This is a genomic window from Pseudomonas fluorescens, assembly GCF_001708445.1.
Classification (GTDB): domain Bacteria; phylum Pseudomonadota; class Gammaproteobacteria; order Pseudomonadales; family Pseudomonadaceae; genus Aquipseudomonas; species Aquipseudomonas gorinensis.
Genome location: NZ_CP015637.1, coordinates 517,102 through 574,086 on the forward strand (window position 1 = coordinate 517,102; position 56,985 = coordinate 574,086).

Sequence of the window (56,985 nt, forward strand, 5' to 3'; positions counted from 1 at the left end):
GCTCGCCGAATACACGCGCACCATGCATGATCATCGCTTCACCCATAACGACTTGAAGTGGCGCAACCTGCTGATCGACGACCAGCAGACGCTGTATTTGATCGACTGTCCCAACGGTGATTTCTGGCGCGGTTTCTGGCTCAAGTACCGCATCACCAAGGACCTGGCCTGCCTGGATAAGGTGGCCAAATATCACCTGTCGGCCACCCAGCGCCTGCGCTTCTACATGCAATACCGCCAACGCTCGCATCTGACGGCGTCGGATAAACAGCGAATTCGCCATGTGGTGAAGTTTTTCGAGGGACGCGAATGAGTGATTTCCTGGCGGCCGACGACCGCGCTTTACTTGAGCGCAACGGCCTCGCGACTTTCGACGCCCTGTGGGCCAAGCAATTGGACGCGGTGGATGAGCCGAACACCAGCCGGGGCGGCTGGAGCAGCGTGTTTCGCCTGGAGCTCGATGGCCAGGGGTATTACCTCAAGCGCCAGAGCGACTACCTGACGCGCACCCTGCATCGCCCGTTTGGCGAGCCAAGTTTTGCCCGCGAATTTCGCAATATCAGCCGCTATCGCCAGTTGGGGATCCCGGCCCTGCAGGCGGCGTTTTTCGGCCAGCGCAAGGTCAATGGCGAGCATCGCGCGATGTTGCTGACGCGCGCCCTGGACGGCTGGAATGACCTGGAGTCATTGCTGGAGCAGTGGCCTTCACTGAGCGATGCCCAGCACCGCGCCATCCTGCAAGCCAGCGGCCAGTTGGCTCGGCGGCTGCACAGCGTTGGCCAGGTGCACGGCTGTTTTTATCCCAAGCATATTTTCCTGCAGGCGACGGGCGACGGTTACGCCGCGCAGCTGATCGACCTGGAGAAAACCCGTCCGCTGTTGTTCGGCTGGCGGGATCGGGTCAAGGACCTGGAGCCGCTGTTGCGCCGTGCACCGCAGTGGTCGGATGAGCAGGTGCGCCAACTCCTGGCGGCGTACCTCGAACAGCCTGAGGACAGCGCGCTGCTCGCCACCTGGCACCAGCGCTTGACCGCGCGGCGTAGCCACAAGGAGAACCGCTGATGCGTTTGTCCGAGTTGAAAAAAGCCGGGCGTACCCCCGGCCTGCCAATGACCCTTGACCTGGCGGACGCTGCTGGCCCTGGGCAGTTGCAACTGCTGAGCCTGTTGCGTGTATTGCCGGGCGAGCGCTACGTCGGCGCAGCGGTCTGGCGCGGGCGTCCGGTACTGGCCAAGTTGCTAGTAGGCAGTAAGGCCGCGCGACATTTTCAGCGTGAACTCGGCGGCGTGCGCCTGCTCGCCGAACACGGCTTGACCACACCGCTGCTGCTGGCCGATGGGTTGCAGGAAGGCGAGGGCGGCTGGCTGTTGTTCGAGTTTATCGAAGGCGCTGAGAGCCTGGCGGATGCCTGGCACGCGGTCGAAGGCTTGCCGCCGCTGGCGGATGAGCAAACCGCCGTGCTGGCCGAAGCGTTGGGTGCGATTGCCCGGATGCACGCCAAAGGGCTGTGGCAGGAAGACCTGCACCTGGACAACCTGCTGCGCCAGGGCGATAAGTTGTATCTGATTGACGGTGCCGGGATTCGTGCCGAAGAGGCGGGCAAGCCGCTGTCGCGCAACCGGGTGCTCGAGAACCTCGGAGTGTTTTTCGCCCAGTTGCCGAAAAACCTCGAGCCGTTTACCGAGGAACTGCTGGTGTATTACCTGCTGGGCAATGGTGAGCACGCGTTGCCGCTCGAAGCCCTGGAGAAGCAGGTGAGCAAGGTCCGCGCCTGGCGCCTGAAGGACTATTTGAACAAGGTCGGCCGTGAATGCACGCTGTTCAGCGTGGTGCGCGGTGCCTTCGGCCTGCGTGCGATTCGGCGCGAGGAAGAGCCGGCCATGCTGCCGGTGCTGGCACAGGCTGACGCATTGCTGGATCAAGGCCACCTGTACAAGACCGGGGGGGCGGCCAGTGTGGCCAAGGTCGAAGTGGCCGGCCGACCGTTGGTGATCAAACGCTACAACATCAAAGGCTTCACCCATTGGCTCAAGCGCTTCTGGCGCCCGAGCCGCGCCTGGCATTCCTGGCGCGAAGGCAATCGCCTGGCGTTCCTCGGCATTGCCACGCCCACGCCGCTGGCTGTATTGGAAAAGCGTTTTTTCTGGCTGCGCAGCCGGGCTTATCTGGTCACCGAGTACCTGCCGGGGCCGGACATCATCGAGCGTTTCGCACCCTATGTTGAGCACGGCGACGCGCCTGAAAACGAACTGCTGGCGCTGGACCATCTGTTCGCCGAGCTGATTCGCGAGCGCATCAGCCATGGCGATTTCAAAGGCCACAACCTGTTCTGGGATAACGATCGCTGGTCGCTGATCGACCTGGACGCGATGTGTCAGCACAGCTCTGCCGCCAGCTTCGCCCCGGCGTATGCCAAGGACCGTGCGCGGTTTATGCGCAATTGGCCCGAGAGCAGTGCGTTGTATCAGTTGATCGATCAGCGTTTGCCCAAAGGGATCGAGATTGGTGGCTCCCTGTAGCAGGGCGCGAGGGCAATATGAACGTAGATGGGCAACCCGGAAGAGCCTGAAACCTAGGATTGAATATCCCATGGCAGATGAAAAACTAATCCCTCCGCAGTTTCTGCTCTTTGAAAGCGAGAGTGAGGTGGAGCGTGTTGCAGAAGGTGTGGCAGCGAAACCGCCAAACCTACCATCTGGCTTTGGGCTTCTGTGTTGAAACCCTTCATGAGTGTCTCCATGAGAAACATCAGCAGCGCGCCCCATCGGCATGAGCGTTTTACGACCGGGCCAGGAAAATCGTGCCTTTGACGTGCTCAAACGCAAGTTTTATTGCAGTGGAGGGCGGAGCAAGGTAGGTGAGGGTTTTGAAAATTGGGGGCTGAAAATTTTTTCTACTGCAGAAAGCGAAAAGCCCCGGTGAAACTCACCGAGGCTATAACGCCGACCGGGATCCCCCAGTCCATTTGCGGCAGATTCTATGCCCGCGATTTTAGAGTGTCAGCGCGCACCACCTGAGTAGCCGATAGGCCGTGGTCGTGCCGAGTCTACTGATGCGCTCAATAGTAAGCGCTGTTGCCTGAGCAACAGTTGTCGGACAGTTGTTGGCCCAGAACGACAGCCCGCTTTGCCCCTGAAACATTATCCAATTGATTTAATTCAATAAAAATCCTGGCACGGGCTCTGCAATGGCTCCTGGTGAACCCTTTCACTGGTCGCAGCGGAGCCCTGTATGCCTTTCAGCCTTTCCACGTATTTCCGTTTGATCTGCCTTGGCGCCGCGCTGTTGCTGGGCCACGCTGCCAGTGCCCAGGCCGCCGAAGGCGATGATGCCGTGCCGTCCCTGGCCGGCAAGCGCATTGCAGTGAGCATGACCGGCACCAGTCACTATTTCGATATCAAGGCGTTCCAGGCTCAGGTCGATGAGATCAAGCGCCTCGGCGGCACGCCGATCACCCTCGATGCCGGGCGCAACGACAAGAACCTGGTGACCCAGTTGCAAACCGTGGTCACCCAGAAACCTGACGCCGTGATTCAGACCCTCGGCACCCTCAGTGTGATCGACCCCTGGCTCAAGCGCATCAGCAAGGCCGGCATCCCGCTGTTCACCATTGATGCGCCGTCGCAATACAGCCTCAACAACACCACCTCCGACAACGTCGCCACCGGCAAGGCCCTGGCTGATCAATTGATCAAGGACGCCGGCGGCAAAGGCAAGATCCTGGTGTTCAACGGCTTCTATGGCGTGCCGGTGTGTGCGATCCGTTATGACCAGTTGAAGCTGGCACTCAAGGACTATCCACAGCTGGAAATCATCCAGCCAGAGCTGCGCGATGTGATTCCCAACACTGTGCAGGACGCCTATTCCCAAGTGTCGGCGTTGCTTAACAAATACCCTGCGGGCAGCGTCTCGGCGATCTGGTCGGCGTGGGACATTCCGCAACTGGGCGCGAGCAAGGCGCTGATCGATGCCAAGCGTACCGAGATCAAGACTTACGGCGTCGACGGCACGCCGGAAGTACTGGCGCTGCTCGGCCAGGCGAATTCGCCGGTAGGGGCGGTCGTGGCGCAGCAACCGGCGTTGATCGGCAAGACCGCCGTGCAGAACGTGGCGCGTTACCTGGCCGGGCAACGTGACCTGCCCAAGGAAACCCATGTGGCGACGCTACTGACCACCGCCGGCAACCTGGTGCAGGTTCAGCAACTGCGGGGTGACTGATGGCGGCATTGCACCTGCAACACCTGCATAAACGCTTTGGTGCCACCCTGGCGCTGGAGGATGCGAGCCTTAAAGTCGAACGCGGCACCATCCACGGTCTGGTGGGGGAGAACGGTGCGGGCAAGTCGACCTTGATCAAGATCCTGGCCGGCATCCACAAGGCGGATGCGGGGCAGGTGAATATCGACGGCCAGTCGTACGCCGCGTTGTCGCCGCGCCAGGTCGATGCGCTGGGCGTGCAGTTTATCCATCAGGAGCGCTTGTCGCCGGCGAGTTTTACCGTGGGGGAAGCGCTGTTTTTCGGGCATGAATTGCGGCGCGGGCCCTTTGTTGATCGACGCCGCCAGCAGCACGAAGCCGAGCGCTTGCTGGCGGAGTATTTTGAGCTGCAATTGCCCGCCGGGGCGCTGGTGAGCGAGCTGAACAGTGCCGAGCGCCAGGTGCTGCAAATCACTCGGGCGTTGATTCGCCAGCCCAAGATCCTGGTGTTCGACGAACCCAGCGTGGCGCTGGTCAAGCGCGAAGTCGACCAGTTGCTGCGTATCGTCAAACGCCTGCGTGATCAGGGCATATCCATCCTGTACATCTCCCATTACCTGCAGGAAATCGACAGCCTGTGCGATGAAGTCACGGTGCTGCGCAATGGTCGGGATGTGGCGGTGGTGCAGCCACGGCATACGTCCAGTGCCGAGATCGCGCGGTTGATGGTTAACCGTGAGGTGCAGGAGATGTACCCCAAGGCCAAGGTTGTGCTGGGGGCGCCGTTGTTGCAGGTACGCGGGTTGAGCCTGGCGCGGCGCTATCGGCAGATCGACCTGGAAGTGCGGCGCGGCGAAATCCTTGGCCTGACTGGGCTGGTCGGCTCGGGAGCCAAGGAATTGTTCAAGACACTCTTCGGCGTCGAGTGCGCCGACAGCGGCAGCGTGCATCTGGATGGGCGTTTGCTGCGCCTGCGTTCGCCGGGCCAGGCGATTGCCGAGGGCATTGCGCTGGTGCCGGAAGAGCGGCGCAGCCAGGGGATTTCGCCGCTGCTTTCGGTGCTGGAAAACCTGACGCTGGCGGGGCTTGGGCGGTTCAGCCGCTGGGGCTGGTTGGACCGCCGCAAGGAACAGGCGGAAAGCCTGCGGCTGATCGACGAATTGGCAATCAAGGCACCTGGAGCCCAAGCGGCCGTCAGCCAGCTCAGTGGCGGCAATCAGCAAAAAGTCGCCCTGGGCAAATGGCTGAGCCGCCGCTCGGCGGTGTACCTGCTGGATGAGCCCTGCGTGGGGGTGGATGTGGGGGCGAAGGTGGAGATCTATCGCTTGATCGGGCGCTTGGTGCAAGAGGGCGCAGCGGTGTTGGTGGTGTCTTCGGATTTGCCAGAGTTGTTGGGGATCAGTGATCGAATCCTGGTGCTGCATCGTGGTGAGATCGCCGGTGAATTCCTGGCCGGGGAAGCGGACAGCGATCAATTGCTGGCTTGTGCGACGGGGGTCGTTGTTGCTGCGGCTTTAAAAACTCGCGAGGTGGAACATGCTTGAAGCCGCGACGCCTGGGTTATCGCAGCGCTTGTGGGTACTGATGCTGCGCCGTGGTTCGGTGGGGGTGTTTGTGGTGATCCTGCTGGGGTTTGCCGTGGCCGCGCCGAACTTTCTGTCGGTGGGCAATCTGGCCAATGTGTTCAGCCAGTCGGCGATTCTCGGCGTGTTGGCCTTCGGGCTCACCTGCGTGATTATCGGCGGCGGTTCGAACGTGGTGGCCGGTGGGCTGGACCTGTCGTTGGCGGCCAACCTGGGGTTGTGTGGGGCGGTGTTCAGCCGCCTCAACAATGCCGGCCTGGACCTGTGGCTGACCTTAATGCTGACCATCGGTTGCGGCCTGGCGGTTGGCCTGCTCAATGGCCTGGCTGTGGTGTTGCTGCGCTTGCCGCCATTGCTGGCGACGCTGGCGAGCATGAACGTACTGGCCGGGCTGGAGCTGGTGTTGACGGAAAATACGGTGGTCTCCACCGACTCGCCGCTGCTGGACATCCTCAGCGGCGGGGCTTGGTGGGGTGTGCCGGCCCTGGCTTGGGTGCTGCTGGTGGCGGCAGCGTTGTTGACCTTACTGATCCAGCACTCGCCCTACGGGCTGCGCCTGCATGCGGTTGGCGAGTATCCCCAGGCGGCTGAGGCGGCGGGCATTCGTGTGCCCGCCTACGTGGTGTCGAGCTATGTGCTGTCCGGCCTGTGCGCCGCTGTGGCTGCGCTGTGTTCGGCGGCGTTTTTCAGCGGCAGCACCACCGGTTCCGGCGACATGCTGCTGTCGGTGGTAGCGATCGCCTTTCTCAGTGTGGTGTTTTCCCGCAGGTTGGTGGCGAGTATCCCGGGTACTTTGCTTGCAGCGCTGTTGATCGGTTTTCTGATCAATGGCTTTCAACTGCTTAACCTCTCCAGTTTTTGGGTCAATGGTGTGCAGGGCGTGTTGATTTTGCTGGTAGTCGCGGCGTCCAGTGCATTGAACCGAGGGGCGACGGCATGATCCCACGCGCATTATTGCCGCTGGCATTGCCACTGGTATTCACGCTGATTGTCGTGGTGTTTGCGCTGCAAGCGCCGGGCTTCCTCAGTGCAGGCAACCTGAAAAGCCTGGTGCTGAACAACTTCGTGCTGCTGGCGATTGTCGCCATCGGCATGACCTACGCAGTGGCGGCCGGTGGCATTGATTTGTCGGTGGGCACGGCACTGGACTTTGCCAGTTTCAGTTTTGTGGTGCTGCTCAATGGCGGGCATGGCTGGGCGCTGGCGGCCGCGGGCGCGCTGGTGGCGGCGCTGCTGGTAGGGCTGGTCAATGCCGGCCTGATTGCCGGGCTGCGGATCAGTCCGTTCCTGGCAACCCTGGGTACGCTGTTTATCGGCACCAGCGCCCAGCAATTGCTTTCGGACGGCGGCCAACCGATCTATATCAGCCAAGGCTTGAAGCCCGAGTTCACGGGGCTGACACCGCTGCTGATCGTTGTGGGGTTGGCGCTGTTCTACGGCCTGGCCCTGGCGCGTGGACGCCTGGGCCGCGAGTTGCTGGCCCAGGGCACCCAGCCGCTGCTGGCGTATTACTCGGGGTTGTCGGTGCGGCGCATCGTCAGCGTCGTGGCCCTGGCTACCGCCCTGGCTTGTGGGGTGGCGGGCGTATTGCTCAGCTCGACAGTCAGCGCCTATGTGCCGCTGTCCGGTAACGCGTTTTTGCTCAACGCGATTGGCGCGGTGTTTATCGGCACCACCTTGAGCCGACAGGGCCGTGCGAACATTCCCGGGACCCTGCTGGGCGTGTTGTTTATCAACGTTATCGCCAACGGCTTGCTGCTGATCGGCTGGAATTTCTATTGGCAGCAGGTGGCGACTGGGGTGCTGATTTTTGTGGTGCTGGCGTTCAGCTTTGCCAGTCGGCGCTTGGTCGAGCGCGCCTAGTGTTACCTGGCGTTGATCAACGATTGGCGGATCTCCCGCAAGCCACTCGGCTACGATGTTCACTAAAAGGCCTGCCAGACGACAATAACGGCGATGTCTTGCCGGTCGTTGCCTCTGCCGTGCACGATCTGCCGCCAGTCCAAGGACGGCAGCATCGAGATCTTCCGTTAGCGCGCAGTGACAACCGGTCGCCACATTCCCTAGATCATCCCGCCGCATGTTTACGCTATAATCCCGCCCTTTAGCTGTTTCCTGCCCAGGCGGGAAGCACACTTTTTTCAGGCGCAACCCGCCTGCATGCAGACTAAAAGAGGCTAGACCCCTGTGGCATTGACGATTCTTGGCCTGTCCGGCGCCCTTAGCCATGATCCTTCCGCAGCCCTGTATATCGACGGCAAGCTGATCGCGGCCGCCGAAGAAGAGCGCTTCGTACGCGACAAACATGCAAAGAACCGCATGCCCTACGAGTCGGCGAAGTTCTGCCTGGAGCAGGCCGGCATCAAGCCTTCCGACGTTGACGTGGTGGCGATCCCGTTCGCCCCGATCAGCCTGTTCGGCGAGGCGCGCTGGCACTACGCCAAGCGTTACTGGTACGCCCCGGATCGCGCCCTCGACGCGATCCTGATGGGCAACCGTCGCTACAAGCGCTACCGCAACAAGATCGTCTGGTGCCTGGAGCAACTGGGCTTCGATCCGAAGAAAATCAAGATCGAGCCGGTTGAACACCACCTGGCCCACGCTTCCAGCGCCTACCACTGCTCCGGCTTCCAGGAGAAGACCGCGATCCTCGGGATCGACGGCAAGGGTGAGTACGCCACGACGTTCTTCGGCTACGGCGAGAACGGCAAGATCCACAAGATCAAGGAATTCTACGATCCGGACTCCCTCGGTGGCCTGTACGGCGCGATCACCGAGTTCCTCGGTTTCGAGATGCTCGACGGTGAGTTCAAGGTCATGGGCATGGCGCCGTACGGCGACGCCAGCAAATACGATTTCTCGCGACTGGCCTCGTTTGAAAACGGCGAGCTGGTGATCAACACCGACTACGCCAACGTTATCGGCCTGCGCCGTTACAAAGAAAAGGGCAAGGGCTTCTACTTCTCGCCAAAACTGATCGAGTGGCTGGGCCCCAAGCGCGAAGGCGACATCGCCGACGAGCCGTACATCCACTACGCCGCCAGCATGCAGGCGCTGTTTGAAAAGCTGGCCTTGCAGATGATCGACCATTACCTGGGCGACATCCTCAAGGACACCGGCAAGCTGGCCTTCGCCGGCGGCTGTGCGCTGAACGTCAAGCTGAACCAGAAGATCATTGCCCGTGACGACGTCAAGGAGCTGTTCGTGCAGCCGGCGTCCGGCGATGCCGGCACCGCTGTCGGCGCCGCCGCTTACGTGTCCCACGCCCGTGGTGTACCGGTGGAGAAGATGGAACACGTCTATCTCGGCCCGTCCTACAGCAACGAAGACGTGATCGCAGCCTGTGCCAAGCACGAGAGCAAGCCGAACTGGCGCAGGATCGAAAACATGCCCAAGCGCATCGCCAGGATCATGGTCGACGGCAACCCGGTGGCCTGGTTCCAGGGCCGCATGGAATTTGGCCCGCGCGCCCTGGGCGGTCGTTCGATCATCGGTTGCCCAAGCGCCACGGGCGTGGCTGACCGCATCAACCACCAGATCAAGTTCCGCGAGCGCTGGAGGCCTTTCTGCCCGTCGATGCTCGACACCGTGGCCCCGCAGATGATCAAGGTCGATCACCCGGCGCCGTTCATGACCTTCACCTTTGAAGTGTCGGAAGAGTGGAAGACCCGCGTACCGGAAGTGGTGCATGAAGATGGCACGTCCCGCGCCCAGGTGCTCAAGCGCGAATACAACCCTCGCTACTACGACATGATGAAAGAGCTGGAAGTGCTGACCGGTAACGGCGTGTCCCTGAACACTTCGCTCAACCGTCGTGGCGAAGCGATGATCTGCTCGCCGACCGACGCACTGAACATGTTCTTCGGCTCGGACCTGCAGTACCTGATCATGGAAGATATTCTGGTCGTCAAGGATGGCGTGGACCCTTATGACGCTGTGGTTTAAATGCTGAACCGCTTCCAGGCTTGGCGTGAACGTGGCTGGGCGCCTGTCGAGGCCGAGGTTTACGCCCAGGCCTGGCTGCGGTTTGGTGGCAGCGTGGCGACCCATCCGCAGGTCGTCGAGCGCTTGGCGACGCTGGCGCAGATTCCGGTGCGCTACCTGGGCTGGGAGCAGGACGGCGAGCTCAAGGGGGCGATTGCCACCTGGGGCCGCGACCTGGCCCTGTCCAAGGACGTGCTCAAGCGCAGTGGCAAGAAAGGCCTGTTTGACCTGGGCAATGCCGAGATCATCCTGCCCATTGCTGCCGACGCGCAGGTGCCGGTGCGCCATCGTGGGCGCTACCTGTCGGCGCTGAATGAAGGCCGCGTCAGCACCCTCAAGCCCCAGGCCGAGCAACTGGCCATGGCCCGTACCCCCGAAGACCTGTCGAAGAAATTTCGCTACAACCAGCGCCGCGAGCTGCGTCTGCTGGAAGAGGCGGGCGGTGTGGTGCGCGCGGTCAGTGAGTTCTCCAGCAGTGAGCTGGCGGCGATCTACTGCGATCTGTTCCAGCGTCGTTGGGGGTTCCCGGCGACTGGGGCCGAGCGCCTCGCCGAGGTGCTGGCATTGCTCAAGGAGTTCCTGATCGGTTCGGTGTTGTTTCTCAACGATGCCCCTATTGCCGTGCAATTGGTGTATCGCGTCGAATCACCTGAATGGATCAGCATTGAATACGTCAACGGCGGGGTCGACCCTGAAACCCGCGCGTTCAGCCCTGGCAGTGTGTTGAGTTTCCTCAATACGCAAAGTGCCTGGGAGCAGGCCCGGGCCGTGGATAAACCGCTGCGTTTTTCTTTTGGGCGTGCCGACCGTGAATACAAGGAGCGCTGGTGCACGCCAGTGCCGGTGTTCAGCCTATGAGCCGCAAACAGCAACTGCTCAAGCGCCACCGACGCAACAAGCGCATTGCGCTGCTGATGGGCTTGCTGGTGTTGGTCGTGGCCGGTGTGCTGGTGGCCTGGTGGCTGCCGTTGATCCTGGCGGTGCTGCTGTGGGTGGCCCACGAAGCCTGGTTCGCCGACCATTTGTTCTATTCGCCCAAGGATGACTACCAGTACCGCTTTGCTCCCGGTGGCCAGTCGGTCGGTGTGCGCCTGGACGCCGGGCGACTGGTGCCACAAGCGCCTTTGGAACTGGCGGGCGATGAAACACTGATCGTCGAAGTGCAGCTCAAGAGCAGTTGGTTGGGGCGCTTCTTGGATCCAGCGGTTGAATTGTCCGGGGATCGCCAGGCGTTCGAGCGTGGTGTGGCCGGCAAGCGTTACCTCAACCTCACCGGTTCCGCGACGGCACTGGCCGGCGGTGAGCTGCACCTGCGCGGTCGCTATTGCCGCGTGATCGGTCAGCCGGTGCTGTGGGTCTTCCGGCAACCGGACCTGGCCCGCCAGCGAGTGATGGTGATCGCGCCCCATGCCGACGACGCTGAACTGGCTGCATTCGGCCTGTATGGCCAGGCGGACGAAAGCTGGATCGTGACCCTGACCGCCGGCGAAATCGAGGCCGAGCACTATCAGCAGATGGGCCTGCCCAAGGCCGACGCCGCGCGGATCAAAGGACGCCTGCGTGCCTGGGACAGCATTGCCGTACCGCGCTGGGCCGGCGTGCCCGAGGCGCGGTGCGTGCAACTGGGTTACTTCTGCCTGCAACTGCCGGCCATGCGTGACGCTCCCGATCAGCCCCAGGCGTCCCGCGAAGCGCAACTGGACGATACGCGGCTGTTCCGCCAGTTCAATGCCCTGGCGCTGCCCAGTGATGCGGACGGCGCGCCGACCTGGAACAACCTGATTGCCGACCTGCGCGCGGTGTTGCTCAAGGCGCGCCCCGAGGTCATCGTGGTACCGACCCCGGTGCTTGATCCTCACCCGGACCATATCTGTGCCCACGCCGCGGTGGTGCAGGCATTGGAAGGGCTTGAATGGCAGCCGACCACGCTGCTCGGTTATGCCAACCACCTGCATGATAATGACCGCTGGCCCATGGGCGATTCCGGTGCCGGCGTGGCGTTGCCGCCGCAGTTCGATGCGACCCAGGTGCTTGAGCCTTATTGCCGGGTGCTGACCCTCGGCCAACAGCGGGACAAGGCGATGGCGCTGGGCATGATGCATGACCTGCAACCCCGCGCGCCGTTCAAGCGTCGGGTGCGCCGCCTGTTGCAGCAATGGCTGGCCGGTCGTGGTCCATCGCCTTATGGTGAGAATGAATTCTTCCGCAAGGCCGTGCGCCGTCACGAGCTGCTTTGGGTATTGAAGCCGGACCGGGATTGACTATTTTTCGTTGGGCCGCTCGCGCGTAGCGGCCTGATTGCCCCATGGAGTGATATGAAGCCTCGTTTCAAGGTTTTGCAGTTGCAGCCGGACTACAACGTCAAGCTCAATGATTTCGCCGACCTCGGCGAGCAGATCGTCAAGTCGTTGCCGGTCGAGCGTTTCGAGGTCACGTCGGCCTTCCTCAGCGGGCGCCCGCGGCCGGGCCAACCGTTGAGCGTGGCCGCGCACTCCAAGTATTTCGAGTTTCCCGAAAAGGCCCTCAAGGGCATTCGCCTGGGCGCCATGTGGCAAATCTACAAGTACTGCCGCGAGCAGAAGTTCGACGTGGTCATCTGTAACCGTTTCAAGTCGGTGAACATGATGCTGTCGCTCAACCGCTGGTTGAAGATCCCGCTGTGCATCGGCATCTCCCATGGGTTTGGCGAGTACGAGCGGGCTTATCGTCGGCGCCAGACGCGCCGTCTGGTGAGCCCGGCCTGGCGCTTCGTCGGCGTGTCGGCAGCGGTCCGTGACTACCTGGTCGGCCTCAATTGCGGCTTTACCCGCGAGAACACCACCTTCGTCACCAATGCCATCGACATTCCCCAGGCCGAAGCCTTGCAACTGCCCCGCGACCAGGCGCGCCAGGAACTTGGCCTGCCCCTCGATGCACGAATCATCGGCGCCCTGGGGCGCCTGGTGCCGATCAAGGGCCACACGCACCTGTTGCAGGCGTTTGCCCGGCTCAAGGACAAATACCCCAACGCCCAGGTCGGCATCATCGGCTCTGGCCGTGCCGAAGCGGACTTGCGCGCGGACATCGAGCGCCTCGGCCTCACCGGCCGCGCGCACTTGCTGGGCTTTCGTGAAGATGGCCTCAAATACGTGCGTGCCTTCGATATCTGGACCATGCCTTCGTTGCTGGAAGGGCTGGGGCTGGCGCTGCTGGAAGGCATGAGCGGGCGCCTGCCAGTGATTGCCTCCAATGGCCCGGCCATGTTGCCATTGGTGGAGGGGGCGGGTGGTTTGTCCCACGAACCCGGCAATGTCGAGCAACTGACAGCCGCCTTGGATACCTACCTGGCGATGAGTGACGAACAATTGCGTGCCAAAGGTGAACAGGTGTTCCGCTACCTGGAAGAAAACCACGCCCTGGCCGAATTCCAACAGAAATACCTGGACTTGATCGAAAGCGGTTTAAAGGAAGTAGGAAGAGCATGACTCAGCAGCAACCCCTGGTCTCGGTGATTATCGCGTCCTACAACCATGGCCGGTACATCGAAGAGAGCATCCTCAGCGTGCTCGCCCAGACGTACCCGAATATCGAACTGCTGGTGGTGGACGACGGCTCCAAGGATGACAGTGTCGAACGTATCCAGCGCCTGCAGGCCGAGCACGGCTTTGATTTCCAGGTACAACAGAACCAGGGGCTGACCGCCACGCTCAACGGCGCCATCGCCCGCGCCAAGGGCAGCCTGATCGCACCGTTCGGCTCCGATGACATCATGCTGCCTGATCGTATTGCCATTCAGGTGGCGTACATGCAGGACAAGCCGAAAGTGGGCATCTGCGCCGGCAACATCGAGCTGATCGATGGCGACGGTCACCTGCACCCGGAGAAGAAACAGCGCCGCGACGTACCGTTTCGCAGCCTGGATTTCGATGATCTGTTCATGGATCGCAAACCCTTCCCGCCGGCGCCGACCATGCTGATTCGTCGCGAAGCGCTGGAGCAAGTGGGCGGCTTCGATCCGCTGATTCCCCTGGAAGATTTGCTGATCCAGTTGAAGATCACTGCCGCGGGCTACACCATCGACGCCCTCGACGTGGTGATGGCGCGCTATCGCCAGCACGCGAGCAACACCTACAAGAACCACCGCTACATGATCCAGAACATCCTCAAGACCTACGCCAAGTTCAGCGAGCACCCGGCTTATGACGCGGTGCGCTACAAATTCCTGAACTCGATGTTCCTCAAGACCGCCGACCGGGACCGGCCGCTGGCGCGGGAGATCCTCAAGCAGATCCCATTGAAGTTCTGGGGGCGCAAGACCTTGCGTGGCCTGGTGCGTCTGTACCTGATGCCCCTCAGGAACTGAGGCGGCGAGGGGGGTAAAAAAAGGCGACTATCAGCGGTGATAGTCGCCTTTTTTATCAGACGCTGGGAATCGCCAAAGCCTGCACCTGTGCCCGAATCTTCGCAGTGGCGCCTTGGCTGGCAACGGCCGCATAACCTTTGGCCAGCTGTTCGAAGTGAGTCTCGAACAACCAGGCGCGGTCCTGCGGGTAGCGTTGCATATGACGCAGGTTGCGCTGGCGCAGGGCGTTGCGCAGCGGCGAAGGGAAGATGCGCAGGTCGGCGATATCGATCAGGCCGAACTCACCGTCATCCATCAGCAGCACGTTCCCCAGGTGCAACGAACGGAAGTACACGCCGCGCTCATGCAACTGGGCCATGAACTGGCCGAAGCGCTCGATCAGCGACTCGCGCAGGCTGCTGTCCAGGCTTTGCAGGGCCTGGCGCAGGGTCAGGCCGGGCAGCGGCGAGTAGATCACGGCGCTGCTGCCGTCGTGCAGCCCATACAGGCCAAGAATCTGCGGCGTGGGGATACCCAGGGTACGCAATTGCTCGGCGTTACTGGCAAACCGCTCGGAGTAGGGGTTGAAGCTGCCCGAGGTGTACCAGCGCCGCGGGCGGAAGACCTTGAGGAAACGGCCGTCAGCCAGGCGCAGGACTTTCGGGCCCAGGCCGTCGGCTTCGATGACGTGTGCATGGCTGCACAGTTGCTCGAAGGCGGCTGGCTTGAGGGCTTGTACCGGCATGCGCAGCACGCTGCGACGACGCTGGGCGATGCTCAGGCCGGCGATGAGAGCCAGTGGGATCCACAAGACAAACCAGTGCTCCTTGGGTCGCGACAGGATGCCGCCGCCTTCGGTCAGGCCGGCGCCGATGCCGTACATCAGCAGGGAAGATGCCAGGATAAACAGCGGCTGCGCACGTTCCTTGAAGCCTTTGTACAGGCCCCAGCCGAGCATGAAGATCCACGGGATAAACCCGATGATACCGACGTAATACAACACGCCCAGGGCGAAGCTGTGGGGCTCGCGCAGTTGGAAGCCATCGGCCAGGGTCAGGTACAGCTCCGAATCGTAGCTGTGGCCAATCCACGGGTGTGCGGCGATGCGTTGCAGCGACATGCCCCACAGTTCAAAGCGGAACGAACTGCCCCGGTTGGTGATCAGTTCCGGGTAGAACAGCAGGAGCCCGGCGGCGCCCACGACCATGCCCGCGATCAGCAGTGCCGAGCGGCGATTACGGCTGATAAAGGTCATCCAGAGGATGGCCAGCGTCAGTGCCACCAGTGGCGTGCGCGAGCCGGTGGCCAGGACCGTCGCGGTCATGATAGCCAGGGCGGGTACGCTGAACCACAGCACGCTCAGGCGCTGGGTGGTCATGCAGACATACAGCCAGTAAACGCAGAAGAAGCCGAATACGTGGGAACTGAGCAGGGGGTTATCGAGGGCGCCGCGGCCGCCGATCATGCGCATGCCCGGCTCGAAACCCTTGACGAATGCCACGAGGTTGCACAGGCAGACCACCAGTGCGATCACCGCCGCACTGAAGAAAATCGGCTTGAACAGTTCATTGCGGTAATGCAGCAACAGCCCGCAGCCGGCAAACAGCATGAACGTGTGCAGGGGACGCTTGAACAGGTCCGTGTCCGGGTGTTGCTCCGGGCTCCAGAACAGGCTGATCAGGGCCCAGGCGGAAAACACCAGGAATGCGATCGCCAGCGGCTCGCGCAACAGTTCCTTGAATTCCCGCGGGCGCAGGCACAGCAGCAGCAAGGTCGGCGCACTGAACAGGGCGTAGTAGAACTTGTGCAGCACATTGCGATTGGTGACGAAGAACAGCGAGCTCAGCAACAACAACAAGCCAATGGGCAAAATCCAGAGAACCAGAAAGTCGAAAACGCGATTTGAGCCATACATCAGGCGCTTGGAGTGCATACGCAAAGCCATTCCAGATTGAGAAAGCCGACCATCTTAAAGTAGTGGCTATATAATGTCGCCGGTTGGATCCAACCGGGTTGTGGGTCATGCCGGGTGCAAGTACAACAGAGAAGCTGTGCTAAAGTCAGCCTCCTTTTTCAAAACGCCGCGTGATATGACCGACTCCAGTCCGAGCGCAAGCCCTTCGAGCTTGAAAATATACTTCCGCCTGCTCAGTTACGTCAGGCCCTACGCGGGCTTGTTCGCGCTGAGTATCGTCGGATTTCTGATTTTCGCGTCGACCCAGCCAATGCTGGGTTACATCCTCAAGTACTTTGTCGACGGCCTTTCCAATCCGGAAGCTGTGCTGTTCCCCAGCGTGCCGTTCCTGCGTGACCTGCAGTTGCTGCAAGCCGTGCCGCTGCTGATCATCCTGATCGCGGCCTGGCAGGGCCTGGGTTCGTTCCTGGGCAACTACCTGCTGGCCAAGGTGTCACTGGGCCTGGTCCATGACCTGCGCGTGCAGTTGTTCAATAACCTGCTGACCCTGCCCAACCGCTATTTCGACAATCACAACTCAGGGCACCTGATTTCGCGCATCACCTTCAACGTGACCATGGTCACGGGGGCGGCGACCGATGCGATCAAGGTGGTGATACGCGAAGGCATGACGGTGATCTTCCTGTTTGCCTCGCTGCTGTTCATGAACTGGCGCCTGACGCTGGTGATGATCGCCATCCTGCCGCTGATCGCGGTGATGGTCAGCACGGCCAGCAAGAAATTCCGCAAGCAGAGCAAGAAGATCCAGGTCGCCATGGGCGACGTCACCCACGTGGCCTCGGAAACCATCCAGGGCTACCGCGTGGTGCGCAGCTTCGGCGGCGAAGTCTACGAGGAGAAGCGCTTCCTCAAGGCCAGCCAGAGCAACACCAACAAACAGTTGAGCATGACCCGCACCGGGGCGATCTACACCCCGGCCCTGCAACTGGTGATCTACACCGCCATGGCGGTGCTGATGTTCCTGGTTCTTTATCTTCGCGGTGACGCGTCGGCCGGTGACATGGTGGCCTACATCACCTTGGCCGGTTTGCTGCCCAAGCCGATCCGCCAGCTTTCGGAAGTCAGCTCGACTATCCAGAAGGGCGTGGCCGGCGCCGAAAGCATTTTCGAGCAGTTGGACGAAGAAGTTGAAGTCGACCGCGGCACCATCGAGCGTGACCAGGTCAATGGGCGCCTGGAAGTGCGCAACCTGAACTTCACCTACCCCGGTACCGAGCGCCATGTCCTCAAGGACATCAGCTTTACCGCCGAACCTGGGCAGATGATCGCCCTGGTCGGGCGCTCGGGCAGCGGCAAGTCGACCCTGGCCAGCCTGATCCCGCGTTTCTACCACCATGAAAGCGGGGAAATCCTGCTGGATGGCGTCGAGATCGAAGACTACAAGCTGCTCAACCTGCGCAAGCATATTGCCCAGGTGACCCAGCATGTGACGCTGTTCAGCGACACGGTGAACAACAACATCGCCTACGGCGACCTGGCCGGCGCGCCCCGGGCCGACGTTGAAGCGGCGGCGGCGGATGCCAATGCCAAGGACTTCATCGACCAGTTGCCCAAGGGCTTCGATACCCAGGTCGGCGAAAATGGCGTGCTGCTGTCCGGTGGTCAACGCCAGCGCCTGGCCATTGCCCGTGCCTTGCTGAAGAACGCGCCGCTGCTGATTCTCGACGAGGCCACCTCGGCCCTCGACACCGAGTCCGAGCGGCATATCCAGGCCGCCTTGGACAAGGTCATGCAAGGCCGCACCACTCTGGTGATCGCGCACCGCTTGTCCACCATCGAGAAGGCCGACCTGATCCTGGTGATGGACGACGGTCGCATTGTCGAGCGTGGCACCCACAGCGAACTGCTCGCGCAGAATGGCTACTACGCCCGCTTGCATGCCATGGGCCTGGATGCGCCGGTTACTGCTGATATCACCTGATCCTGTGGGAGCCGGCTTGCCTCGACAAGCCGGCGCCCACATTGCAACCCTCCCGCAAACCTCCCGCAACCCTGTGCTAATATCGCGCCCCTGTTCATTTTGTATGTGGGTTGCTCCATGAAGTTGTCCATGCCGCGATTCGATCAAGCCCCTGTCTTGGTGGTCGGCGATGTCATGCTCGACCGTTACTGGCATGGCGGTACCTCACGGATTTCCCCTGAGGCGCCGGTACCGGTAGTCAAGGTCGAGCAAATCGAAGACCGTCCAGGCGGCGCTGCCAACGTTGCCCTTAATATTGCCGCCCTCGGCGCCCCAGCTTCTCTGGTGGGTGTGACCGGCGACGACGAAGCCGCCGACAGCCTGGCCAACAGCCTGCGTGGCGCCGGTGTACGCGCGGTGTTCCAACGCATCGCCCATCAGCCGACGATCGTCAAGTTGCGGGTGATGAGTCGTCACCAGCAATTGCTGCGTATCGATTTTGAAGAACCCTTCGCCACCGACGCCCAGGCCCTCAGCAGCCAGGTCGACGCGTTGCTCGAAGGCATCAAGGTGCTGGTGTTGTCCGACTACGGCAAAGGCGCCTTGAGGAACCACCAGGTACTGATCCAGGCCGCCAAGGCCCGCAACATTCCGGTATTGGCCGATCCCAAGGGCAAGGACTTCTCGATCTATCGGGGCGCCAGCCTGATCACCCCGAACCTCAGCGAGTTCGAAGCCATCGTTGGCGGTTGCGCCGACGAACATGAGCTGGTGAGCAAGGGCGCAACGCTGATGGCCGAGCTTGATTTGGGCGCCTTGCTGGTGACCCGTGGCGAGCACGGCATGACCTTGCTGCGCCCCGACCACCCGGCGATGCACCTGCCGGCACGGGCCCGTGAAGTGTTCGACGTCACCGGCGCCGGTGACACCGTGATTTCCACCCTGGCCGCGTCCATTGCGGCCGGCGAGGAACTGCCCCACGCGGTAGCCCTGGCCAACCTGGCGGCGGGCATCGTGGTCGGCAAGCTGGGGACCGCGGCCATCAGCGCGCCTGAATTGCGCCGGGCGATCCAGCGTTCCGAAGGTTCGGAGCGTGGCGTGCTGACGATCGAGCAATTGCTGCTGGCGATCGACGATGCGCGAGCCCACAACGAAAGCATTGTGTTCACCAACGGTTGCTTCGACATCCTGCACGCCGGCCACGTGACCTACCTGGAGCAGGCGCGCGCCCAAGGCGATCGCCTGATCGTCGCGGTCAACGACGACGCTTCGGTCAGCCGTCTCAAAGGCCCTGGTCGTCCGATCAACAGTGTTGACCGGCGCATGGCGGTGCTCGCTGGCCTGGGCGCGGTAGATTGGGTCATCAGCTTCCCGGAAGCCACGCCTGAGAACCTGCTGGCCCAGGTCAAGCCGGACGTGTTGGTCAAGGGCGGTGATTATTCCGTCGACCAGGTCGTGGGAGCCGATATCGTCAGTGCCTACGGCGGTAAGGTCAAAGTGCTGGGTTTGGTCGAGAACAGCTCGACCACCGCCATCGTCGAGAAGATCCGCAACAATGAGTAACGCTGATAAGCGGGTCCTGATTACCGGGGGGGCGGGCTTTATTGGCTCGCACCTGGTCGATGCCTTGCTCGCCAAGGGTTATGCCGTGCGGGTGCTGGATGACCTGTCCACCGGCAAGCGCAGCAACCTGGCGCTGGACAATCCTCGCGTCGAACTGGTTGAGGGCGATGTTGCTGACGCAGCGCTGGTGGCGCGTGCGGCGGTCGGCGTTTGTGCAGTGGTCCACCTGGCTGCCGTGGCCTCGGTCCAGGCGTCGGTGGATGACCCGGTCAGTACGCACCAGAGTAATTTCGTCGGCACCTTGAATGTGTGCGAAGCCATGCGCAAGGCCGGTGTGAAGCGTGTGGTGTTTGCCTCCAGTGCCGCGGTGTATGGCAACAACGGCGAGGGCGCTTCGATTGACGAAGAGACCACCAAGGCACCGTTGACACCCTATGCCTCGGACAAGCTGGCCGGTGAGCACTATTTCGACTTCTACCGCCGCCAGCATGGCCTGGAGCCGGTGATCTTCCGTTTCTTCAATATCTTCGGGCCACGCCAGGATCCGTCCTCGCCGTATTCCGGGGTGATCAGTATCTTCAGTGAGCGTGTGCAACAGGGCGTGCCGATTGCCGTGTTCGGCGACGGTGAGCAAACCCGCGATTTCATGTACGTGGAAGACCTGGTGGACGTGCTGGTGCAGGCTATCGAGGTCGAGGATGCACCGCTGGGGGCGATCAACGTGGGCTGGAACCGCACCACCACGCTCAAGCAGGTGTTGCAGGCGCTGGAAGAGGTGGTTGGCGCGCTGCCGGTTATCACTTACGGGCCGGCGCGCTCGGGGGATATCCGGCATTCGCGGGCGAATAACCAGAGGTTGTTGGCCAACTTCAAACTGCCAGAGCCCACCCCATTGAAGGTAGGCCTCGAGCGGCTGCTTAACGGCTGATCTGATCGAATGTGGGGGCTCGAGGGCTCCCATATTCGTCCTGCTCCATGAAGCGTTCTGCGTTCCTTGGGCGCTAGCGACTGGCCTTTTTCTTCGGCACGATCTTGCGCAGCATCTGCCGCGCCTTGCCGGTCAGGGCTTTCAATTTCGATTCTTTTTCAGGTTGTGACAGGCCTTGCTGCCTGAGCCAATCCTTCCAGCGAATGCGCTCGTCACGCACCACCCAGCCCTCCTGCTGAGCGAAGCTTTCGGCCAGGTACAAACCCCGAGTGCTCGCCGGGTACAGTTGGTCTTTCTTGACCGTGTACAGCTCGGGCAGCGGCTGGCCGTCCTTAAGCGGCATGAGGTACAGGTCCGGACGTTGGCGATCCAGGCGTGCGACCAGTTGGTCGCCTTCCAGTCGTTCATCCACATGGAACAGGCTCAGGGACTTGGCTTCCTTCGGCACTTCCAGGCGCAAGTCATAGATCAGTTGCAGCGACGCCGTGGGCAGGTGCACGTAGGCTCGTGGGCGTTCGATCAATTGGGTTGTCGCACAGCGCACCGGGCGTGCCGCGCCGGACAGTGGGCTGAGGCGAAACGGCAGGGCTTCGCGGTAGTGCAGGGCTGAGGAGTAGGGGGCCGGTAGCCAGGTATCGTTGAAACGTCCGCTCAGCCAGCCTTCGGGGGTTTCCAGCAGGCATTCTTCGGCAATTTCCTGGATGGCGGTGTGCAGCGGCAGGTTCAGTTCATGGGCGGGGACATAGCCGGAGATCAGCTTGAGCACCACATCGCCCCGATCCTGGCGGCGCTGGCGCACCAGTACCCAGTAATCCTTGTTTTGCCAATGCAGGGTCAGGCGCACTGATACCCCGAGGTTCGCCAGTTCCAGGACAAAACGCTCGGGGTCTGCCACCTCGACCGGCTTGCGTCGTTGCAGGGTCTGGGCGAAGTTGAGCGGCATGCCGACGCTCTGGTAACTCAAGCCTTCGGGGGTCGCTTCGACGTGCAGCGGCAGTGTCTTGAAGTTGCTGGGGTTTTTTCTTATGAGGGTTCGCGGCATGTCGGCTCCTTCCTGCGACGGGGTCGGCCGCGTCGGCGGCATCAGAGTTGACGAATGACCTGGGCAGCGGTCGCCACGTTATGAGCCAGGTGCAGCGGATTAATGGTCCCGACAATAGCACTGGCGACGCCCGTTTGCGCAAACAACAACATGAAACTGGCGCGAACTGGATCCATTCCAGGCTCCAGGCACACGTGGCCGCTGGCCAAGGCTTTTTTCACCAGGATGCCCTTGCCATGGACCGCTGCATAATCAATGACGGCTTTCTCGGCCTGTTCGTTCAGATTGTAGGTGACCATCGCACAATCACCCTGTTCCAGGGCCTTCACACCGCCCTCGACAGTTTTGCCGGAGAAGCCGAAACCACGGATCTTGCCTTCGCGTTTCAGCTCGGCCAGGGTCTGGTAGACCTCGCAGTCGTTGAGGATATGCAGGTCATTGCCGTCGGAATGCACCAGCACCAGGTCGATGAAGTCCGTTTCCAGTCGTTTCAGGCTGCGCTCGACCGACATTCGGGTATGGGCCGCGCTGAAATCGTGCCGGGACACGCCTTCCTCGAACTCTTCGCCGACCTTGCTGACAATCACCCAGTCCTGGCGCTGGCCGCGTAACAGCGGGCCCAGGCGTTCTTCACTGCGGCCGTAGGCGGGAGCGGTGTCGATCAGGTTGATGCCCAGTTGGCGGGCTTGGCGTAGCAGCATCCGCGCTTCGTCATCATCGGGAATCTGGAAGCCGCTGGGGTATTTCACCCCTTGGTCGCGGCCCAGCTTGACGGTGCCCAGGCCCAGCGGCGACACCAGCAGGCCGGTGCTGCCCAGGGGGCGATGCAGGTCGTGCAGGGTGGGCAAGGTCATGGCAGCAGTTGCTCCCAGGCGGGTTGGCCGATGGCGGGCTTGGGCAGGTAGGGAAGCGGGGTGGCCGGGCCTGGGTGGATACCGTCGCGCTCCAGGGCGTGGATCACTCGATCGGCGAAGTCCGGCGCCAGGGCCAGTTTGGTCGGCCAGCCCACCAGCAGGTGGCCTTCTTCGGCGAGGAAGGCGTTGTCGGGGCGGCTCAGGCCCGATTGCAGCGGCTCGGCGCGGTCGACGCGCAGGGTGGCCCACTGGGTCTGGCTCATGTCGATCCACGGCAGCAAATGCGCCAGCTCTTTCTGGGCCGTGGCGATTTGCTCTTCAGGCGTGCGCGCCACGCCATCGGCCTCGGCAATTTCGCCGCCCAGGTACCAGACCCAATTGCCATCGGCGGCCGGGTGGGTGGTGACGGTAACGCGCGGCTTGGTACCGCCGCCCAGGCAGTGGGCGTACAGCGGCTTCAACCCTGGGCCTTTGGCGATGATCATGTGCAACGGGCGTGTCTGCATGGCCGGCTGGCTCAGGCCCAGGGCCGCCAGCAACTCTGCAGTGCCGCCGCCGGCACTCAATACGATGCGCTGGGCGCGGATCTCGCGGCCATCGACTTTCAAGCCGATCAATGTGTCGCCATCGCGCAGCGGTTCGATGTGTTGCCCGGCGAGCAAGCCATCACCGGCCAGTTGCGCCAGGCGTTCGATCAGGCTGGGAACATCGATGACCAATTCCGCCAGGCGATAGACCTTGCCCTTGAAACGGCGGTCTTGCAGGGCCAGCGGCAGATCGTCGCCCTTGACCTGGTCGACACGGCCGCGCACGGCCTTGCTGGCGAAAAAGCTGGTGAGGTTGCCGGCGAGTGTGCCAGGGGACCAGAGGTAATGGGCTTCAGACAGCAGGCGCACGCCGGACAAGTCCAGCTCGCCGTTGCCCGCGAGCGCTTCGCGCCAGCGGCGCGGCATATCGGAAATCGCCTCGGAGGCGCCGGTGAGGGCGCCGTGCAGGGCGTACTTGGCGCCGCCGTGAATGATCCCCTGAGACTTCACGCTCTGCCCGCCACCGAGGGTGGCGCTTTCCACCACCACCGTGGAAAAACCCTGGCGGCGCAGGCGCGCATTGAGCCAGAGGCCGGCAACCCCGGCGCCGACAATCAGAACGTCGGTGGAAATAACGGATGGCATGGGCAACCTCAGTGTTCAAATCAAGTTGCCAAGTATACAGACTCAACGGATCGATCTTTGCCCGGGATCAATATTGGCAGGGGATCTCAGTGGCCGGCGGTTTTCGAGAAGAGCTGAATCACCACTACGCCCAACACGATCAAGCCCATCCCGAGCATTGCCGGCAGATCGAGCTTCTGGCCATAGATGAACAGCGCGGCAATGCTGACCATCACAATGCCCATCCCGGCCCAAACCGCGTAGGCCACACCCACGGGGACGGTACGCACCACCAGGGTCAGCATCCAGAAGGCCACGCCGTAGCCCACGATCACCAGCAACAGCGGGATAGGGGTGCTCCAGCCCTTGATGGCTTTCATGGACACGGTGGCGATCACTTCCGAGCAGATGGCAATGGCCAGGTAGTAGTAGGCAGGGTTCATGGGTAGATCCTCGGTGTAGAGCGCACTTGATGATGTCGGTATTTTAGGGCTTCGCTAGATGGGGTAAAGTCATTACCTATCTGGATTGGAGATAGGTTGAGCCATGGGCGTGCAGTGGAATCTGGAGCAGATGCGCTTGTTTGTCAGGGTGGCCGAGCAGCGCTCGTTTTCGGCAGTGGCGCGGGAGCAGCGCAAGGCGCAGTCGGCGGTCAGCAATGGGATCGCCCTGCTGGAGGCGGACTTGGGCGTGAGCCTGTTCGAGCGCAGCAGTGGCCGCCAGCCGCGCCTGACCGAAGCCGGCACGGTGTTGCTCGAAGAAGCGAAGGAGGTCTTGCGCCAGTGCGAACGCCTCAATGGCCGCGCGATGTCGTTGATGCGTGGCGAGGAAGCTTGTCTGCGCCTGGCCCAGGATGAGGCGATGCTCTATCAGCCGGTTCTGGATAGTCTCGATGCCTTGGCCGGACGCTTTCCCAACCTGGAGGTGCAATTGTCCAGCGCGGCCCAGGGGGATGTCGCCCGCAAGCTGGTGGAGCGCAAGGCCGACCTGGGCATGCTGTTTTATCACGACCAGATCCCGGAAGCGTTGGAGCGGCGGGTGGTGGGCAGTGTGGAGATGGTCACGGTGTGCGGTCGCAACCATCCCCTGGCGGCGCAGGCAACCGTGGACTGCCAGCGCCTGGCGCAATTTCGCCAGTTGCTGATGTCGACCCAGACCAGCGTCTATCCCGGCAGCGAGGCCGCCAGCCCGCAGGTGTGGCGTGCCGACAGCTTCTACGTGCTGGCCGAGTGGCTGACCCGTGGCCTGGGCTGGGCGTGGTTGCCCCGGCACGTGGTGCAGTACCCGTCGTACCAGAACCTGATGGTCGAACTGGACAGCGAATGGACGCCACCGGCGTTGGTGGTCGAGCTGGTGTGGCGCCGCGATGAGCCCCTCGGCCCCGCCGCGCGCTTTCTCGCCGAACGTTTTGCCGAGTGCTTGCAGGCGATCGACTGAAAAAGCCGATAAACTCCGCCGCCATGAATAGAACTCTCTACAGCTGTCTGTTTTACCTGGCGCTGCCGTTGGTGGCCTTACGTCTGTGGTTGCGTGCGCGCAAGGCGCCGGCCTATGCCCAACGCGTGGCCGAGCGGTTTTCCTATGGCTTGCCGGTGATGCAACCCGACGGGATCTGGGTGCATGCCGTGTCGGTGGGGGAAAGCATCGCCGCCGCGCCGATGATTCGCGGGCTGTTGGCGCGTTATCCACAACTGCCCATCACCGTCACCTGCATGACGCCCACCGGGTCCGAGCGCATCCAGGCGTTGTTCGCCAACGAGCCGCGCATCCAGCATTGCTACCTGCCTTACGATTTGCCCTGTGCGGCCAAGCGTTTTCTTGATCGCGTGCAGCCGAAGCTGGCCGTGATCATGGAAACCGAGCTGTGGCCCAACCATATCCATGCCTGCGCCCAACGCGGTATTCCGGTGGCGCTGGCCAATGCGCGGTTATCGGCGCGTTCGGCCAAGGGGTATGCGCGTTTCGCCAAGCTGACGGCACCGATGCTGGCGCAGATGAGCCTGTTCGCCGTGCAGACGCACACCGAGGCCCAGCGGTTTCTCAGCCTGGGTGCGCGCCCCGAAACCGTGACGGTGACTGGCTCGATCAAGTTCGACCTGACCGTCGACCCCCAATTGCCGGTGCGTGCCGCTGCCCTGCGCGAGCAGTGGGGTGCCACTGAGCGCCCGGTGTGGATCGCCGCCAGTACCCACGAAGGCGAAGATGAAGTGGTGCTCGCCGCCCATCGCCAACTGCTCGAAAGCTACCCCAACGCGTTGCTGATTCTGGTGCCGCGTCACCAGGAACGCTTCGGCCCGATGTTCGAGCTGTGTGGGCAACAGGGGTTTGCCACGGTGCGGCGCTCCAGCGGTGAGCCGGTCACCGCGCAGACCTCGGTGCTGCTCGGTGACACCATGGGCGAATTGCTGTTTCTGTATGCCTTGGCCGACAGCGCTTTCGTCGGTGGCAGCCTGGTGGCGACCGGTGGGCATAATCCGCTGGAACCGGCGGCGCTGGCCAAGCCGGTGATCATGGGGCCCCACGTGTTCAACTTCCTCGAAATTACCGCGATGATGCGCGAAGCGGGTGCGTTGCGGGAGGTGGATGACGCCGAAGGGTTGGCCGAGGCCGTGCGGCAACTGTTCGAGCTGCCGCAGGACGCCCAGCGGATGGCGCAGGCGGGGCTTAAGGTGATGCAGGCCAACCAGGGCGCTTTGAAGCGATTGTTGGATGGCCTTGATCGCCTGATAACTCACTGACGCACTGGCGAGCCAAATGTGGAAGGGGGCTTGCCCCCGATGACGGAGTGTCAGTCAACATGAGTTCACCTGGTACACCGCTATCGGGGGCAAGCCCCCTCCCACAGGGTTTTTACGGTGTGTTCAATTACCTGGGCGGGCTTTCAACTGCTCGGCCGCCGCCTTGGCCAGGTCCGGCGGCAGGAAGTCCTTGTCCGGGTTGTAGTCGGCCTTGAGGTAGCGCGCCAGGTCCTGCAGGTCCCCTGGGTTCAACGTGCCCGCCGCCTGTTTCAGGCGCAGGTTGTCGAGGATGTAGTCATAGCGGCTGTTGTTGTAGTTGCGCACCGACGTGTAGAGCTGGCGCTGGGCGTCGAGCACGTCGACGATATTGCGCGTACCCACCTGGTAACCGATTTCCGTGGCTTCCACCGCGCTCTGGTTGGAGATGATCGACTGGCGGCGTGCCTGGACCTGTTCCACATCGGTGTTCACTGCGCGGTGCAGGTTGCGCGTATTTTCCACCACCTGGCGGCGCAGGCCTTCGCGTTGCTGCTCGGTCTGGCCGAGGCGCGAATAGGATTCGCGCACTTGCGAGCTGGTCAAGCCGCCGCTGTAGAGCGGTATGTTCAGGCGCAGGCCAATGGTACGTTGCGAGACATCGCCACCATAAGGCGTGCCGAAGGCATTCGGGTTACTGAAGCCCAGCGCGTCGTTATCGCCCTTTTCATACTGCGCCACGGCGTCCAGGGTGGGGGCGTGCCCGGCCTTGCGCTGCTTGAGCGTTTCCTCGGCGGCGGTCACCGCATAGTTGCTGGCAAGCAGGTTGAGGTTCTGGCGGCCGGCGGTCTCGACCCAGGCCTTGGCGTCGTTCGGCAGCGGCGGCAACACCGGCAGCGTATGCACAATGCCCTGGATCGAATTGTATTGACGGTTGGTCAGGGTGATCAGCGCTTCGAAGGCGTCATCTACCTGGCGTTGCGCGACGATCCGGTTGGCTCGCGCGGTGTCGTAGCTGGCCTGGGATTGCAGCACATCGGTTTTGTCCGACAGGCCCACGTCGAAGCGTTCGTTGGACTGGTCCAGTTGGCGCTTGAACGCATTTTCTTCGGCCTTGGTCGAGGCCAGGTTGTCCTGGGCACGCAGCACGGCGAAGTAGTTCTCGGCGCTTTGCAGAATCAGGTTCTGTTCGGTGGCCGAGAGTTGCAGCGCGGCCTGTTCGTTGACGGCTTCGGCGGCTTGCAACTGGAACCAGCGGTCGGCACGGAACAAGGGCTGGCTCAAGGTCGCGCGCCAGGAGTGGGCATCGCGGTTGGCGGTGGCGGCCGGGGTGTCGATCTGGGTGCGCACATTATTGATATCGGCACCGGCCGACAAATTCGGTAGCAGGCCGGCGCGGGCCTGGGGCACCACTTCTTTCTGTGCGCCATATTGGGCGCGGGCAGCGGCGAGGTCGGCGTTGTTGTCTACCGCCTCCTGATAGACGCTGACCAGGTCGGTTCTGGCGGACAAGGGCGCTTCAGCTGCCCAGACCATTCCATTGGTCGCACAAGACACGGCAAGAGCCAGTGAGAGTTTGCGCAGCATGAGGCGATCCCTAGTGTGAATATTACGGCGATAATTTAGCGCCCAAGGCTAAAGCTGGCCATTCCTGGCGTCAAGCGTTGAGGCAGCATCCGAGTGTAGTGGCGCAACCACGGCACAACAATCCCGCAAATGCGCCATTCATCACGCTGAATGCACGGCTATTGGCAATTTGCCCCCACCCTGGTCTAGACTGGCCACGTTCTTGTCGGGGTGCCTTGTTTGAAGGCTGAGATCGGTAAATACCGGATCCCGTTGAACCTGATCAGGTTAGCGCCTGCGTAGGGAACAAGATTTCTCGTCACCCGGCGAGTCCTCTTGTGCTTCGTCCGGGATGTTGTTCGACAATCGAACAGCCTTCGTGCACCAAGCACAGCACTGTTTTCAGTGCGTCCATCCGTCACAGGTTCGCTCCGACAAAAATCCACCGCCTGGATAGTTGGAGAGCCCGTGATGAGCACCGAATTAAAAAGCCAAAAATCAAAAAATACCGTGCACTTGAGTGAGTCGGCCAAAGTCGATTCCGGTTCCGTGCAGCCGTTTACCCGCTCGCAAAAAATCTACGTGCCAGGCACTCGCCCGGACATTCGCGTACCGATGCGCGAAATCAGCCTGGACGTCACACCCACCGATTTCGGCGGTGAAATCAATGCGCCCGTGGTGGTCTACGACACCTCCGGCCCCTACACCGACCCCAACGTCATCATCGACGTGCGCAAAGGCCTGGGCGATGTGCGCTCGCCGTGGATCGAGTCCCGGGGCGATACCGAGCGCCTGTCCGGCCTGAGCTCGCACTTCGGCCAGCAGCGCCTGAACGATGCCGAGCTGACCGCCCTGCGCTTTGCCCACGTGAAGAACCCGCGCCGCGCCAAGGCCGGTGCCAACGTCACCCAGATGCATTACGCGCGCAAAGGCATCATCACCGCCGAGATGGAATACGTCGCCATCCGCGAAAACATGAAGCTTGAAGAAGCCCGCGCCAGTGGCCTGCTCGACCAGCAACACGCCGGCCACAGCTTCGGCGCCAGCGTGCCGAAAATCATCACTCCGGAGTTCGTGCGCGAAGAAATCGCCCGTGGTCGCGCAATCATTCCAGCCAACATCAACCACACCGAACTGGAACCGATGATCATCGGCCGTAACTTCCTGGTGAAGATCAACGGCAACATCGGCAACAGCGCCTTGGGTTCGTCCATCGAAGAAGAAGTGGCGAAACTGACCTGGGGCATTCGTTGGGGCTCGGACACGGTGATGGACTTGTCCACCGGCAAGCACATCCACGAAACCCGCGAATGGATCATTCGCAACTCGCCGGTGCCGATCGGTACCGTGCCGATCTACCAGGCCCTGGAAAAAGTCGGTGGCGCCGCTGAAGACCTGACCTGGGAGCTGTTCCGCGACACCCTGATCGAACAGGCCGAGCAAGGCGTCGACTACTTCACCATCCACGCCGGGGTGTTGCTGCGCTACGTACCACTGACCGCCAAGCGTGTCACCGGCATCGTCTCCCGTGGCGGTTCGATCATGGCCAAGTGGTGCCTGGCGCACCATAAAGAGAACTTCACCTACACGCATTTCGACGAAATCTGCGAAATCATGAAGGCCTATGACGTCAGCTTCTCCCTGGGCGATGGCTTGCGTCCGGGTTCGATTGCCGACGCCAACGACGCCGCGCAATTCGGCGAGCTGGAGACCCTTGGCGAACTGACCAAGATCGCCTGGAAGCACGATGTGCAAACCATGATCGAAGGCCCCGGCCACGTGCCGATGCAATTGATCAAGGAGAACATGGACAAGCAACTCGAGTGCTGCGACGAGGCGCCGTTCTATACCCTCGGCCCGCTGACCACCGACATCGCACCCGGCTACGACCACATTACATCGGGCATCGGTGCGGCAATGATCGGCTGGTTCGGTTGCGCCATGCTCTGCTACGTCACGCCCAAGGAACACCTGGGCCTGCCGAACAAGGATGATGTGAAGACCGGGATCATCACCTACAAGATCGCCGCCCATGCAGCCGATCTCGCGAAAGGTCATCCGGGTGCGCAAATCCGCGATAACGCCTTGAGCAAGGCGCGCTTCGAGTTCCGTTGGGAAGACCAGTTCAACCTCGGCCTCGATCCGGACACCGCGCGGTCCTATCACGATGAAACCCTGCCGAAGGACTCGGCCAAGGTCGCGCATTTCTGCTCGATGTGCGGGCCGAAGTTCTGCTCGATGAAAATCACCCAGGAAGTGCGTGAGTACGCGGCCAACCAGCGCATTGACGCGGTGGATGTGGACGTGGCCAAAGGCCTGGCCGAGCAGGCGGAGCGGTTCAAGCAGGAAGGCAGCCAGCTTTATAAGAAGGTCTGATCCAGAGACGGCGGTGCCTGTACCGCCGTCATCGGGGCGGTGCGACGACTCGACAAGCTCCCTCCCACATATTGACTGAGCCATACACAGTTTTTGTGTTCACAGCCGATCCAATGTGGGAGGGGGCTTGCCCCCGATTGCAATCTCCCTGACAACAAGTGCCCCTCAGAGATAACACCCTTGAGCATTCAACCGAGTACCTATTCCCCGGACATCGCGGTCCCCGCTGACAAGCGCGTGTTCGGCGCCCGCGACCTGTTCTCCTTGTGGTTCTCCCTCGGCATCGGCCTGATGGTCCTGCAAACCGGCGCGTTGCTCGCGCCGGGCCTGGGGTTGTCCGGCGCATTGCTGGCGATTTTTCTCGGCACGCTGGCCGGCGTGCTGTTGCTGGCCGCCGTCGGCGTGATCGGCAGCGACACCGGGCTGTCCGCCATGGCCGCCCTCAAGCTCAGCCTCGGTGCCAAGGGCGCCAGCCTGCCGGCGCTGTTGAACCTGCTGCAACTGATCGGCTGGGGTTCGTTTGAAATCATCGTCATGCGCGATGCCGCGAGCTTGTTGGGTGTGCGGGCTTTCAGCGACGCCAGCCTGCTGGCGAGCCCGTTGCTGTGGACGCTGTTTTTCGGTGGCCTGGCGACCCTGCTGGCCGTCAGCGGCCCGTTGACCTTCGTGCGGCAGATCTTGCGCAAGTGGGGGATCTGGCTGTTGCTCGGCGCGTGCCTGTGGCTGACTTGGAACCTCTTCGCCAAAGCCGACCTTGCCGCCCTCTGGGCCCAGGCCGGTGACGGATCGATGCCGTTTGCCGTGGGCTTTGATATTGCGATCGCCATGCCGTTGTCGTGGCTGCCGCTGATTGCCGATTATTCGCGCTTCGGCAAACGCGCCAAGAGCGTGTTCGGCGGTACGGCGCTGGGCTTCTTCATTGGCAACTTCTGGCTGATGAGCCTCGGCGTGGCCTACACCCTGGCCTTTGCGCCAAGCGGGGAGGTCAACGCACTGCTGCTGGCCTTGGCCGGGGCGGGCCTGGGCATTCCGCTGCTACTGATCCTATTGGATGAGTCGGAAAACGCCTTTGCCGATATTCATTCGGCGGCAGTGTCCAGCGGGATTCTATTGCGCTTGAAAGTCGAACACCTGGCGCTGGCGATCGGCGTGCTCTGCACCTTGATCGCCTGCTTTGCGCCGTTGGCGCAGTACCAGAACTTCCTGCTGTTGATCGGTTCGGTATTCGCGCCGCTCTTTGGCGTGGTACTGGTCGATCATTTCATCCTGCGCCGCCGCGGCCAGGGCGCTGTGGCTTCGCTGCGTTGGCCGGCGTTGTTGGCGTGGCTGGGGGGCATTGCGACTTACCATCTGCTCGCCAACCTGTATCCGGATGTCGGCGCGACCCTGCCGGCGCTGGTGCTGGCAGGGCTGTTGCAGTTCATCCTGGGCCGGGCCTTCAGCGGCGTACGGGCACCAGCTCAGGCTTGAGGATGCCGTCCAGGCGCGAGTAGGGAATCTGCAACTCGACGTGGCCCAGGGCGTACGGCGCGATGGTGGTGGTAGGGTACTTGAGGGTCACGCCGCCGTAGGTCAGCGCCACGTTCGGGGTTTTCTGGAAGGGATAGCTTTTGACGAACTCCGGCTCCAGGCTCAGGCGCGTACTGATCAGCCAGCTGTTGTGGGCCACCTGAGCGGCTTTCCAGAATGCGTCTTCCTTGCCTGGCAGCAGCATGTCGGTCAACGTCAGGGCCTTTTGCTGCGGACGCGAATAGTTGATGAACGCGCGGCCCGGTTCGCCGTGGGTGACGCCTTGGTCCAGGTAGCTGGACAACTCGATGATCACCAAGCCGTCATGCTGCTCGCGTACCTTGGCCTGCAAGTACATGTTGTTGCCGGGGGCGGCCGTCTGCAGGAATTGTTCGCTGTACGTCGCCAGGCTCGTCGGCAGCGGGTCGCTGGGCTTGGTACGGGTCATCTCCAGCAGGCGCTGTTCGATCAGCGCATCCAGCTTGGGTTCTTTGGCGAAGTGCACGGTGTCGATGTTCACCAGTGGGCAATCGGCGCTGGCGCAGCCCGGCTTGCTTTGTTCGCTGGCGTCACGGGTGGCTTCCAGCGGGGTACGATAGCTGGGTTGAAACAGGCTCTGGCAGGCGCCGAGGGTCAAGGCGATACAGGCCACGGAGGCGATTTTTAAAAGCGACATGTATGTTCTTCGTCCGTCGATTAAGAGCGAAATTCGTGGACCTTCGACTACCGGCAGGCCAGTCAGTTCGCCACTAAGATTATTAGAGTGAGTTTGACGCCCGCCGTCTATCCCGGCAACTGGAAAGGGGCTGCACCTACGGGCAGGACCGCGTTAGGATGGCGCGAATTGCACGGGCATAACGAGGAAGGATATGACGGACATCGCGAAATCGACGCCGAGCAAAATCGAAATTGTTCAGCGCGACAATGCTTACCAGGGCTTCTACAAACTCGATCGGGTGCAGTTGCGCCACGAAAAGTTCGACGGTGGCATGAGCCGGGTGATCAATCGCGAAGTTTTCGTGCGCCATGATGCCGTGTGCGTGCTGCCTTACGACCCGCAGCGCGATGAGGTGGTCTTGATCGAGCAGTTTCGCGTCGGCGCCATGGGCCGTACCGACAACCCGTGGCTGGTGGAAATGGTCGCTGGCCTGATCGACAAGGATGAACAGCCGGAGGAGGTTGCACACCGCGAAGCCGAGGAGGAAGCTGGGCTGACATTCTCCTCGTTGTGGCCGATCACCAAATATTTCCCGTCGCCGGGTGGCAGTACCGAATTTGTCCACTTGTACCTGGGCCGTTGCGACAGTGCGGGGGCGGGTGGCGTGCATGGATTGGAAGAAGAGGCAGAAGATATTCGTGTCACCACCTGGGCTTTCGAAGATGCCTTGCAAGCGGTGCGTGATGGCAGGATATCCAATGCGCCCAGCATTATTGCCCTGCAATGGTTAGCGCTCAATCGCGCGGAAGTGAGGGGGTTATGGCAGTAAAGGCACGGGAACGTTATCGAGTTGACCTGATCGGGCTGCAAGCAGCTTGCGAGGCCAACTATGCGCGGCTGATGCGCTTGCTCCCCGATATGCGTCATTCCCCCGAGGCGCGGCGAATCGGCGTGACCCATGGCGACCAGATGCTCGGCGTGCTGGCCCTGGAAGTCATCGTCAACTGCCCGTACACCACCACCCTGCGCGTGCGCCAGGAGCACAGCCTGCCCTGGCTGCCGGTGCCGCAGCTGGAAGTGCAGGTGTACCACGATGCCCGGATGGCCGAAGTGATCAGCGCCGAACATGCGCGGCGCTTTCGCAGCATCTACCCTTACCCCAATGTGTTCATGCACCAGCCCGATGAGAAAGCACAGCTCAATGTGTTCCTCGGTGAATGGTTGAGCCACTGCCTGGCCTTGGGCCATGAGTTCGAAGTCGTGCGATAGATGTGAACTGCGTCTGCTTCCTTAGGTTTCCTCTTTGCGTCCTGCCCCAGCATAATCGCCCCAACTATCCATTCCTGTGATTGCCTTGGGAGAGCGCCTTGCCGAGCGTATCCACCTTGAACCCCGATGCGCCGACGTTGCTGGTGCAGTTGTCCGACAGCCACCTGTTTGCCGAGGCCGACGCTGTGTTGCTGGGCATGAACACCCGCGACAGCTTGCAACGGGTGATCGACTTGGTGCGTGAGCAACAGCCCCGGATCGATTTGCTGTTGGCCACCGGGGACCTGTCCCAGGACGGTACGCTGGCGTCCTATCAGCAATTTCGCGAGATGACGGCGCCTTTTGGGGTTCCGGCACGCTGGATTCCCGGCAACCACGATGAGCCGCAAGTCATGGCCCACGCGGCGGTGCACAGTGATTTACTGGAACCGGTGGTGGATATCGGCCATTGGCGCATCACCCTGCTGGACTCCGCCGTGCCGGGCTCGGTGCCTGGGTACTTGCAGGACCAGCAACTGCAACTCTTGGCCCAAGCCTTGAGTGAAGCGCCGAACCGCCATCACCTGGTGTGTTTCCACCATCACCCGGTACCCATCGGTTGTGCGTGGATGGAGCCCATCGGCTTGCGCAACCCCGAGGCTCTGTTTGCCGTGCTCGACCGCTTCCCTCAGGTCAAGGCGGTGCTCTGGGGCCATGTGCACCAGGAAATCGACCGTGAGCGCAATGGCGTGCGCCTGTTGGCGTCACCGTCCACCTGCATCCAGTTCGCGCCGGGCAGCGAGGATTTCAATGTCAGCGAAGAGGCCCCAGGCTATCGCTGGCTGCGCCTGCACGCCGATGGGCGGTTGGAAACCGGGGTGGAGCGGGTGAAAAATTTTGCCTTTACCGTGGATTACGGCAGCAACGGCTATTAAAGGCGGCGAACACTGATCAGACATGTGGGGAGAGGGCTGGATGATCGGCTGCTCACACCACCCCGATCCCTGTAAACTGCGCCTTTTTCGCGCAAGCACGGAGAGCCCGGCATGTCCGCTTCGATCCTGTATATCCACGGTTTCAACAGCGCGCCCGCGTCCAACAAGGCCTGCCAGTTGATCCGCGTGATGGACAACCTCGGCCTGGCCGGCCAACTGCGCGTACCGGCCCTGCATCACCACCCCCGCCAGGCGATCCCGCAGTTGGAGGCGGCCATCCGCGAACTGGGGCGGCCACTGCTGGTCGGCAGCTCGCTCGGCGGCTACTATGCAACCCATCTTGCCGAACGCCATGGTCTCAAGGCGCTGCTGGTCAACCCGGCGGTCAGCCCTCATCGGATGTTCGACGGTTACCTGGGCACCCAGAAGAACCTCTATACCGATGAAACCTGGGAGCTGACCCACGACCACGTCACGGCGCTGGCCGAGCTTGAGGTCCCGGCCCCCCAGGATGCCGCGCGTTATCAAGTGTGGTTGCAGACCGGGGATGAAACCCTGGATTATCGCCTCGCCCAGCAGTATTACCGGGCGTGTGCCCTGCGCATCCAGGCCGGCGGCGACCATGGTTACCAGGGCTTTGCCCAGCAATTGCCGGCCTTGTTGAGCTTTGCCGGCATTGGCGCAGATCAGTATCAATCCTTCGATTTCGCGGCACTGTAATTGCTTTGGAAATCCCAGGTTACTTTTTAATCGAACGACTCACGACGAGACCCCATGGCCACTCCCAGCGCTAGCTCTTATAACGCCGACGCCATCGAAGTCCTCTCGGGCCTCGACCCGGTGCGCAAACGCCCCGGCATGTACACCGACACCAGTCGGCCGAACCACCTTGCCCAGGAAGTCATCGACAACAGCGTCGACGAAGCCTTGGCCGGGCACGCCAAGTCGGTGCATGTCATTCTCCACGCTGACCACTCCCTGGAAGTGTCCGACGACGGTCGTGGCATGCCGGTGGACATTCACCCGGAAGAGGGTGTGTCGGGCGTAGAACTGATCCTCACCAAGTTGCACGCCGGGGGTAAGTTCTCCAACAAGAACTACCAGTTCTCCGGTGGCTTGCACGGCGTGGGTATTTCCGTGGTCAACGCCTTGTCCACGTTGGTACGGGTCAAGGTCAAGCGCGACGGCAACGAGTACGAGATGACCTTCGCCGATGGCTACAAAGCCAGCGAATTGCAGGTGATCGGCACCGTTGGCAAGCGCAATACCGGCACCAGCGTGTACTTCGCGCCGGACCCGAAATACTTCGATTCGCCAAAATTCTCCATCAGCCGCCTCAAGCACGTGCTCAAGGCCAAGGCCGTGTTGTGCCCGGGCCTGCTGGTCACCTTTGAAGACAAGGGTACTGGCGAGAAAGTCGAGTGGCACTACGAAGACGGCCTGCGTTCCTACCTGGAAGATTCCGTCAGCGATTTCGAACGCCTGCCCAACGATCCGTTCTGCGGCAGCCTGGCCGGTAATAAAGAAGCCGTCGACTGGGCGCTGCTGTGGTTGCCCGAGGGCGGTGACAGCGTGCAGGAAAGCTACGTCAACCTGATCCCAACCGCCCAGGGCGGCACCCACGTCAACGGTTTGCGCCAAGGCTTGCTGGATGCCATGCGCGAATTCTGCGAATACCGCAGCCTGTTGCCGCGCGGCGTGAAGCTGGCGCCGGAAGACGTGTGGGAGCGCATCGCGTTCGTGCTGTCGATGAAAATGCAGGAGCCGCAATTCTCCGGCCAGACCAAAGAGCGCCTGTCGTCCCGTGAAGCGGCAGCGTTTGTCTCCGGGGTGGTCAAGGATGCCTTCAGCCTGTGGCTCAACGAACACCCGGAATTGGGCCTGGCCCTGGCCGAGCTGGCAATCAACAACGCCGGTCGCCGTCTGAAAGCCAGCAAGAAAGTCGAGCGCAAGCGCATCACCCAAGGCCCGGCACTGCCCGGCAAGTTGGCTGATTGCGCCGGGCAGGACCCGATGCGCTCAGAGCTGTTCCTGGTGGAGGGTGACTCCGCCGGCGGTTCCGCCAAGCAAGCGCGGGATAAGGAATTCCAGGCGATCCTGCCGTTGCGCGGCAAGATCCTCAACACCTGGGAAGTCGATGGCAGTGAAGTCCTGGCCAGCCAGGAAGTACACAACATCGCCGTGGCCATTGGCGTCGATCCGGGCGCGGCGGACATGAGCCAACTGCGCTACGGCAAGATCTGCATCCTCGCCGACGCCGACTCCGACGGTCTGCACATCGCAACCCTGTTGTGCGCGTTGTTTGTGCAGCACTTCCGCCCGTTGGTGGATGCCGGTCACGTCTACGTCGCCATGCCGCCGCTGTACCGGATCGACCAGGGCAAGGAGATTTTCTATGCCCTGGACGAGGCCGAGCGCGATGGCATCCTCGACCGCCTGGTGGCCGAGAAGAAACGCGGCAAGCCACAGGTCACGCGATTCAAGGGCCTGGGTGAAATGAACCCGCCGCAACTGCGTGAAACCACCATGGACCCGAACACCCGGCGCCTGGTGCAGTTGACCCTGGAAGACTTCGACGCCACATCGGAAATGATGGACATGCTGCTGGCGAAGAAACGCGCGCCAGACCGCAAGTCCTGGCTGGAGTCCAAGGGCAACCTGGCCGAGGTGTTGGGCTGATGCGCACAGGTTTCGCCCTGGCGATCCTGATGTTGAGCGGGCTGGCGGCCACCCCGGTGGTGGCTGAGCCTGCGGCTGAGCTCAAGCTGGTGTCCGAACACCCGGTAGAGGGCATGCGGGGCGGTAACCTGTCAGGCCTGGCGTTGTGCGGTACGGCGCTGTGGACGGTTTCCGACCGCGACGACGACCGGATCTACCGCCTCGATATCAGCGCGCCGACCTGGCAGGCCGAAACCGTGAAGATTGACGTGCCGCCAGTGCCCGAGTCCGGCTTGCCCTGGGGCTTGCGCTCGCGCACCAAGGCCGCTTCGTTCATTCGCGGCGGCGACCTGGACTTCGAAGGTATCACCTGCGATGCGGCGGGCAACCGCTACATCGTCAGCGAAGCCCATGCGGCGGTGTTGCAAGTGCCGGTAGCCGGTGAGCCGCAATGGTTGAAAATCGCCCCCGGCATGGTGCGCGAAGCCCGCGCCAGTGGCATGTTGCTGCATTTCAATGCCCTGTTTGAAGGCTTGGCGGTCAACCCGGAAGGCAGCCAGATCTGGTTGGCTGCGGAGCGTGAACGGCGAGGCCTGATTTCCATCAAGCGGCCGCAAAGCCTTTGGGACTGTGACGGCCCCTGCGTGTTGTTGAGCGAGGCTGGCCAGGAAATGCAACCGGCCAAATTCCCCAACGCCAAGGCGGTGTCCAAGGATTTTGCCGACCTGGCGCTGTTTGGCGGCAAGCTGTTTACTCTGGAGCGTAATGCGTTCCAGATTTGCCGGCGCGACGCGGTCACGGCCAAGGTCGAGCTGTGCTGGTCATTTGCCGACGAGACTCTGACGCCCGAGCGCCGCTATGCCCAGCCCTACGGCCTGGCCGAAGCCCTGGTGGTGGATACGGACGGTGCTTGGATTGGTATCGACAATAATTTCGGCCCGCGTGCCGATGGTGAAAAACGCCCCGTGGTCTATCGTTTCGCCGCCCCTGCCGGCGGTTGGAGCGCCAAACCATGAGCCCCCGCTTTTTTGAATTGACCCGGCGCTGCGGCATTTCCGCTGCGCCTTACCAAATATTGATGAGGCCCGCATGAGTGACATCCTCGCAGACAGCTTAGATGGCGTAGAACGCCGGTCGCTGGCTGACTTCACCGAAAATGCCTACCTCAACTACTCCATGTACGTGATCATGGACCGTGCCTTGCCGCATATCGGCGACGGCCTGAAGCCTGTACAGCGGCGCATCATCTACGCCATGAGTGAGTTGGGCCTGGATGCCGATTCCAAGCACAAGAAGTCGGCGCGTACGGTCGGTGACGTGCTCGGTAAGTTCCACCCCCACGGCGACTCGGCATGCTACGAAGCCATGGTGCTGATGGCCCAGCCGTTCAGCTACCGCTACACATTGGTGGACGGCCAGGGTAACTGGGGCGCACCGGATGACCCCAAGTCCTTCGCCGCCATGCGTTACACCGAGGCACGCCTGTCGCGTTATTCGGAAGTGCTGCTCAGCGAGCTGGGCCAGGGCACCGCGAATTGGGGCCCGAACTTCGACGGCACCCTCGACGAACCCCTGGTGTTGCCGGCGCGTTTGCCCAATATCCTGCTCAATGGCACCACGGGTATTGCCGTGGGCATGGCCACGGACGTACCGCCGCATAACCTGCGCGAGGTCGCGACCGCCTGCGTGCGCCTGCTGGATGAACCCAAGGCCACGGTCGAGCAGCTCTGCGAGCATATCCAGGGGCCGGATTACCCCACCGAAGCAGAAATCATCACGCCGCGCGCCGACCTGCTGAAGATGTACGAGACCGGCAAGGGCTCGGTGCGCATGCGTGCGGTGTACCACATCGAGGACGGCGACATTATCGTCACCGCGCTGCCGCACCAGGTGTCCGGTGCCAAGGTGCTGGAGCAGATCGCGGCGCTCATGCAGGCCAAGCCGTCGAAACTGCCACAGGTTGCCGACCTGCGCGACGAGTCCGACCACGAAAACCCGTGCCGAATCGTGATCATCCCGACCAATAGCCGGGTCGACCACGAAGTGCTGATGCAGCATTTGTTTGCCAGCACCGACCTGGAGTCCAGCTACCGGGTCAACATCAACATCATCGGCCTGGACGGCAAGCCGCAGCTGAAAAACCTGCGCAACCTGCTGGTGGAGTGGCTGGAGTTCCGGGTGCAGACCGTGCGTCGCCGCCTGCAATTCCGCCTCGACAAGGTCGAGCGCCGCCTGCACCTGTTGGACGGCTTGCTGATTGCCTACCTCAACCTGGATGAAGTGATCCACATCATCCGTACCGCCGAGCACCCGAAAGCCGAACTGATCGCGCGTTTCGAGCTGAGTGAGATCCAGGCCGACTACATCCTCGACACCCGTTTGCGTCAGTTGGCGCGACTGGAAGAAATGAAGCTGCGCGACGAACAGGATGCGTTGCTCAAGGAGCAGGCCAAGCTGCAAGCGCTGCTGGGCAGCGAAGCCAAGTTGAAGAAATTGGTGCGTAGCGAACTGATCAAAGACGCCGAAACCTACGGCGATGACCGTCGTTCGCCGATCGTCGAGCGCGCCGAAGCCAAGGCCCTGACAGAAACCGAGTTGCTCCCAAACGAGAAAATTACCGTCGTTCTGTCGGAAAAGGGTTGGGTTCGTTCCGCCAAGGGGCATGATATTGACGCCACTGGTTTGTCGTACAAGGCCGGTGATGGCTTCAAGACTGCCGCCGCCGGGCGTTCCAACCAGTTTGCGGTGTTTATCGACTCCACCGGGCGCAGTTATTCGGTGCCGGCCCATACCTTGCCGTCCGCACGGGGGCAGGGCGAGCCGCTGACCGGGCGTCTGACGCCGCCACCGGGGGCGAATTTCGAGTGCGTGCTGCTGCCGGACGACGATTCGTTGTATGTCATCGCTTCCGACGCGGGGTACGGGTTCGTGGTCAAGGGTGAAGACCTGCAGGCCAAGAACAAGGCGGGCAAGGCGCTGTTGAGCCTGCCGAACAACGCCAAGGTGATCCTGCCGCGGCCGGTGGACGATCGCGAGAGCAATTGGCTGGCGTCGGTCACCACCGAGGGGCGCTTGCTGGTCTTCAAGATCAGCGATTTGCCGCAGTTGGGCAAAGGCAAGGGCAACAAGATCATTGGTATTCCAGGGGAGCGGGTCGCCAGTCGTGAAGAGTATGTGACCGACATCGCGGTGATCCCTGAAGGCTCTACCCTGGTGCTGCAAGCGGGTAAACGCACATTGTCGCTGCGTCCTGACGACCTTGAGCATTACAAGGGCGAACGTGGACGGCGTGGTAACAAACTGCCGCGGGGCTTCCAGCGTGTGGATGCCTTGCTGGTGGAAACGCCTGTTTAAGGCGACAAGGAGGGCTTGGCGGGTTTCGCCTTGAAGCAGGCCTTGGAAAGGCAAAAACCATTCCCAGCGGCCTGCGCCCTGCCTGACCCGCTTTAAGGTGACAACGCAGTGGGGAAACTCACTGAGAACGCCCTCTGGAGCCGTTGATCTACGATTTAACGCGTAGATCGACGCTTTGGCGCTGGAGTCATGGCGCATATTCACGGATGATATGGCCTTTCCAGCGCCGGCGTGGCCGAGCGTGTTTAGGTTATTTTTAAGTATTACATTGTGGTTCGCCTTGTGGCAGCCACCTGGATGGGATGATGACTGCTCCACGCCTTCCTTTTATTTTGATGCTCGCTGGCCTTCTGGGGCTGGCGGGTTGCAGCACACACCAGCCTGTGTCGCTGTATCAGCTGGACAGCGGAAGTCCGGCCCAGCCCGCACAAACTGCGGGTATGGCAGTTTTACTGGGCCCGGTAGTCGTCGCTGACTACCTGCAACGTGAAACCCTGCTACAGCGTCAGAACGACGGCAGCCTGCAAGGTTCCGTTGATGGTCGTTGGGCCGGCAGCCTATCGTCCGACATCAACCAACTGATGCTGCGCCAGGTGGCGGGTCAACTGGACAGCCAGCGTGTGGTCCTTGCGCCTGCACCCACTGGCTTTACCCCGGATGTTCAGGTGTTGCTGACCATTACCCGGCTTGATTCCGGTAAATCGCAACCGGCGATTCTCGATGCGCAATGGCGCTTGATCGACCGTCGTGGCCAGGTGCGCGATAACCGAATCGTGCACCTGCAGGAAGAACACACCGGCACCACCGCGTCCCAGGTCCAGGCCCAGGGCGTATTGTTGCAACACCTGGCGCAGCAGTTGTCGGTGGCCCTCAAGCCATTGGCCAACCAGCCGCCAATCGCCGAGGCACCGCGCAAGCAGGCTCCGGTACAGGCCAAGCCCGCAGAGCCGCAGAAACCGAAGATGCCGATGGCGACACCGATTCGCACGGATATGGAAGTGTTCAGGTTCTGATCTGAATCGCAGACAAACAAAAAGGCCCGCTGACTCAGCGGGCCTTTTTGTTTGTGGTGAGATAAGTCACGGCGCAGATCAAGTGTGGGAGGGGGCTTGCTCCCGATAACGGTGGTTCAGTTAATGATGTGCTGACTGATACTCCGCAATCGGGGGCAAGCCCTAATGCCGTTCAGTTAAGCGTACATCGCCTTTTGTAGGAGCGAGGGGGACGCCTAGTTCTTGCTCGCGAAAAACGTCAACGATAACGCGTGTCTCCTGAATGAACGCGGCGCCTGTGAGTTTTTCGCGAGCAAGCTCGCTCCTACAAAAGCGCCTGTGAGTTTTTCGCGAGCAAGCTCGCTCCTACAAAAAAGCCTTAACTGAACGGCATTAGGGCAAGCCCCCTCTCACATGAGTCCGGCGGTGTTCTTCAGGGCTTTGTACGGGTCTCATGCATCCGCGCCAACTGCCGTTCCAGCATCGATGGATACGGCTCCATCAAGCGCTCCACACAACTGGCGCCTTCTGGGCTGGCAATGGGGCGAATACGCGCGCGTTGGCGAATCAGCGTGTCTTCGCTGATCTTGCGCTCCACCAGCAGGAGATTGCGGCTGTGTTGGGACAGGGCCAGCGCATCCTGGGCGATCTCGGTCAGCAGCAGGTCGATCTGGCTCATGCCAAACAGGTCGTCACCCACCGTCAGGCCCAGTTGCAGTTGCAAGGTGATGCCGCTGTCGGCCACTTCGATCTGCAATTCATGGCCCAGGGCGCGCAGCAGCTCGCCGCAGCAGATGGCGTTGGTCAGGTAGTCTTCGCCGCTGTCTTCGCTGTGGAACAGCATCAACGTGCTGCCGTCGTTCAGGGTGTGCAGCTCGCTCTGGTAGAGCGAGGCGGCCTGGTCGAGGCAATCGCGGTAGCGTTCCAGTAATTCGGTCAGGCGGGCGCGGGGCAGGCGGCGCAGTTGGTCCTGGGCGCCCAATTGCACGGCCAGTACGGCGCTGTGCTGGGGCTCGGCGTTCTTCGCTGGCACGGGCTTGGGCGCAACGGCGGTGCTGGCCGAGGTGTCGCGCAGGTCGGCGAATGGGTCTTCGTCGTCCAGCTCGTCTTCTTCGGCCCGGATCACATGGCGTGGCGCTGGTTTCAGGCCGGCTACCGGAGGGCGCTCGTCGAAGCCCGGGTCGCGCAGGTCGTGTACTTCGAACTCGGGTTCGTCGTCGAACTCGGGCTCGGGTTCAATCTCGCGTACCACCGGTTCCGGAGCGAAGCTGGCATGAAGTTGGCGCGCAAGGTCGCCGATTTCGTCCTGGCGATCGGTGGCCGGGGTATGTTCGTCGATATCCCGCAGCCAGATGCGCAGTTGCATCAGTGGCGTCGAGATATGCCGCCCCAGGCGCAGGCTCAAGGCCAGGGCCAGGGCCAGCAGGATCGCGCTGAGGATGCCCATGCTTTGCAGGCTGATGGTCATCGGCTGCTGGAATTGCTGCATGTCCAGGCTGATGCGCAATTGACCCGCCTTCACATCCTGGAACGTGATATTGCTCTGGTACAAGCCTTCGGCTTCGCCCAGCAGGCCGTTTTTCGGGCGTTGCCCGGCTTCGGCCATGATGCGGTTGTCCACGCTGTAGATGGCGGCGTGGGCGACCAGCGGGTTCTTGGTCAGGTTGTTGAGCAGCACGTTGAGGCTGAGGATGTCGTTGGACACCAGCAGCTCGGTCGCCGAGGTGGCGGTCTGGGTGGTCAGGCTTTCGCCCAACGCATCGGCTTGCTCATGCATGGCCTGTTTGAACTGCAAACCCATCACGCAGGCGTAGATCACCAGGGCCAGGGCGACCAGGATCACGTTATGGCTGGCGATGCGTAATGCGATCGGTACACGGCGGTGGCGCAGTGCCCGGAAGATCAGCAGGAAGAAGTTGTCGGTTTTTACTGGCGTGGGCCGGTTCACTTGAGCTCGGCTCTTAGTCCGTGAAGTTGACGCGCAGTATAGCGACAGGCCCAAGACCGGCAAAGCGCTGGCTGTGCCCGGTGGTCACTGAAAGTGGGTAGAATGCGGTTTTTTTCCAGCCTGGGGGTGCGCTTTGCGCGAAATTGTCCTGATCAACATCACCGGCGAAGACCGACCGGGTCTCACCGCGGCCATTACCGGCGTTCTGGCCCAGGGTGGTGTAAACATTCTCGACATCGGCCAGGCGGTGATCCACGACACCCTGTCGTTCGGCATCCTGGTGGAAATCCCGAGCACCGAGCAGGCGTCTTCCGTGCTCAAGGACATTCTGTTTACGGCATACAAGCTGGATCAACAGGTACGGTTCACCCCGGTGTCCGAAGAGGATTACCAGCACTGGGTGGCCGGCCAGGGCAAGAAACGCCATATCGTCACCTTGTTGACCCGCAAAGTGACCGCCGAGCAGTTGCAGCGCGTCAGCTCGATCACCGCGCAGTTTGGGTTGAACATCGACCATATCGACCGTCTGTCAGGTCGTATGCCACTGGACACCCCGGCCGACAAGGGCAAGGGCTGCATCGAGTTTTCCGTGCGCGGCGAACCGGCAGACCCGCAGGCCCTGCGCGCTGAATTCCTCAGCGTGGCCCAGGAGCTGAACGTCGACATCGCCTTTCAGGAGGACTCGCTGTTCCGCCGCAACCGCCGCCTGGCGGTGTTCGACATGGACTCGACGCTGATCGAAGCCGAAGTCATCGACGAACTGGCCAAGGCAGCCGGTGTGGGTGAGCAAGTTTCTGAAATCACCGAACGCGCGATGGCCGGTGAGCTGGACTTCCGCGCCAGCTTCAAGGAGCGCCTGGCGTTGCTCAAGGGGCTGGATGTGAGCGTGCTGGACTCCATCGGCGCTTCCCTGCGCCTGACCGAAGGTGCCGAAACCCTGTTCGCCGAGCTCAAGCGCCTGGGTTACAAGACCGCGATCCTGTCCGGTGGCTTTACCTACTTCGCCAAGCAATTGCAGGCCAAGTTGGGCATCGACTATGTGTTCGCCAACGAACTGGAAGTGGTCGACGGCAAGGTGACTGGCGTGGCGGTGGAGCCGATTGTCGACGCACAGCGCAAGGCCGACCTGCTGAAGGAGCTGGCCCACAAGGAAGGTTTGCGTCTGGAGCAGACCATTGCGGTGGGCGACGGTGCGAATGACCTGCCGATGCTGGCAATTGCCGGTTTGGGTGTGGCGTTCCGTGCCAAACCCTTGGTCAAGCAATCGGCCAAGCAGGCGATTTCGACCTTGGGGCTGGATGGTGTGCTGTATCTGCTGGGCTTTCGCGACCGCGACGGTCAGCTCTAATCCGAAGTCACTGTAGGAATACAGTCAACATGTGGGAGGGGGCTTGCCCCCGATGACGGTGGAACAGCCAATATACCTGTGGCTGGACTACCGCTATCGGGGGCAAGCCCCCTTCCACATTGGATCTCTGCAGGTTTTGAATCAGGCTTTCGGCAGTGCGATGCCCTGGCCCATCTGCACCGGCGAACCGGCCACCAGTTCCTCAGCCCACTTCACCTGATCCGGCCCGAACAGCACGATCGCGGTGGAGCCCAACTTGAAGCGACCCAGCTCCGCACCCTTCCCCAGGTGAATCGGCGCGCGTGCCGCTTCGTCATAGCGGAAGGTTTTCAGCTCGCGCTTGGGCGGCGTGACCAGCCCGGCCCACACGGTTTCAATCGAGGCGACGATCATCGCGCCGACCAACACCACGGCCATCGGGCCGCGTTCGGTGTCAAACAGGCAGACCACACGCTCGTTACGGGCAAACAGTTCCGGCACGTTTTCGGCGGTGGTCTGGTTGACCGAGAAAATCCGCCCAGGCACGTAGACCATTTCGCGCAGGGTACCGGCCAGCGGCATATGCACGCGGTGGTAGTCCTTCGGCGACAGGTAGATGGTGGCAAAATCGCCGCCCATGAAAGGCGCTGCCACGGCAGCATCGCCGCCCAGCAACTCCAGCACGCTGAAGCTGTGGCCCTTGGCCTGGAATATACGGCCATGCTCGATCGGGCCGAGCTGGCTGACCGCACCATCAGCCGGGCTCAGTACGGCGCCAGGGGTCGGGTCCAGTGGGCGCGCGCCGTCTTTCAAGGCGCGGGTGAAGAAGGCGTTGAAGTGCTCGTAGGCGGTCACGTCTTCCACCAGGGCTTGGGACATGTCCACTTGATAGCGCTTGGCAAACCACGTGGTGAAGGCATTCTTGAACCAGCGTACGCGGCACTCGGCAATGCAGCCGGCCAGCCGCGACAGCAGGTGATGCGGCAGCAAGTACTGGCTGAGGATAAACAACTGCTTTTTCATTAACTGTCCTTAAACCTTAAATCTCAACGGGGGTGTCGGGGTGGTTGCCCCATTCGCCCCAGGAACCGGCATAACCTTTGACTCGCGGATAACCGAGCGCCTTGGCCACCAGGTAGGTGAAGCCAGAGCGGTGGTGAGTCTGGCAGTGGGTGATGATTTCTTTATCGGGGGTCAGCCCGAGGCTTTCGAGGATCTGCGGCATGTCGCGGCGGATGCGCAGGTTGCGTGCCTTGTCCATGCCGGCGGTCCATTCGAAGTTCACAGCGCCGGGGATATGGCCCCCCTTGGCGGCGAGGACTTTCTCGCCGGAATACTCCAGCGGGCCGCGTGCGTCCCAGATACCCAGGTCCGCCGCGCCGAGGCGGCTTTGCAGGTATTCGCGGGTTGCGGTGGGGCCCTCGTGCAGCGTGAGGCTGACGGGGCCACCGACGGGGGCGGGTACGTCGGTGGACACTGGGTGCTGCTCAGCCAGCCAGGCCAGCAGGCCGCCATCGAGGTAGTGGTATTTCTGATGGCCGATCACGTCGAGCATCCAGATAAAACGGCCAGCCCAGCCACCGCCTTCGTCGTCGTAGACCACGTAGGTTGCGTCCGGGGTGTGGCCCAGTTCGCCGAACAGTTTTTCCAGGTCGGCTTTGTTGGGCAGCAGGCCGGGTGCCGGCGGCTGGCCCAGTTGGGTACGCTTGGGGTCAACGAAATGCGCGCCGGGGATATGCCCTTCGGCGTAGCGGGCGGCACTGGTGAGATCCACCAGAATCAGGTGTTCGGCATCAAGGCGACCGAGCAGGTCGCTGGATTCGATCACCAGCGGCAAGCCAGAGAAGTCAGGCATGTGAGGTCTCCTGGGCACAAATGTTGGCGATAAAGGACCGCGATTGTAGCGCAAGCATCAGGCGCTGCGGTTGGTAAAGCTGTGCAGGGCTTTCTCGATGCACTGGGCGGTTTTGCCGAAGGCCTGCACGGTGGTTTCCGAAAATGGCCCGCCGCCCTGGTCGGCCACCATCAACATCACCACGCGGCCATTGCAGCTCAGCGAACGCAGCAACAGGTGTTCCCCGGTGAACAGGCGACGCAGGATCGGCGGCAACAGGGCCGAGAACTGTGCGTGGTTGTCGGGCGTCAGGCGCACCTGGGCGGATTTTTCCAGCATGCGTTGCAGCAGCGTGCTGTGGACCACATCCAGGCTCAGGTTCGCGGCGTCCTTCGGCAGGCCATCGGCCTGATGCACGCGCAAGGTGCTCAGGGCGCGATCCGCCATAAACAGCAACACTCGTTGCATGCCACTGGCGACCAGCGCTTCCTTGGCGCACGTGGTCAAGTGCATGGCATTGGCAAAGCGGCTCGGCTCCACCAGCAACTCGGTGCAACGCTTGCGCCAGATGGCCAGGGACTCTGCGGTAGGCGGCGGCGCGGGCAGCAGGCCGCGATGGATCTTCTGCACATTCCATGGCCAGATCAGCGACAGCGCCGGGTGCCAAAGGTCGGGCATCAGCGTCGTACGGGCGCTGGTGACGGCTTGCTGGTGGGACTGTTGCTGTACTTCGCTCAATGGCTGTTGCAGGTACAGGGCCGTGAGGTACTGCCAGCGTTTGGTGTGCGGGCAGGTCCATGACTCTTGCGCCGACATTGCCAGACCGTTGGCCAGCAGCACGGTATTGGCGGGTTGGTTCAACCAGCGGCGCAGGCTGGGGTCGGCATCGAGCAATTGCTGATGGCGCAGCGGGTCATCTTCCCGGGCGATGTGCAATGCCTTGACCAGCAGGCGTTGTTCCTTCAGCAGCAGGTTATAACCCTGGGACACCCAGATGGGCAGGTGCCAGGTTTCAGTCAGGCCGAGGCACAGGTCCAGCAGGCGGACGCCAAATAACTCCTGTTCGACCTGACGTGCCGACTGGCCTTTGTGGATAACTCGCAGTTCCCACTCTTCCAGGAGCTTGGGGTAGGCAACCGCCATCGGCCACAGCGGCGATAGAAACAGCAAGCTGCCCCAGTGAATGTCTTGCCACAGCCGCGCCAGGCGGCTGGCGAACAGGCCGTTGGCCTGCTGGGAAGCGTGTTGGCTCACCAGCAGCAGTTGGCGCAAGGCGACGGGAATCTCATTGGCAGGCACTGAAGGCAGGCGCGCGAGCAACTCTTCGGCGCGTTTGAGGCCGAGGCGGTTGAGCGCCACTTCGAGGTTTTCCGCCGGTTCCGCCAGGCTGCCATGGGTGTGGCTGTTGGCTTCGCGCATCACGCTGAGCACCAGCGCGGGGCTGTCTTGCATCAGTTCGGCAATATCTCGCAACGAACTGCGGCTGTCGCGGATGGCTTTGCACACGCGCTCGTGGTTCGCCTGGGGAACGGGCAGCCGCACTTCGTCCAGACGCTTGATCCAAGCAGCGAGGGTGGTGGGTTTTACAGTGGGTACGGTCGTTTCATTAGCCATGATTGGGGCGCGATCATCACTTGCGGTCAACACGCCCAGAGCGGGCCGAACTGGCTTTTCGCCTTAACGGCCTATAGTCTGGCGCAGTTTTGCCGATAAGTAGAACAAGAGTTTTGCAGTTCCTCCAAATATGTCCATGAACCTCACGGCGCAAGTACACATCCCCTATGGCTAAAATAATCGGCATCATCGTCGTCATCGCAAGCGTGCTCGGTGGGTACGTCCTGTCCCACGGTAAGATCGCTGCGTTGATCCAGCCCTTTGAAGTGCTGATTATTGGTGGTGCGGCGTTCGGCGCATTCTTGCAGGCCAACCCCGGCTACATGACCATGCATGTGATCAAGAAGTCGCTGGGCATGTTCAGCTCGCGCTTTTCCCACACCTTCTACCTGGAAGTGCTGGGGCTGATCTACGAGATCCTCAACAAGAGCCGCCGTGAAGGCATGATGGCCATCGAAGGCGACATCGAAGATGCCGCGGCCAGCCCGATTTTCGCCAAGTACCCGGCCGTGCTCAAAGATGAGCGCATGACCGCGTATATCTGTGACTACCTGCGCATCATGTCCTCGGGCAACATGGCGCCCCATGAGCTGGAAGGCCTGTTCGACATGGAGCTGTTCAGCCTCAAGGAAGAGCTGGAGCATCCTTCCCACGCGGTGACCGGTGTTGCCGACGGTATGCCTGGTTTCGGTATTGTCGCGGCGGTACTGGGTATCGTGGTGACCATGGCGTCCCTCGGCGAGGGCGACCAGAAAGCTATCGGTATGCACGTAGGTGCGGCCCTCGTGGGTACCTTCTTCGGTATTCTTGCGGCCTATGGTTTCTTCGGCCCACTCGCCACCTCCCTGGCCCACGATGCCAAGGAAGAAATCAATCTGTATGAAGCGATCAAGGCCAGCCTGGTCGCTTCGGCATCGGGCATGCCGCCTTCGCTGGCGGTGGAATTCGGTCGCAAGGTGCTGTACCCGAAACATCGCCCGAGTTTTGCCGAGTTGGAACAAGCGGTTCGCGGTCGCTAAGCCATGGAAAACAACCAGCCGATAATCATCAAGCGCGTCAAGCGCTTCGCCGCGGGGCACCATGGTGGCGCCTGGAAAATCGCCTTCGCCGACTTCGCGACGGCGATGATGGCGTTCTTCCTGGTGCTGTGGCTGATGTCCACGGCCACGCCCGAGCAGAAGATCGCCATCGCCGGTTACTTCAAGGACCCGATTGGCTTCTCGGAAAGTGGCACCCCCTTTGTAATCGACCTTGGCGGTTCGCCGCAGTTGGCGCCTGAGCGCACCATCAACCCGGAGGTCAAGACCGAGGCGCCCCAGGAAAAAATTCCGATCGAGCGCGATACCGTCGAGAGCATGGCTGAGCAGGTCGAGCAGGAACGCCTTGAATTGCTGCTGCAGGAATTGCAGACCAAGGTCGAGGAAAACCCTCAACTGCTGAAGTTCAAGGATCAGATTTCCTTCGAGATTACCCCGGAAGGCTTGCGTATCCAGATCACTGACGCCGCGAACCGGCCGATGTTCGACTCCGGCAGCGCGCGCTTGAAGCCGTATTTCGAAGATATCCTGCTGGCCATGGCCGACACCATCAAGGCCGTGCCGAACAAGATCAGTATCAGCGGCCACACCGATGCCAAGCCGTATGCGGGGCAGGGCGACTTCGGCAACTGGGAGCTTTCGGCCAACCGTGCCAACGCTGCTCGCCGTGCACTGGTGGCCGGCAGCTACCCGGACGCGCAAGTGGCACGAGTGGTCGGCTTTGCCTCTTCCCAATTGTTTGATCCGAAAGACCCGTTCAACCCGATCAACCGTCGCATCGATATCGTTGTGCTGACTAAAAAGGCCCAGCGAGCGATTGAAGGCGATCAGCCGCCACCGCCACCTACGTCCGGTGCGGGCGCGCCAGGTGAACCCCCGGCCGATCCGAATGCGATTGCGCCGGGGCAGGAGCCATTGCCGGCGCATGAGCTGCGGCAGAAGCTGAACCTGTTTGATGACGGCGGTGTGAAAGATCCTACGGTGCCTGCGACGGGCTCGTAGCCACACCGGATATTTGTGGTGAGCGAGCCTGTTGTGGGGGAGGGTGCGGGCTTGTTGTGGGATGCGGGCGTGCCCTGATGCCTGTCAGTTAAGGCGGAACACTGTAACTGTGGCGAGCGGGCTTGCCCCGCGTTGGGCTGCGAAGCAGCCCCAGAACCCGCCGCCGAGGAGTGCCTGATACTCCGCATTCCGATTGATTGGGGCCGCTTCGCAACCCAACGCGGGGCAAGCCCGCTCACCACGACAGGCTTGCTCGCCAGATATTGCGTGGGGTGGTCTAGTAACTGCTTTCGGGCAAGCTCGCAATAATCGACCGATAGCTGTTCATCCGCTGCTGCTGCACGCGGCCATCCTCCAGCGCCTTGAGCAAGGCGCAACCGGGTTCGCGGTCGTGTTTGCAATCGCGGAAGCGGCAAGTGCCGATCAGGTCGTTGAATTCGATAAAGCCGGCTTCTACATCGCTGCGGCTGACGTGGCCGAGGCCGAATTCTCGAATACCTGGGGAGTCGATCAGCTCACCGCCACCGGGGAAGTGGAACAATCGCGCGGTGGTGGTGGTGTGGGTGCCCTGGCCGGACAGTTCCGACAGCGGGCCGACACGGGTGTCGACTTCCGGTAGCAGGCTGTTGACCAGCGACGACTTGCCCACGCCGGACTGGCCGACAAACACGCTGATACGCCCATTCAGCTGCTGTTGCAGCTGTTCCATGCCGTTGCCGTGATGCGCCGAGACTTCCAGCACCGGGTAACCCAGGGTGCGGTAGACCGCCAGCAACGCATTGAGCGCCGGAGCGTTCTGCTCGTCGATCAGGTCGAATTTGTTCAGCAGCAGCAACGGACGAATGCCGGCATGTTCGGCCGCCACCAGGTAGCGGTCGATCAGGTTGGCATGAGGCTCGGGCAGCGGCGCGAACACGATCACGATCATGTCGACGTTGGCCGCTACCGGCTTGAGCTGGCCACGGCTGTCGGGGCGACGCAATTCGGTGGTACGTGGCAACTGGGCGACGATCACGCCGATACCCTGGTTGCCGGCACGCCAGACCACTTTGTCGCCAGTGACCAGTGCCGGCAGGTTGGCGCGCAGGTGGCAACGGGAAACCGAACCTGCGAATTCGCCCTCCAGCGCCTCGACTTCGACCTGCACACCAAAGTGTGCGATCACCAGGCCGGTTTGTTCGGGGCCCAGGTCGCCGCCCTCGAGCGCTTCCACGGCGGAGGATTCACGTTTGGCGGCGCGAGCGGCGCGTTCACCTTGAATCTTTTCGATGCGCCAGTTTTGGCGACGATTGAGCTGGCGTTTGGCCATTGGTGTTCCGTGTCGATAATGCGAAGGTTGGGTAAAACGGTCGCGAGTCTAGCACGCCCCTGCCTGCTAAACTGCGCAGCTACGCCAAGGTGCCAAGAGAATCAAGCCATGCAAAACCCACAAAACCTGATTTGGATCGATCTGGAAATGACCGGTCTGAACCCCGACACCGACGTCATCATCGAGATGGCGACGATTGTCACCGACAGCAACCTCAACACCTTGGCCGAAGGTCCGGTGATCGCCATCCACCACAGCGATGCCGTACTCGCCACCATGGACGAGTGGAATACTCGTACCCACGGCAACTCGGGCCTGACCCAGCGCGTGCGTGACAGCCGCATCAGCATGGCGGAGGCTGAGGCCGAAACCATCGCTTTCCTGGAGCAGTGGGTGCCGAAGGGCAAGTCGCCGATCTGCGGCAATAGTATCTGTCAGGACCGTCGCTTCCTTTATACCCATATGAAGGCGCTGGAAAGCTACTTCCACTACCGCAACCTGGATGTGTCGACCCTTAAGGAGCTGGCGGCACGCTGGGCGCCGGAAGTCAAAGACAGCTTCCATAAAGGCAGCACCCACCTGGCGCTGGATGATATTCGCGAGTCGATCGCCGAGCTGCAGCATTACCGCAAGCATTTCATCAAGGCTTGAAGAACCGGCGCCTTCGCGGGCGCCTGCTCCCACAATCGTTCCGCGTTCGTCATGGCGACTCGGTCAGGAGCGGGAGGGGCTCGCCCCCGATGGCAGGCAACTCGATTTATCGCCAAGTGCCCCCTTTTGGTGCCATCAGCAAATGATTAGACTGCCGGCCTCTTTGCAAGGATCGCCCTCATGTTGCTGATGCTCTACCTCATTGCCATTACTGCCGAAGCCATGACCGGCGCCTTGTCTGCCGGTCGGCGCGGCATGGATTGGTTTGGTGTGGTGCTGATCGCCTGTGTGACGGCGCTGGGTGGCGGTTCGGTGCGCGATGTATTGCTCGGTCACTACCCGCTGACGTGGGTCAAGCACCCGGAGTACCTGGTGCTGACCTCGATTGCCGCGTTGGTGACGATCTTTATCGCGCCGCTGATGCGCCACCTGCGGTCGCTGTTCCTGGCGCTGGATGCGGTGGGGCTGGTGGCCTTCACCCTGATCGGCTGCATGACCGCCCTGGAAATGGGGCACGGCATGTTGGTGGCTTCAGTCAGCGGCGTGATCACCGGGGTTTTTGGCGGCATTCTGCGGGATATCTTCTGCAACGATATCCCGCTTATCTTTCGCCGCGAGCTGTACGCCAGTGTGTCGTTCCTCGCCGCTTGGTTCTACCTGCTGTGCCTCTACCTGGAGCTGCCCAGTGAGCAAGCGATTCTGCTGACGTTGTTCAGCGGCTTTCTGCTGCGGTTGCTGGCCATCCGTTTTCACTGGGAAATGCCCAAGTTCGTCTATAACGACGACGTGCATTGACGCTCGGCGTGCTGCTTGAGTGCCCACTCCACATGTTCACGCACCAGCTCCGAGGGGTAATCGCGGCGCGCCTTCAAGGCTTCCAGCACCGGAATACTCGACGGCGCATTGCCCAGGCCCACCGCCAGGTTGCGCAGCCAGCGCTCGTAGCCGGCGCGGCGCAACGGTGAACCTTCGGTGCTGCTCAGGAATGTGTCCTCGTCCCACATGAACAGTTCGGCCAGCTCTGCGTTGTCCAGATTGTGCCGTGGCTTGAAATCGCCTTCCGTGGTGGGGCGCGCGAAACGATTCCACGGGCAAACGATCTGACAATCATCGCAGCCGAATACCCGGTTGCCGATCAGTGGGCGCAAGTCTTCTGGGATGGCGCTCTTGAGTTCGATGGTCAGGTAGGAAATGCAGCGCCGGGCGTCCAGCACGTAAGGGCCGACGAAGGCGTTGGTGGGGCAGATGTCCAGGCACGCGGTGCAGCGGCCGCAGTGTTCGGTGCTGTGCGGCGGATCAACCGGCAATGGCAGGTCGACAAACAGTTCGCTCAGGAAGAAATAACTGCCGGCCTTGCGATTGAGTACCAGGGTATTTTTGCCGATCCAGCCCAGGCCAGCCTGTTCGGCGATGGCTTTTTCCAGCACCGGTGCGCTGTCGACAAAGGCGCGAAAGCCAAATGGGCCGATTTGTGCCTGAATACGGTCAGCCAATTGTTGGACGCGTTTGCGGATCAGCTTGTGGTAGTCGCGGCCGAGGGCGTAGCGCGAGATGTAGGCTTTTTCCGGTTTGGCCAGCAGTTGTGCCATCTGGGTCTCGCCGGGCAGGTAATCCATGCGTAGCGAGACCACGCGCAAGGTGCCGGGCACCAGTTCGTCCGGGTGGGATCGCTTGCTGCCATGGGCGCCCATGTACTCCATCTCGCCGTGGTAACCCGCGTCGAGCCAGCGTTGCAGGTGTTGTTCATGCTCGGCCAGGTCAAGGCCGCTGATGCCGACTTGTTGGAAGCCCAGCTCGCGGCCCCAGTCTTTGATCGATTGGGCGAGGGCGGGCAGGTCGTAGGTAATAGCAGGCATGAGACACGGGAAACCACGGGTTAGATGGGTATAATTCTGCCAGACATCGGAGCTTGAAGACGCATGCCGCAGACAAAACACGCAATAACCGACGTTCAGCCCCTGTTGCCCGGCCATTTGCCGCAACTGGCTGCACGTTCTCCGGACGCCCATAAGGGCCAGTTCGGCCACCTGCTGGTCATCGGTGGCGACCACGGCTTTGGCGGCGCCGCGTTGCTGAGCAGCGAAAGCGCCTTGCGCAGCGGTGCCGGCATGGTTTCCCTGGCGACTCGCGTCGAGCATGTGCCGGCTGCCTTGGCGCGCTTGCCCGAAGTCATGACCGTTGGGGTGAGTTCGGCCAACCAACTGATGGGCTTGCTGGAAAAAATCTCGGTCATCGTCATTGGTCCGGGCCTGGGCGGTGCCGCCTGGGGCAAAAGCCTGTTATCGGTCGCCGCCAACGCCAAACAGCCACAAGTCTGGGATGCCGATGCCTTGAATCAGCTGGCGACCGGCCGCGTAGCGCTTCCGGCTGACTGCGTGATCACCCCGCATCCCGGCGAAGCGGCGCGTTTGTTGGGGATATCGACAGCCGAGGTTCAGGCGGATCGTCTTAAGGTGGCGCGCGCGTTGAGTCAGAAATTCAATGCAGTGGCTATCCTCAAGGGGGCTGGCAGTTTGATCGCCAGCCCGGATGGGCGCGTTTCCCGGTGTGACCAGGGCCACCCGGCCATGGCGACGGCCGGGCTCGGCGATGTGTTGGCCGGCCTGGTGGGCGCACTGCTTGCCCAGGGGATGCCAGCCTTTGACGCCAGTTGCCTGGCCGTGTGGTTGCACGCGACGGCGGGAGATCGCCAGGGCACCTTGGGTCGCGGGTTGGCTGCCAGTGACCTGATACCTGCCATTCGTCAATTGTTGGAGGAGCAGTCGCCGTGCCTGAAGTAAACCGTTTCCTGGCCGATGAAGAGGCCATGGTGCAGTTCGGCCATTGCCTAGCACGGGTCACGAAAGGCGCGGGGCTGATCTTTCTCGAAGGTGACCTGGGGGCGGGCAAGACCACGCTGTCCCGGGGGATTATTCGCGGGTTGGGCCACGAGGGGGCGGTGAAAAGTCCGACCTTTACCCTGGTCGAACCTTATGAGATCGGGGCGATAAGAGCCTTCCACTTCGATCTCTATCGCCTGGTGGACCCTGAAGAGCTGGAGTACATGGGCATCCGTGACTACTTCGACGAAGATGCGTTGTGCCTGATCGAGTGGCCAGATAAAGGCACAGGCTTTTTGCCAAAGCCGGACCTGACCATTACCATTACGCCGCATGAGCATGGACGTCTGCTGAAGTTGTTGCCCCAGAGCGCGCGCGGTGAGTCGTGGTGCGCCGCTCTGGCATTGGAATTCAAATAATTGGTGGGGTTAGGTATGCGCTTTCGCGCGTTGGTTGCTGTCGTAGGGGTGTTGCTTGCGGCAATGACTGTCAATGCTCTGGCTGCTTCACAGGTGAAGAGTGTTCGCCTGTGGCGAGCGCCGGATAACACGCGACTGGTGTTCGACCTGTCTGGCCCTGTCCAGCACAGCGTCTTTACCCTGACGGCGCCTGATCGCCTGGTGATCGATATCAACGGTGCGACCCTGGCCGCGCCGTTGAAAGTCTCCACCGCCAATACGCCGATTACCGCCATGCGCTCGGCCCAACGTACGCCGACCGACCTGCGTGTAGTGATCGACCTGAAAAAGGTCGTGACCCCGAAAAGCTTCTCCCTGGCACCCAACGCCCAGTACGGCAACCGGCTGGTGGTCGACCTGTTCGACAATGCCGCCGATGCTGCACCGCCGCCTGCGCCGACGCCGAGCGTGGCGACCGTGCCGGCGGTGCCGGTCAATCCGTCGCAACCACAGGTTAAATTGCCACCGCCACCTCCCGCCCCGGCGGGCAAGCGCGACATTATTGTCGTGATCGATGCCGGCCATGGCGGTGAAGACCCGGGCGCCTCCGGTTCACGCGGCCAGCATGAAAAAGACGTGGTACTGGCTATCGCCCGCGAGTTGCAGCGCCAGGTCAACGGCATGAAAGGCTATCGCGCCGAGCTGACCCGTACCGGCGACTACTTCATCCCGCTGCGCGGTCGTACCGAAATCGCCCGCAAGAAAGGCGCCGACCTGTTCGTGTCGATCCACGCCGATGCCGCACCTTCGGCTGCCGCCTTCGGCGCCTCGGTGTTTGCCCTGTCGGATCGCGGCGCCACCTCCGAGACCGCCCGCTGGCTGGCCGACAGTGAAAACCGCTCCGACTTGATCGGTGGGGCCGGTAACGTGTCCCTCGATGACAAGGACAAGATGCTCGCCGGTGTGCTGCTCGACCTGTCGATGACCGCTTCATTGACCTCCAGCCTGAACGTCGGCCAGAAAGTCCTGAGCAACATCGGCCGCGTGACCTCGCTGCACAAGCAGCGTGTGGAGCAGGCCGGATTCATGGTGCTGAAGTCGCCGGACATTCCATCGATCCTGGTGGAAACCGGGTTCATCTCCAACTCCAACGAAGCCTCCAAGCTGGCCAGCGCCAGCCACCAGCAGGCGTTGGCACGCTCCATCAGTGCCGGCGTGCGTCAGTTCTTCCAGCAGAACCCGCCACCGGGCACCTACATCGCCTGGCTGCGCGACTCCGGGAAAATCGCCCAGGGCCCGCGTGACCATCGCGTGCAGCCTGGCGACACCCTGGCCATGCTGGCTGTCCGTTTCCAGGTGTCGGCCGCGACCTTGCGCAGCGCCAACAACCTGAAGACCGATGAGTTGAAAGTCGGCCAGGTGTTGACCATCCCTGGCACTGAATTGGCGGCACAGTAATGAGTGAATCAATCTTGCACAGCGGATCGCGCATCGAACTGCTCAGCCCGCGCCTTGCCAACCAGATTGCCGCAGGTGAG

Annotated in this window: 49 protein-coding genes and 1 riboswitch (2 of these 50 cut by a window edge); of the genes, 36 read left to right on the plus strand and 13 right to left on the minus strand. The window is 61.8% G+C overall.

Translation table 11 applies throughout. From position 1 onward, the window contains the following. The 12 genes from A7317_RS02210 to A7317_RS02265 all read left to right on the plus strand — a co-directional run. Positions 1-313 carry the 3' end of a lipopolysaccharide kinase InaA family protein gene (locus A7317_RS02210; RefSeq protein ID WP_069075125.1) on the plus strand. Its footprint begins 422 nt before the window's first position, so the window shows 313 of its 735 coding nt (coding positions 423-735); the start codon falls outside the window, past its left edge; it ends in the stop codon at positions 311-313. Continuing rightward, positions 310-1,062 (plus strand): lipopolysaccharide kinase InaA family protein, encoded by a 753-nt coding sequence (locus A7317_RS02215; RefSeq protein WP_069075126.1) that lies wholly within the window; start codon positions 310-312, stop codon positions 1,060-1,062. Before A7317_RS02210 ends, A7317_RS02215 begins: the two co-directional genes overlap by 4 nt. Further along, the gene (locus tag A7317_RS02220) at positions 1,062-2,519 is read left to right on the plus strand and encodes a lipopolysaccharide kinase InaA family protein (protein ID WP_069075127.1); all 1,458 of its coding nucleotides are present in this window, start codon (positions 1,062-1,064) and stop codon (positions 2,517-2,519) included. The genes A7317_RS02215 and A7317_RS02220 overlap by 1 nt, the downstream gene beginning before the upstream one ends. A 712-nt stretch (positions 2,520-3,231) precedes the next feature. After that, positions 3,232-4,218 (plus strand): sugar ABC transporter substrate-binding protein, encoded by a 987-nt coding sequence (locus A7317_RS02225; protein ID WP_069075128.1) that lies wholly within the window; start codon positions 3,232-3,234, stop codon positions 4,216-4,218. Next, positions 4,218-5,741, plus strand: coding sequence for a sugar ABC transporter ATP-binding protein (locus A7317_RS02230; protein WP_069075129.1), 1,524 nt, complete (start codon positions 4,218-4,220; stop codon positions 5,739-5,741). The genes A7317_RS02225 and A7317_RS02230 overlap by 1 nt, the downstream gene beginning before the upstream one ends. After that, the gene (locus A7317_RS02235) at positions 5,734-6,720 is read left to right on the plus strand and encodes an ABC transporter permease (protein WP_069075130.1); all 987 of its coding nucleotides are present in this window, start codon (positions 5,734-5,736) and stop codon (positions 6,718-6,720) included. Before A7317_RS02230 ends, A7317_RS02235 begins: the two co-directional genes overlap by 8 nt. Beyond that, complete coding sequence (locus A7317_RS02240; protein WP_069075131.1) at positions 6,717-7,643, plus strand: ABC transporter permease; 927 nt, start codon at positions 6,717-6,719, stop codon at positions 7,641-7,643. The genes A7317_RS02235 and A7317_RS02240 overlap by 4 nt, the downstream gene beginning before the upstream one ends. Before the next feature lie 324 nt (positions 7,644-7,967). After that, positions 7,968-9,725, plus strand: a complete 1,758-nt coding sequence (locus A7317_RS02245; RefSeq protein WP_024073039.1) for a carbamoyltransferase — start codon at positions 7,968-7,970, stop codon at positions 9,723-9,725. Continuing rightward, entirely contained in the window at positions 9,726-10,622 is an 897-nt protein-coding gene (locus A7317_RS02250) for an antimicrobial resistance protein Mig-14 (RefSeq protein ID WP_069075132.1), read from the plus strand. After that, positions 10,619-12,025, plus strand: coding sequence for a PIG-L deacetylase family protein (locus tag A7317_RS02255; protein ID WP_024073041.1), 1,407 nt, complete (start codon positions 10,619-10,621; stop codon positions 12,023-12,025). Before A7317_RS02250 ends, A7317_RS02255 begins: the two co-directional genes overlap by 4 nt. Positions 12,026-12,079: 54 nt before the next feature. Then, entirely contained in the window at positions 12,080-13,228 is a 1,149-nt protein-coding gene (locus tag A7317_RS02260; RefSeq protein WP_069075133.1) for a glycosyltransferase, read from the plus strand. Next, positions 13,225-14,106, plus strand: coding sequence for a glycosyltransferase (locus A7317_RS02265; RefSeq protein ID WP_069075134.1), 882 nt, complete (start codon positions 13,225-13,227; stop codon positions 14,104-14,106). The genes A7317_RS02260 and A7317_RS02265 overlap by 4 nt, the downstream gene beginning before the upstream one ends. Before the next feature lie 55 nt (positions 14,107-14,161). Here the strand turns inward: A7317_RS02265 and A7317_RS02270 are convergent, their stop codons facing one another. After that, on the minus strand, positions 14,162-16,018 hold the full coding sequence (locus A7317_RS02270; protein ID WP_069075135.1) for a bifunctional O-antigen ligase/aminoglycoside phosphotransferase family protein: 1,857 nt from the start codon (positions 16,016-16,018) through the stop codon (positions 14,162-14,164). A gap of 157 nt (positions 16,019-16,175) precedes the next feature. On the opposite strand from A7317_RS02270, the gene msbA reads away from it, so the two are divergent. The 3 genes from msbA to A7317_RS02285 all read left to right on the plus strand — a co-directional run bounded on the left by msbA (position 16,176) and on the right by A7317_RS02285 (position 20,451). Next, positions 16,176-17,981 carry a lipid A export permease/ATP-binding protein MsbA gene (gene msbA, locus A7317_RS02275; protein ID WP_069075136.1) on the plus strand — a complete coding sequence of 602 codons (1,806 nt, stop codon included), beginning with the start codon at positions 16,176-16,178 and terminating at the stop codon, positions 17,979-17,981. Between the two features lie 117 nt (positions 17,982-18,098). Then, positions 18,099-19,523 (plus strand): bifunctional D-glycero-beta-D-manno-heptose-7-phosphate kinase/D-glycero-beta-D-manno-heptose 1-phosphate adenylyltransferase HldE, encoded by a 1,425-nt coding sequence (gene hldE, locus A7317_RS02280; RefSeq protein ID WP_024073046.1) that lies wholly within the window; start codon positions 18,099-18,101, stop codon positions 19,521-19,523. Beyond that, positions 19,516-20,451: an NAD-dependent epimerase/dehydratase family protein gene (locus tag A7317_RS02285; RefSeq protein ID WP_069075137.1), complete on the plus strand. Its 936-nt coding sequence runs from the start codon at positions 19,516-19,518 to the stop codon at positions 20,449-20,451. The genes hldE and A7317_RS02285 overlap by 8 nt, the downstream gene beginning before the upstream one ends. A gap of 73 nt (positions 20,452-20,524) precedes the next feature. On the opposite strand, the gene A7317_RS02290 is transcribed toward A7317_RS02285, so the two are convergent. From A7317_RS02290 to A7317_RS02305, 4 genes are all read right to left on the minus strand, one after another. Further along, on the minus strand, positions 20,525-21,493 hold the full coding sequence (locus tag A7317_RS02290; protein WP_024073048.1) for a hypothetical protein: 969 nt from the start codon (positions 21,491-21,493) through the stop codon (positions 20,525-20,527). Between the two features lie 41 nt (positions 21,494-21,534). After that, positions 21,535-22,347: an aldo/keto reductase gene (locus tag A7317_RS02295; RefSeq protein WP_024073049.1), complete on the minus strand. Its 813-nt coding sequence runs from the start codon at positions 22,345-22,347 to the stop codon at positions 21,535-21,537. Then, positions 22,344-23,519: an NAD(P)/FAD-dependent oxidoreductase gene (locus tag A7317_RS02300; protein WP_069075138.1), complete on the minus strand. Its 1,176-nt coding sequence runs from the start codon at positions 23,517-23,519 to the stop codon at positions 22,344-22,346. The genes A7317_RS02295 and A7317_RS02300 overlap by 4 nt, the downstream gene beginning before the upstream one ends. Before the next feature lie 86 nt (positions 23,520-23,605). Then, positions 23,606-23,941, minus strand: a complete 336-nt coding sequence (locus A7317_RS02305) for a DMT family transporter (protein WP_024073051.1) — start codon at positions 23,939-23,941, stop codon at positions 23,606-23,608. Between the two features lie 103 nt (positions 23,942-24,044). On the opposite strand from A7317_RS02305, the gene A7317_RS02310 reads away from it, so the two are divergent. After that, entirely contained in the window at positions 24,045-24,935 is an 891-nt protein-coding gene (locus A7317_RS02310; RefSeq protein ID WP_024073052.1) for a LysR family transcriptional regulator, read from the plus strand. Positions 24,936-24,958: 23 nt separating this feature from the next. Continuing rightward, on the plus strand, positions 24,959-26,236 hold the full coding sequence (waaA, locus tag A7317_RS02315) for a lipid IV(A) 3-deoxy-D-manno-octulosonic acid transferase (protein WP_069075139.1): 1,278 nt from the start codon (positions 24,959-24,961) through the stop codon (positions 26,234-26,236). Between the two features lie 123 nt (positions 26,237-26,359). Here waaA and A7317_RS02320 read toward each other — a convergent pair whose 3' ends face one another. Next, complete coding sequence (locus A7317_RS02320; protein WP_069075140.1) at positions 26,360-27,799, minus strand: TolC family outer membrane protein; 1,440 nt, start codon at positions 27,797-27,799, stop codon at positions 26,360-26,362. 196 nt (positions 27,800-27,995) lie between these two features. Continuing rightward, a riboswitch (TPP riboswitch) is annotated at positions 27,996-28,101 on the plus strand. A gap of 148 nt (positions 28,102-28,249) precedes the next feature. Between A7317_RS02320 and thiC the strand changes: the two genes are divergently transcribed. Both thiC and cytX read left to right on the plus strand, forming a co-directional pair. Continuing rightward, on the plus strand, positions 28,250-30,154 hold the full coding sequence (thiC, locus tag A7317_RS02325) for a phosphomethylpyrimidine synthase ThiC (RefSeq protein ID WP_024073055.1): 1,905 nt from the start codon (positions 28,250-28,252) through the stop codon (positions 30,152-30,154). 180 nt (positions 30,155-30,334) lie between these two features. Continuing rightward, entirely contained in the window at positions 30,335-31,624 is a 1,290-nt protein-coding gene (gene cytX, locus A7317_RS02330) for a putative hydroxymethylpyrimidine transporter CytX (RefSeq protein WP_069075141.1), read from the plus strand. Here the strand turns inward: cytX and A7317_RS02335 are convergent. Further along, on the minus strand, positions 31,593-32,339 hold the full coding sequence (locus A7317_RS02335) for an RsiV family protein (RefSeq protein ID WP_024073057.1): 747 nt from the start codon (positions 32,337-32,339) through the stop codon (positions 31,593-31,595). The genes cytX and A7317_RS02335 overlap by 32 nt on opposite strands. A 193-nt stretch (positions 32,340-32,532) precedes the next feature. On the opposite strand from A7317_RS02335, the gene A7317_RS02340 reads away from it, so the two are divergent. From A7317_RS02340 to A7317_RS02375, 8 genes are all read left to right on the plus strand, one after another. Continuing rightward, positions 32,533-33,150 carry an NUDIX domain-containing protein gene (locus A7317_RS02340; protein WP_024073058.1) on the plus strand — a complete coding sequence of 206 codons (618 nt, stop codon included), beginning with the start codon at positions 32,533-32,535 and terminating at the stop codon, positions 33,148-33,150. Then, on the plus strand, positions 33,141-33,590 hold the full coding sequence (locus tag A7317_RS02345; RefSeq protein WP_024073059.1) for a DUF1249 domain-containing protein: 450 nt from the start codon (positions 33,141-33,143) through the stop codon (positions 33,588-33,590). The genes A7317_RS02340 and A7317_RS02345 overlap by 10 nt, the downstream gene beginning before the upstream one ends. A 98-nt stretch (positions 33,591-33,688) precedes the next feature. Beyond that, entirely contained in the window at positions 33,689-34,504 is an 816-nt protein-coding gene (gene cpdA / locus A7317_RS02350) for a 3',5'-cyclic-AMP phosphodiesterase (RefSeq protein WP_069075142.1), read from the plus strand. 111 nt (positions 34,505-34,615) lie between these two features. Beyond that, positions 34,616-35,224 carry a YqiA/YcfP family alpha/beta fold hydrolase gene (locus A7317_RS02355; RefSeq protein WP_024073061.1) on the plus strand — a complete coding sequence of 203 codons (609 nt, stop codon included), beginning with the start codon at positions 34,616-34,618 and terminating at the stop codon, positions 35,222-35,224. A 54-nt stretch (positions 35,225-35,278) separates the two neighbouring features. Further along, entirely contained in the window at positions 35,279-37,183 is a 1,905-nt protein-coding gene (parE, locus tag A7317_RS02360) for a DNA topoisomerase IV subunit B (RefSeq protein WP_069075143.1), read from the plus strand. Next, on the plus strand, positions 37,183-38,178 hold the full coding sequence (locus A7317_RS02365; protein ID WP_069075144.1) for an esterase-like activity of phytase family protein: 996 nt from the start codon (positions 37,183-37,185) through the stop codon (positions 38,176-38,178). The genes parE and A7317_RS02365 overlap by 1 nt, the downstream gene beginning before the upstream one ends. A 73-nt stretch (positions 38,179-38,251) precedes the next feature. Beyond that, the gene (gene parC / locus A7317_RS02370) at positions 38,252-40,516 is read left to right on the plus strand and encodes a DNA topoisomerase IV subunit A (protein ID WP_024073064.1); all 2,265 of its coding nucleotides are present in this window, start codon (positions 38,252-38,254) and stop codon (positions 40,514-40,516) included. 305 nt (positions 40,517-40,821) lie between these two features. Beyond that, on the plus strand, positions 40,822-41,529 hold the full coding sequence (locus tag A7317_RS02375) for a PqiC family protein (protein WP_024073065.1): 708 nt from the start codon (positions 40,822-40,824) through the stop codon (positions 41,527-41,529). Between the two features lie 412 nt (positions 41,530-41,941). Here A7317_RS02375 and A7317_RS02380 read toward each other — a convergent pair whose 3' ends face one another. Continuing rightward, complete coding sequence (locus A7317_RS02380; protein WP_024073066.1) at positions 41,942-43,456, minus strand: AhpA/YtjB family protein; 1,515 nt, start codon at positions 43,454-43,456, stop codon at positions 41,942-41,944. A gap of 133 nt (positions 43,457-43,589) precedes the next feature. On the opposite strand from A7317_RS02380, the gene serB reads away from it, so the two are divergent. Then, entirely contained in the window at positions 43,590-44,804 is a 1,215-nt protein-coding gene (serB, locus tag A7317_RS02385; protein ID WP_069075145.1) for a phosphoserine phosphatase SerB, read from the plus strand. 141 nt (positions 44,805-44,945) lie between these two features. Here the strand turns inward: serB and asd are convergent, their stop codons facing one another. From asd to A7317_RS02400, 3 genes are read right to left on the minus strand one after another with little or no spacing between them, the layout of a single operon-like run. Next, entirely contained in the window at positions 44,946-45,806 is an 861-nt protein-coding gene (asd, locus tag A7317_RS02390; RefSeq protein ID WP_069075146.1) for an archaetidylserine decarboxylase, read from the minus strand. A 16-nt stretch (positions 45,807-45,822) separates the two neighbouring features. Further along, positions 45,823-46,638: a rhodanese-like domain-containing protein gene (locus tag A7317_RS02395; RefSeq protein WP_024073069.1), complete on the minus strand. Its 816-nt coding sequence runs from the start codon at positions 46,636-46,638 to the stop codon at positions 45,823-45,825. Positions 46,639-46,695: 57 nt separating this feature from the next. Beyond that, on the minus strand, positions 46,696-48,231 hold the full coding sequence (locus A7317_RS02400) for an HDOD domain-containing protein (RefSeq protein ID WP_069075147.1): 1,536 nt from the start codon (positions 48,229-48,231) through the stop codon (positions 46,696-46,698). A gap of 167 nt (positions 48,232-48,398) precedes the next feature. Between A7317_RS02400 and motA the strand changes: the two genes are divergently transcribed. Together motA and motB are read left to right on the plus strand one after the other, a co-directional pair. After that, positions 48,399-49,250 (plus strand): flagellar motor stator protein MotA, encoded by an 852-nt coding sequence (motA, locus tag A7317_RS02405; RefSeq protein ID WP_024073071.1) that lies wholly within the window; start codon positions 48,399-48,401, stop codon positions 49,248-49,250. 3 nt (positions 49,251-49,253) lie between these two features. Continuing rightward, entirely contained in the window at positions 49,254-50,270 is a 1,017-nt protein-coding gene (gene motB, locus A7317_RS02410; RefSeq protein ID WP_069075148.1) for a flagellar motor protein MotB, read from the plus strand. 277 nt (positions 50,271-50,547) lie between these two features. Here motB and rsgA read toward each other — a convergent pair whose 3' ends face one another. Beyond that, positions 50,548-51,579 (minus strand): small ribosomal subunit biogenesis GTPase RsgA, encoded by a 1,032-nt coding sequence (rsgA, locus tag A7317_RS02415; RefSeq protein WP_024073073.1) that lies wholly within the window; start codon positions 51,577-51,579, stop codon positions 50,548-50,550. Between the two features lie 108 nt (positions 51,580-51,687). On the opposite strand from rsgA, the gene orn reads away from it, so the two are divergent. Together orn and A7317_RS02425 are read left to right on the plus strand one after the other, a co-directional pair. Then, positions 51,688-52,230 (plus strand): oligoribonuclease, encoded by a 543-nt coding sequence (orn, locus tag A7317_RS02420; RefSeq protein WP_024073074.1) that lies wholly within the window; start codon positions 51,688-51,690, stop codon positions 52,228-52,230. Positions 52,231-52,410: 180 nt separating this feature from the next. Further along, positions 52,411-53,025, plus strand: a complete 615-nt coding sequence (locus A7317_RS02425) for a trimeric intracellular cation channel family protein (RefSeq protein ID WP_069075149.1) — start codon at positions 52,411-52,413, stop codon at positions 53,023-53,025. Here the strand turns inward: A7317_RS02425 and queG are convergent. Continuing rightward, positions 53,004-54,086: a tRNA epoxyqueuosine(34) reductase QueG gene (queG, locus tag A7317_RS02430; protein ID WP_069075150.1), complete on the minus strand. Its 1,083-nt coding sequence runs from the start codon at positions 54,084-54,086 to the stop codon at positions 53,004-53,006. The two genes, A7317_RS02425 and queG, sit on opposite strands and share 22 nt — an antisense overlap. A 63-nt stretch (positions 54,087-54,149) precedes the next feature. On the opposite strand from queG, the gene A7317_RS02435 reads away from it, so the two are divergent. The 4 genes in view from A7317_RS02435 to mutL are tightly spaced (at most 15 nt apart) and all read left to right on the plus strand, a layout consistent with a single transcriptional unit that may run on beyond the window. After that, the gene (locus A7317_RS02435) at positions 54,150-55,010 is read left to right on the plus strand and encodes an NAD(P)H-hydrate dehydratase (protein ID WP_024073076.1); all 861 of its coding nucleotides are present in this window, start codon (positions 54,150-54,152) and stop codon (positions 55,008-55,010) included. Next, positions 54,998-55,468, plus strand: coding sequence for a tRNA (adenosine(37)-N6)-threonylcarbamoyltransferase complex ATPase subunit type 1 TsaE (gene tsaE / locus A7317_RS02440; protein WP_024073077.1), 471 nt, complete (start codon positions 54,998-55,000; stop codon positions 55,466-55,468). Before A7317_RS02435 ends, tsaE begins: the two co-directional genes overlap by 13 nt. Positions 55,469-55,483: 15 nt before the next feature. Further along, complete coding sequence (locus A7317_RS02445) at positions 55,484-56,905, plus strand: N-acetylmuramoyl-L-alanine amidase (protein ID WP_034105712.1); 1,422 nt, start codon at positions 55,484-55,486, stop codon at positions 56,903-56,905. Continuing rightward, positions 56,905-56,985, plus strand: the beginning of a protein-coding gene (gene mutL, locus A7317_RS02450) for a DNA mismatch repair endonuclease MutL (RefSeq protein WP_024073079.1). It continues 1,833 nt past the right edge of the window; the window shows 81 of its 1,914 coding nt (coding positions 1-81); the start codon lies at positions 56,905-56,907; its stop codon lies beyond the right edge, outside the window. The genes A7317_RS02445 and mutL overlap by 1 nt, the downstream gene beginning before the upstream one ends.

What these genes read in the sequence shown, in the direction of transcription:
- A7317_RS02310 (WP_024073052.1), top strand. Translation starts at nt 24,045, where the DNA reads ATGGGCGTGCAGTGGAATCTGGAGCAGATGCGCTTGTTTGTCAGGGTG.
- hldE (WP_024073046.1), top strand. Translation starts at nt 18,099, where the DNA reads ATGAAGTTGTCCATGCCGCGATTCGATCAAGCCCCTGTCTTGGTGGTC.
- A7317_RS02320 (WP_069075140.1), bottom strand. Translation starts at nt 27,799, where the DNA reads ATGCTGCGCAAACTCTCACTGGCTCTTGCCGTGTCTTGTGCGACCAAT.
- A7317_RS02340 (WP_024073058.1), top strand. Translation starts at nt 32,533, where the DNA reads ATGACGGACATCGCGAAATCGACGCCGAGCAAAATCGAAATTGTTCAG.
- A7317_RS02335 (WP_024073057.1), bottom strand. Translation starts at nt 32,339, where the DNA reads ATGTCGCTTTTAAAAATCGCCTCCGTGGCCTGTATCGCCTTGACCCTC.
- A7317_RS02375 (WP_024073065.1), top strand. Translation starts at nt 40,822, where the DNA reads ATGACTGCTCCACGCCTTCCTTTTATTTTGATGCTCGCTGGCCTTCTG.
- parE (WP_069075143.1), top strand. Translation starts at nt 35,279, where the DNA reads ATGGCCACTCCCAGCGCTAGCTCTTATAACGCCGACGCCATCGAAGTC.
- A7317_RS02355 (WP_024073061.1), top strand. Translation starts at nt 34,616, where the DNA reads ATGTCCGCTTCGATCCTGTATATCCACGGTTTCAACAGCGCGCCCGCG.
- A7317_RS02290 (WP_024073048.1), bottom strand. Translation starts at nt 21,493, where the DNA reads ATGCCGCGAACCCTCATAAGAAAAAACCCCAGCAACTTCAAGACACTG.
- A7317_RS02395 (WP_024073069.1), bottom strand. Translation starts at nt 46,638, where the DNA reads ATGCCTGACTTCTCTGGCTTGCCGCTGGTGATCGAATCCAGCGACCTG.
- A7317_RS02225 (WP_069075128.1), top strand. Translation starts at nt 3,232, where the DNA reads ATGCCTTTCAGCCTTTCCACGTATTTCCGTTTGATCTGCCTTGGCGCC.
- A7317_RS02230 (WP_069075129.1), top strand. Translation starts at nt 4,218, where the DNA reads ATGGCGGCATTGCACCTGCAACACCTGCATAAACGCTTTGGTGCCACC.
- A7317_RS02300 (WP_069075138.1), bottom strand. Translation starts at nt 23,519, where the DNA reads ATGCCATCCGTTATTTCCACCGACGTTCTGATTGTCGGCGCCGGGGTT.
- A7317_RS02270 (WP_069075135.1), bottom strand. Translation starts at nt 16,018, where the DNA reads ATGCACTCCAAGCGCCTGATGTATGGCTCAAATCGCGTTTTCGACTTT.
- A7317_RS02215 (WP_069075126.1), top strand. Translation starts at nt 310, where the DNA reads ATGAGTGATTTCCTGGCGGCCGACGACCGCGCTTTACTTGAGCGCAAC.
- A7317_RS02240 (WP_069075131.1), top strand. Translation starts at nt 6,717, where the DNA reads ATGATCCCACGCGCATTATTGCCGCTGGCATTGCCACTGGTATTCACG.
- A7317_RS02255 (WP_024073041.1), top strand. Translation starts at nt 10,619, where the DNA reads ATGAGCCGCAAACAGCAACTGCTCAAGCGCCACCGACGCAACAAGCGC.
- A7317_RS02285 (WP_069075137.1), top strand. Translation starts at nt 19,516, where the DNA reads ATGAGTAACGCTGATAAGCGGGTCCTGATTACCGGGGGGGCGGGCTTT.
- queG (WP_069075150.1), bottom strand. Translation starts at nt 54,086, where the DNA reads ATGCCTGCTATTACCTACGACCTGCCCGCCCTCGCCCAATCGATCAAA.
- orn (WP_024073074.1), top strand. Translation starts at nt 51,688, where the DNA reads ATGCAAAACCCACAAAACCTGATTTGGATCGATCTGGAAATGACCGGT.
- waaA (WP_069075139.1), top strand. Translation starts at nt 24,959, where the DNA reads ATGAATAGAACTCTCTACAGCTGTCTGTTTTACCTGGCGCTGCCGTTG.
- A7317_RS02435 (WP_024073076.1), top strand. Translation starts at nt 54,150, where the DNA reads ATGCCGCAGACAAAACACGCAATAACCGACGTTCAGCCCCTGTTGCCC.
- A7317_RS02220 (WP_069075127.1), top strand. Translation starts at nt 1,062, where the DNA reads ATGCGTTTGTCCGAGTTGAAAAAAGCCGGGCGTACCCCCGGCCTGCCA.
- A7317_RS02305 (WP_024073051.1), bottom strand. Translation starts at nt 23,941, where the DNA reads ATGAACCCTGCCTACTACTACCTGGCCATTGCCATCTGCTCGGAAGTG.
- A7317_RS02260 (WP_069075133.1), top strand. Translation starts at nt 12,080, where the DNA reads ATGAAGCCTCGTTTCAAGGTTTTGCAGTTGCAGCCGGACTACAACGTC.
- thiC (WP_024073055.1), top strand. Translation starts at nt 28,250, where the DNA reads ATGAGCACCGAATTAAAAAGCCAAAAATCAAAAAATACCGTGCACTTG.
- msbA (WP_069075136.1), top strand. Translation starts at nt 16,176, where the DNA reads ATGACCGACTCCAGTCCGAGCGCAAGCCCTTCGAGCTTGAAAATATAC.
- A7317_RS02250 (WP_069075132.1), top strand. Translation starts at nt 9,726, where the DNA reads ATGCTGAACCGCTTCCAGGCTTGGCGTGAACGTGGCTGGGCGCCTGTC.
- A7317_RS02265 (WP_069075134.1), top strand. Translation starts at nt 13,225, where the DNA reads ATGACTCAGCAGCAACCCCTGGTCTCGGTGATTATCGCGTCCTACAAC.
- A7317_RS02445 (WP_034105712.1), top strand. Translation starts at nt 55,484, where the DNA reads ATGCGCTTTCGCGCGTTGGTTGCTGTCGTAGGGGTGTTGCTTGCGGCA.
- A7317_RS02345 (WP_024073059.1), top strand. Translation starts at nt 33,141, where the DNA reads ATGGCAGTAAAGGCACGGGAACGTTATCGAGTTGACCTGATCGGGCTG.
- parC (WP_024073064.1), top strand. Translation starts at nt 38,252, where the DNA reads ATGAGTGACATCCTCGCAGACAGCTTAGATGGCGTAGAACGCCGGTCG.
- A7317_RS02425 (WP_069075149.1), top strand. Translation starts at nt 52,411, where the DNA reads ATGTTGCTGATGCTCTACCTCATTGCCATTACTGCCGAAGCCATGACC.
- A7317_RS02235 (WP_069075130.1), top strand. Translation starts at nt 5,734, where the DNA reads ATGCTTGAAGCCGCGACGCCTGGGTTATCGCAGCGCTTGTGGGTACTG.
- A7317_RS02400 (WP_069075147.1), bottom strand. Translation starts at nt 48,231, where the DNA reads ATGGCTAATGAAACGACCGTACCCACTGTAAAACCCACCACCCTCGCT.
- rsgA (WP_024073073.1), bottom strand. Translation starts at nt 51,579, where the DNA reads ATGGCCAAACGCCAGCTCAATCGTCGCCAAAACTGGCGCATCGAAAAG.
- A7317_RS02295 (WP_024073049.1), bottom strand. Translation starts at nt 22,347, where the DNA reads ATGACCTTGCCCACCCTGCACGACCTGCATCGCCCCCTGGGCAGCACC.
- A7317_RS02365 (WP_069075144.1), top strand. Translation starts at nt 37,183, where the DNA reads ATGCGCACAGGTTTCGCCCTGGCGATCCTGATGTTGAGCGGGCTGGCG.
- motA (WP_024073071.1), top strand. Translation starts at nt 48,399, where the DNA reads ATGGCTAAAATAATCGGCATCATCGTCGTCATCGCAAGCGTGCTCGGT.
- motB (WP_069075148.1), top strand. Translation starts at nt 49,254, where the DNA reads ATGGAAAACAACCAGCCGATAATCATCAAGCGCGTCAAGCGCTTCGCC.
- asd (WP_069075146.1), bottom strand. Translation starts at nt 45,806, where the DNA reads ATGAAAAAGCAGTTGTTTATCCTCAGCCAGTACTTGCTGCCGCATCAC.